The 57,671-nt window shown below is 70.0% G+C and carries 50 protein-coding genes (1 of these 50 running past the window's edge); 35 read left to right on the top strand and 15 right to left on the bottom strand.

Features of this window, described 5'->3' with window-relative positions; all coding sequences use genetic code 11:
- Positions 1-882: the end of a RelA/SpoT family protein gene (locus ACYQ78_RS35425; protein WP_459805464.1), read on the top strand. The gene continues 1,308 nt to the left of window position 1, outside the view; the window shows 882 of its 2,190 coding nt (coding positions 1,309-2,190); its start codon lies beyond the left edge, outside the window; the stop codon is at positions 880-882.
- 32 nt (positions 883-914) lie between these two features.
- On the opposite strand, the gene ACYQ78_RS35420 is transcribed toward ACYQ78_RS35425, so the two are convergent.
- The gene (locus ACYQ78_RS35420) at positions 915-2,153 is read right to left on the bottom strand and encodes a DUF349 domain-containing protein (RefSeq protein WP_459805340.1); all 1,239 of its coding nucleotides are present in this window, start codon (positions 2,151-2,153) and stop codon (positions 915-917) included.
- A gap of 42 nt (positions 2,154-2,195) precedes the next feature.
- Positions 2,196-3,059: a peptidylprolyl isomerase gene (locus tag ACYQ78_RS35415; RefSeq protein ID WP_459805339.1), complete on the bottom strand. Its 864-nt coding sequence runs from the start codon at positions 3,057-3,059 to the stop codon at positions 2,196-2,198.
- Positions 3,060-3,184: 125 nt separating this feature from the next.
- Between ACYQ78_RS35415 and ACYQ78_RS35410 the strand changes: the two genes are divergently transcribed.
- From ACYQ78_RS35410 to aspS, 3 genes are read left to right on the top strand one after another with little or no spacing between them, the layout of a single operon-like run.
- Complete coding sequence (locus tag ACYQ78_RS35410) at positions 3,185-3,865, top strand: MBL fold metallo-hydrolase (RefSeq protein WP_459805338.1); 681 nt, start codon at positions 3,185-3,187, stop codon at positions 3,863-3,865.
- Complete coding sequence (gene hisS / locus ACYQ78_RS35405; protein WP_459805337.1) at positions 3,865-5,121, top strand: histidine--tRNA ligase; 1,257 nt, start codon at positions 3,865-3,867, stop codon at positions 5,119-5,121. Before ACYQ78_RS35410 ends, hisS begins: the two co-directional genes overlap by 1 nt.
- Positions 5,118-6,845, top strand: a complete 1,728-nt coding sequence (aspS, locus tag ACYQ78_RS35400; protein ID WP_459805336.1) for an aspartate--tRNA ligase — start codon at positions 5,118-5,120, stop codon at positions 6,843-6,845. Before hisS ends, aspS begins: the two co-directional genes overlap by 4 nt.
- Before the next feature lie 44 nt (positions 6,846-6,889).
- Here the strand turns inward: aspS and ACYQ78_RS35395 are convergent, their stop codons facing one another.
- Together ACYQ78_RS35395 and ACYQ78_RS35390 are read right to left on the bottom strand one after the other, a co-directional pair.
- Entirely contained in the window at positions 6,890-7,705 is an 816-nt protein-coding gene (locus ACYQ78_RS35395; RefSeq protein ID WP_459805335.1) for an SAM-dependent methyltransferase, read from the bottom strand.
- 173 nt (positions 7,706-7,878) lie between these two features.
- Positions 7,879-8,748, bottom strand: coding sequence for a peptidylprolyl isomerase (locus ACYQ78_RS35390; RefSeq protein WP_459805334.1), 870 nt, complete (start codon positions 8,746-8,748; stop codon positions 7,879-7,881).
- A 143-nt stretch (positions 8,749-8,891) separates the two neighbouring features.
- Between ACYQ78_RS35390 and ACYQ78_RS35385 the strand changes: the two genes are divergently transcribed.
- The 19 genes from ACYQ78_RS35385 to ACYQ78_RS35295 all read left to right on the top strand — a co-directional run bounded on the left by ACYQ78_RS35385 (position 8,892) and on the right by ACYQ78_RS35295 (position 33,400).
- Entirely contained in the window at positions 8,892-12,062 is a 3,171-nt protein-coding gene (locus tag ACYQ78_RS35385; RefSeq protein ID WP_459805333.1) for a S41 family peptidase, read from the top strand.
- Between the two features lie 75 nt (positions 12,063-12,137).
- Positions 12,138-12,590, top strand: coding sequence for a DUF2231 domain-containing protein (locus ACYQ78_RS35380; protein ID WP_459805332.1), 453 nt, complete (start codon positions 12,138-12,140; stop codon positions 12,588-12,590).
- 66 nt (positions 12,591-12,656) lie between these two features.
- Positions 12,657-13,901, top strand: coding sequence for a replication-associated recombination protein A (locus tag ACYQ78_RS35375; protein WP_459805463.1), 1,245 nt, complete (start codon positions 12,657-12,659; stop codon positions 13,899-13,901).
- Positions 13,902-14,015: 114 nt separating this feature from the next.
- A complete protein-coding gene (locus ACYQ78_RS35370) occupies positions 14,016-14,393 on the top strand; it encodes a DUF948 domain-containing protein (protein WP_459805331.1) in 378 nt (125 codons plus the stop codon).
- Positions 14,390-14,626 (top strand): hypothetical protein, encoded by a 237-nt coding sequence (locus ACYQ78_RS35365; protein WP_459805330.1) that lies wholly within the window; start codon positions 14,390-14,392, stop codon positions 14,624-14,626. Before ACYQ78_RS35370 ends, ACYQ78_RS35365 begins: the two co-directional genes overlap by 4 nt.
- Position 14,627: 1 nt before the next feature.
- Complete coding sequence (alaS, locus tag ACYQ78_RS35360) at positions 14,628-17,294, top strand: alanine--tRNA ligase (protein WP_459805329.1); 2,667 nt, start codon at positions 14,628-14,630, stop codon at positions 17,292-17,294.
- Positions 17,295-17,298: 4 nt separating this feature from the next.
- A complete protein-coding gene (gene ruvX, locus ACYQ78_RS35355) occupies positions 17,299-17,787 on the top strand; it encodes a Holliday junction resolvase RuvX (RefSeq protein ID WP_459805328.1) in 489 nt (162 codons plus the stop codon).
- The gene (gene mltG, locus ACYQ78_RS35350) at positions 17,784-18,875 is read left to right on the top strand and encodes an endolytic transglycosylase MltG (RefSeq protein WP_459805327.1); all 1,092 of its coding nucleotides are present in this window, start codon (positions 17,784-17,786) and stop codon (positions 18,873-18,875) included. Before ruvX ends, mltG (ACYQ78_RS35350) begins: the two co-directional genes overlap by 4 nt.
- 253 nt (positions 18,876-19,128) lie before the next feature.
- Complete coding sequence (mltG, locus tag ACYQ78_RS35345; RefSeq protein WP_459805326.1) at positions 19,129-20,139, top strand: endolytic transglycosylase MltG; 1,011 nt, start codon at positions 19,129-19,131, stop codon at positions 20,137-20,139.
- 4 nt (positions 20,140-20,143) lie between these two features.
- The gene (locus ACYQ78_RS35340) at positions 20,144-20,935 is read left to right on the top strand and encodes a shikimate dehydrogenase (RefSeq protein WP_459805325.1); all 792 of its coding nucleotides are present in this window, start codon (positions 20,144-20,146) and stop codon (positions 20,933-20,935) included.
- Positions 20,936-21,133: 198 nt separating this feature from the next.
- The gene (gene infC / locus ACYQ78_RS35335; protein WP_459805462.1) at positions 21,134-21,733 is read left to right on the top strand and encodes a translation initiation factor IF-3; all 600 of its coding nucleotides are present in this window, start codon (positions 21,134-21,136) and stop codon (positions 21,731-21,733) included.
- 126 nt (positions 21,734-21,859) lie between these two features.
- Complete coding sequence (gene rpmI / locus ACYQ78_RS35330) at positions 21,860-22,054, top strand: 50S ribosomal protein L35 (RefSeq protein WP_030456928.1); 195 nt, start codon at positions 21,860-21,862, stop codon at positions 22,052-22,054.
- Positions 22,055-22,077: 23 nt separating this feature from the next.
- Positions 22,078-22,458, top strand: coding sequence for a 50S ribosomal protein L20 (gene rplT, locus ACYQ78_RS35325; RefSeq protein WP_459805324.1), 381 nt, complete (start codon positions 22,078-22,080; stop codon positions 22,456-22,458).
- 70 nt (positions 22,459-22,528) lie between these two features.
- A complete protein-coding gene (locus ACYQ78_RS35320) occupies positions 22,529-23,320 on the top strand; it encodes a TrmH family RNA methyltransferase (protein WP_459805323.1) in 792 nt (263 codons plus the stop codon).
- Between the two features lie 192 nt (positions 23,321-23,512).
- On the top strand, positions 23,513-24,592 hold the full coding sequence (locus ACYQ78_RS35315; RefSeq protein ID WP_459805322.1) for a sensor histidine kinase: 1,080 nt from the start codon (positions 23,513-23,515) through the stop codon (positions 24,590-24,592).
- 239 nt (positions 24,593-24,831) lie between these two features.
- Positions 24,832-25,968 carry a phenylalanine--tRNA ligase subunit alpha gene (pheS, locus tag ACYQ78_RS35310; protein WP_439649168.1) on the top strand — a complete coding sequence of 379 codons (1,137 nt, stop codon included), beginning with the start codon at positions 24,832-24,834 and terminating at the stop codon, positions 25,966-25,968.
- Entirely contained in the window at positions 25,968-28,523 is a 2,556-nt protein-coding gene (locus ACYQ78_RS35305) for a phenylalanine--tRNA ligase subunit beta (RefSeq protein ID WP_459805321.1), read from the top strand. Before pheS ends, ACYQ78_RS35305 begins: the two co-directional genes overlap by 1 nt.
- Positions 28,524-29,405: 882 nt before the next feature.
- Positions 29,406-31,178: an ATP-binding protein gene (locus ACYQ78_RS35300; RefSeq protein WP_459805320.1), complete on the top strand. Its 1,773-nt coding sequence runs from the start codon at positions 29,406-29,408 to the stop codon at positions 31,176-31,178.
- A gap of 188 nt (positions 31,179-31,366) precedes the next feature.
- Positions 31,367-33,400 (top strand): ATP-binding protein, encoded by a 2,034-nt coding sequence (locus ACYQ78_RS35295; RefSeq protein WP_459805319.1) that lies wholly within the window; start codon positions 31,367-31,369, stop codon positions 33,398-33,400.
- A gap of 4 nt (positions 33,401-33,404) precedes the next feature.
- Here ACYQ78_RS35295 and ACYQ78_RS35290 read toward each other — a convergent pair whose 3' ends face one another.
- From ACYQ78_RS35290 to ACYQ78_RS35260, 7 genes are all read right to left on the bottom strand, one after another.
- The gene (locus ACYQ78_RS35290) at positions 33,405-34,010 is read right to left on the bottom strand and encodes a response regulator (RefSeq protein WP_459805318.1); all 606 of its coding nucleotides are present in this window, start codon (positions 34,008-34,010) and stop codon (positions 33,405-33,407) included.
- Entirely contained in the window at positions 34,007-35,128 is a 1,122-nt protein-coding gene (locus ACYQ78_RS35285) for a sensor histidine kinase (protein WP_459805317.1), read from the bottom strand. The genes ACYQ78_RS35290 and ACYQ78_RS35285 overlap by 4 nt, the downstream gene beginning before the upstream one ends.
- Entirely contained in the window at positions 35,125-35,856 is a 732-nt protein-coding gene (locus ACYQ78_RS35280; RefSeq protein ID WP_459805316.1) for an ABC transporter permease, read from the bottom strand. Before ACYQ78_RS35280 ends, ACYQ78_RS35285 begins: the two co-directional genes overlap by 4 nt.
- A 10-nt stretch (positions 35,857-35,866) precedes the next feature.
- Complete coding sequence (locus ACYQ78_RS35275; RefSeq protein WP_459805315.1) at positions 35,867-36,826, bottom strand: ABC transporter ATP-binding protein; 960 nt, start codon at positions 36,824-36,826, stop codon at positions 35,867-35,869.
- A gap of 70 nt (positions 36,827-36,896) precedes the next feature.
- Positions 36,897-38,174 carry an MFS transporter gene (locus tag ACYQ78_RS35270; protein WP_459805314.1) on the bottom strand — a complete coding sequence of 426 codons (1,278 nt, stop codon included), beginning with the start codon at positions 38,172-38,174 and terminating at the stop codon, positions 36,897-36,899.
- 70 nt (positions 38,175-38,244) lie between these two features.
- Positions 38,245-38,592: a nuclear transport factor 2 family protein gene (locus tag ACYQ78_RS35265; protein ID WP_459805313.1), complete on the bottom strand. Its 348-nt coding sequence runs from the start codon at positions 38,590-38,592 to the stop codon at positions 38,245-38,247.
- A 36-nt stretch (positions 38,593-38,628) separates the two neighbouring features.
- On the bottom strand, positions 38,629-40,260 hold the full coding sequence (locus ACYQ78_RS35260; protein WP_459805312.1) for a class I adenylate-forming enzyme family protein: 1,632 nt from the start codon (positions 40,258-40,260) through the stop codon (positions 38,629-38,631).
- A 186-nt stretch (positions 40,261-40,446) separates the two neighbouring features.
- Here ACYQ78_RS35260 and argC point away from each other — a divergent pair, with 186 nt between their 5' ends.
- From argC to ACYQ78_RS35230, 6 genes are read left to right on the top strand one after another with little or no spacing between them, the layout of a single operon-like run.
- The gene (gene argC / locus ACYQ78_RS35255; protein ID WP_459805311.1) at positions 40,447-41,469 is read left to right on the top strand and encodes an N-acetyl-gamma-glutamyl-phosphate reductase; all 1,023 of its coding nucleotides are present in this window, start codon (positions 40,447-40,449) and stop codon (positions 41,467-41,469) included.
- Positions 41,470-41,500: 31 nt separating this feature from the next.
- Positions 41,501-42,652: a bifunctional glutamate N-acetyltransferase/amino-acid acetyltransferase ArgJ gene (gene argJ / locus ACYQ78_RS35250; protein ID WP_459805310.1), complete on the top strand. Its 1,152-nt coding sequence runs from the start codon at positions 41,501-41,503 to the stop codon at positions 42,650-42,652.
- Positions 42,649-43,530 carry an acetylglutamate kinase gene (gene argB, locus ACYQ78_RS35245; RefSeq protein ID WP_459805309.1) on the top strand — a complete coding sequence of 294 codons (882 nt, stop codon included), beginning with the start codon at positions 42,649-42,651 and terminating at the stop codon, positions 43,528-43,530. The genes argJ and argB overlap by 4 nt, the downstream gene beginning before the upstream one ends.
- Positions 43,527-44,699, top strand: coding sequence for an acetylornithine transaminase (locus ACYQ78_RS35240; protein WP_459805308.1), 1,173 nt, complete (start codon positions 43,527-43,529; stop codon positions 44,697-44,699). Before argB ends, ACYQ78_RS35240 begins: the two co-directional genes overlap by 4 nt.
- The gene (gene argF, locus ACYQ78_RS35235) at positions 44,692-45,609 is read left to right on the top strand and encodes an ornithine carbamoyltransferase (RefSeq protein WP_459805307.1); all 918 of its coding nucleotides are present in this window, start codon (positions 44,692-44,694) and stop codon (positions 45,607-45,609) included. The genes ACYQ78_RS35240 and argF overlap by 8 nt, the downstream gene beginning before the upstream one ends.
- Positions 45,606-46,118 carry an arginine repressor gene (locus ACYQ78_RS35230; RefSeq protein WP_459805306.1) on the top strand — a complete coding sequence of 171 codons (513 nt, stop codon included), beginning with the start codon at positions 45,606-45,608 and terminating at the stop codon, positions 46,116-46,118. Before argF ends, ACYQ78_RS35230 begins: the two co-directional genes overlap by 4 nt.
- A gap of 2 nt (positions 46,119-46,120) precedes the next feature.
- On the opposite strand, the gene ACYQ78_RS35225 is transcribed toward ACYQ78_RS35230, so the two are convergent.
- Genes ACYQ78_RS35225 through ACYQ78_RS35215 form a run of 3 tightly spaced genes read right to left on the bottom strand, consistent with a single transcriptional unit; the run spans position 46,121 to position 50,214 of the window.
- Positions 46,121-47,827 (bottom strand): hypothetical protein, encoded by a 1,707-nt coding sequence (locus ACYQ78_RS35225; protein ID WP_459805305.1) that lies wholly within the window; start codon positions 47,825-47,827, stop codon positions 46,121-46,123.
- A complete protein-coding gene (locus ACYQ78_RS35220) occupies positions 47,827-48,783 on the bottom strand; it encodes a hypothetical protein (protein ID WP_459805304.1) in 957 nt (318 codons plus the stop codon). Before ACYQ78_RS35220 ends, ACYQ78_RS35225 begins: the two co-directional genes overlap by 1 nt.
- A 12-nt stretch (positions 48,784-48,795) precedes the next feature.
- Positions 48,796-50,214: a hypothetical protein gene (locus ACYQ78_RS35215; RefSeq protein WP_459805303.1), complete on the bottom strand. Its 1,419-nt coding sequence runs from the start codon at positions 50,212-50,214 to the stop codon at positions 48,796-48,798.
- A gap of 188 nt (positions 50,215-50,402) precedes the next feature.
- Between ACYQ78_RS35215 and ACYQ78_RS35210 the strand changes: the two genes are divergently transcribed.
- From ACYQ78_RS35210 to ACYQ78_RS35185, 6 genes are all read left to right on the top strand, one after another.
- Positions 50,403-51,707 (top strand): DUF4407 domain-containing protein, encoded by a 1,305-nt coding sequence (locus ACYQ78_RS35210; protein ID WP_459805302.1) that lies wholly within the window; start codon positions 50,403-50,405, stop codon positions 51,705-51,707.
- Positions 51,697-52,902 (top strand): serine/threonine-protein kinase, encoded by a 1,206-nt coding sequence (locus tag ACYQ78_RS35205; protein ID WP_459805301.1) that lies wholly within the window; start codon positions 51,697-51,699, stop codon positions 52,900-52,902. The genes ACYQ78_RS35210 and ACYQ78_RS35205 overlap by 11 nt, the downstream gene beginning before the upstream one ends.
- Before the next feature lie 64 nt (positions 52,903-52,966).
- Positions 52,967-54,364 (top strand): argininosuccinate lyase, encoded by a 1,398-nt coding sequence (argH, locus tag ACYQ78_RS35200; RefSeq protein ID WP_459805300.1) that lies wholly within the window; start codon positions 52,967-52,969, stop codon positions 54,362-54,364.
- Positions 54,346-54,942 (top strand): DNA-3-methyladenine glycosylase, encoded by a 597-nt coding sequence (locus ACYQ78_RS35195; RefSeq protein WP_459805299.1) that lies wholly within the window; start codon positions 54,346-54,348, stop codon positions 54,940-54,942. Before argH ends, ACYQ78_RS35195 begins: the two co-directional genes overlap by 19 nt.
- A 76-nt stretch (positions 54,943-55,018) precedes the next feature.
- Positions 55,019-56,278: a tyrosine--tRNA ligase gene (gene tyrS / locus ACYQ78_RS35190; protein ID WP_459805298.1), complete on the top strand. Its 1,260-nt coding sequence runs from the start codon at positions 55,019-55,021 to the stop codon at positions 56,276-56,278.
- A gap of 86 nt (positions 56,279-56,364) precedes the next feature.
- Complete coding sequence (locus ACYQ78_RS35185) at positions 56,365-57,189, top strand: tetratricopeptide repeat protein (RefSeq protein WP_459805297.1); 825 nt, start codon at positions 56,365-56,367, stop codon at positions 57,187-57,189.
- 273 nt (positions 57,190-57,462) lie between these two features.
- On the opposite strand, the gene ACYQ78_RS35180 is transcribed toward ACYQ78_RS35185, so the two are convergent.
- Positions 57,463-57,671: hypothetical protein (locus ACYQ78_RS35180; protein WP_459805296.1), on the bottom strand; the 209-nt coding region annotated here is incomplete at its 5' end.

Raw genomic sequence — 57,671 nt, 5'->3', positions numbered from 1 at the left:
GAGTCGCGGCTGGGCAACGGCGACACGGTCGAGATCTTCACCTCGAAGTCGCCCGACGCCGGGCCGTCCCGCGACTGGCTGAAGTTCGTCAAGTCGGGCCGGGCCCGCAACAAGATCCGCCAGTGGTTCTCCAAGGAGCGCCGCGAGACCGCGATCGAGGCCGGTAAAGAGGCCATCGGGCGGGCGATGCGCAAGCAGGGCCTGCCGCTCCAGCGGCTCATGTCGGGGGAGGCGCTGCTCGCGCTGGCCCGTGATCTGCACTATCCCGACGTGTCGGCGCTCTACGCCGCCGTCGGCGAGGGTCACATCGCGGCCCAGACGGTGGTGCAGAAGCTCGTACAGGCCCTTGGAGGGGTGGAAGGGGCCGAAGAGGACATCGCCGAGGCGGCGTTGCCCACGCGGCTCAAGGGGAGTCCCAGGGCCGGCACCAACGCGGGTGTCATGGTGGCGGGCGACCCCGACGTGTGGGTCCGCCTGTCGCGCTGCTGCACGCCCGTGCCGGGCGACGACATCATCGGCTTCGTGACGCGGGGCCACGGCGTGTCGGTCCATCGGGTCGACTGCGCCAACGTGGGGCAGCTCAAGGAGCAGACCGAGCGGCTCGTCGAGGTGGCGTGGTCGCCGGGCGACGACTCGGTGTTCCTGGTGGCCATCCAGGTCGAGGCGCTCGACCGGCCGAGGCTGCTGTCCGACGTGACCCGCACGCTGTCGGACCACCACGTGAACATCCTGTCGGCGTCGGTGACGACCTCGCGCGACCGGGTCGCGGTCAGCAAGTTCACCTTCGAGATGGGCGACCCCAAGCACCTGGGCCACGTGCTCAAGGCCGTGCGCAACATCCCGGGCGTCTACGACGTCTACCGGGTGACCAGCGGCGCCTGACCTCCACGAGGTCAGGCGCCGCAGGCCCTGTATTACGAGAATTCGGCGAGCGTGCGCTCGGCCTCTTCGAGCCAGGAGCGTCGGGCGGCGATGCCCTCTTCGGCCTCCTTGGCCTGCTTGCTGCCCGGCTGGGCCTTGCCCAGGCGGGTCTCCAACTGCTCGATCGACCGGCGGAGCTGGTTGACCGTGTCTTGAGCACGCGCGCGGGCCTCGGGGTTGGAGCGCTTCCACTCCTGCTCCTCGGCCTTGCGGACGGCGTCGTCGATCTTCCGCAGGCCACCCTCGAGCCGGTCGCGCTGCTCGCGCGGCACCGGGCCGACGGCCTCCCAGCGCTCGACCAGGGCCCGGAGCTGCCCGCGCGCCGCGCGGACGTCGGTCACCGGAAGGATCTTCTCCGCCTCGACCAGGAGCAGCTCCTTGGCCTCGGCGTTGGCCGAGAACGAGGCGTCGCGCTCGGCGAACACCGCCGACCTGGCCTGGAAGAACTGGTCCTGGGCGCCCTTGAAGCGGTTCCAGAGCTCGTCTTCCGACTCGCGGGAGGCCCGGCCGGCCGCCTTCCAGCGCCGCATCAGCTCGCGATAGGCCGCCGCGGTGGCGTTCCAGTCGGTCGAGGAGGACAGCGCCTCGGCCTCGCTCACGATGCGTTCCTTGTCGGTACGCACCTGGTCGCGCTGCTCGTCGAGCGAGGAGAAGTAGGCCTTGCGACGCTTGGCGAAGGCCGTGCGGGCCGTGGACAGGCGCTTCCACAGCGCCGCCTCGGTCGCCCGGTCGATCCGCTCGGCCGCCTTCCACTCCTCGACGAGCTGACGCAGCCGCTCGCCGCCGGACTTCCAGTGAGTGGCGTCCTCGGCGATGCGCTCGGCCTCGCCGACGATCCGCTCCTTGATCTCCTTGGCCTGGCCGCGGGCGACCTCGCGGGCCGCCTTCACCTCTTCGCGGCGCTTGCCCACGATCTCGGTCAGGGCGCCGAGGCGGTTGAGAAGTGAGTCGAGATCACCGACCGCGTTCGCCCCGGTGATCGCCTCGCGCAGCTTCACGATGCCGGCCTCCGCCTGTGCAGGCGGCAGATCGGTGCCCTTCACCCGCTGTTCGAGCAGCTGTACCTGACCGGCCAGCTCGTCGAACTTACGGTGATAGTAGGCCAGCGCCTCTTCCGGTTCGCCGGCCTGCCAGGACCCGACGGCCCGTTCTCCCTCAGCCGTACGCACGTAGACGGTGCCGTCGTCGTCTACCCGGCCCCACGGGTCGGTGGTCACCGTGTCCTCCCGCACTCGAATCAGCCTCCAGGGCGTTTAGCCCTTGGTTGTATTACGTCAGCTCTTGCCGGTAATTGTCACGTCTTTGATGTCCACTGCCTGCTTCGGCGGTCCGTCTGAGCCGCCTTCGGCTCCCGCCTTGGCCACCTTGTCGACGAGGTCCAGGCCCTTGGTGATGGTGCCGAAGGGCGTGTACGAGTCGGGCAGGGTGTCCGTCTCATCGCCGTAGACGATGAAGAACTGGCTGCCGTTGGTGTTCGGGCCGCTGTTGGCCATGGCCAGGACACCGCGCTTGTAGCTGGCGCCCTCGAGGTTCTCGTCCACGAAGCGGTAGCCGGGGCCCCCGCTGCCGCTGGCGGTCGGGTCGCCGCACTGGAGCACCTTGATGCCCTCGGTGGTGAGGCGGTGGCACTTCGTGTTGTCGAAGTAGCCCTTGCTCGCCAGGTGGGTGAACGAGCCGACCGTGCAGGGCGCCTTGGCCCCGTCGAGGTCGGCCTCGATGACGCCCAGGTTCGTTTCGATCTTCATGACCGCCGGAGCCGCGGCGACCTTGGGGTCGGGCTTGCCGACGTCCTTGGCCGCGCCCGCCGGATCGGTCACGTAGTCGCACCGGCCGGTGCCCTTGTCATAGGGCAACGGCTCCGCGGGGGCCGCTGCGGCGGGATCGGACGGGTTGGCCGACGCCGGCGCGGACGCCGCTGCGGTGGCCGGGTCGTCGTCGTTCCCTCCCGTCAGGAAGAACGCCGCGGCGACGATGCCGACGACGACGACCACGACGCCGGCGGTGGTCCCGATGGCGGCCGTGCGCTTCGCCGCGCGTTCACGTTGGACGCGCGCTGCCTGCTGGCGCTCGTGGTGTTCGCGCGCGAGTTGCTTCTGCCGGTCCTTCCCGGTGACCACTTCGTCCTCCCGACTGTCCAAGAATGACTATTGAGGTGGGCGAATCGTATCGGCACACAGGTATTGGTTCGCAGCCCGCCGACCCGCACCGGTACCCTTCGGTTACATTCGCTCGCTCAATCCTTTGAGACATCGAGGCCGCTCCGTTGTTCATCGCAGGGTTCCCAGCCGGGTCGTTCCAGACCAACTGCTACGTCGTCGCGCCCGCCGCAGGCGAGGAATGCGTGGTCGTCGACCCAGGTCAGGACGCTGTTGGGGGCCTCGACGAGCTGATCCGCGAGCACCGGCTGAAGCCGGTCGCGGTGGTCCTGACCCATGGGCACATCGACCACATCTGGTCGGTCGGTCCGGTTTGCGGCGCTCGTGAAATTCCTGCCTGGATTCATCCAGATGATCGGGTTCTGCTGAGCGATCCGGGCCGGGGATTCGGCGCCATGAGCAAGCAACTGTTCGGTGGGCTGGAGTTCAGCGAGCCCGACGACGTCCGCGAGCTGACCGACGGCGCCGTGCTGGAGCTGGCCGGCCTGGAACTGGTCGTCGACCACCGGCCGGGCCATACCGGGGGGTCGGTGACCTTCAGGCTCGACCGCGAACAGGTGATGTTCGCCGGAGACCTGTTGTTCCGCGACTCCATCGGCCGCACCGATCTGCCCGGCGGCGACCACCCGACCATGCTCCGCAGTCTCGCCAAGACGTTGACGCTGCCGGACGAAACGGTGGTTCTCCCCGGTCACGGACCCCAGACGACCATCGGCCGCGAGCGCGCCCAGAACCCGTTCCTGAAAGATCTGGAGCACGGGGCGCCCGGCCCGAACCGAGGACTGTGATGACCTTCCAGGCGCCCAAGGGCGTTAGCGAATACACGCCGCCCCGCTCGGCGGCGTTCCGGCGGGCGATCGACACCTTCGCCGCCACCGTGACCAAGGCCGGTTACGGCTACCTCGAACTGCCGGTGTTCGAGGACACCCAGCTCTACGCGCGCGGCGTCGGCGAGTCGACCGACGTCGTGACCAAGGAGATGTACACCTTCCAGGACCGGGGCGGCCGTTCGCTCACCCTGCGTCCCGAGTTCACCGCCGGGGTGCTGCGGTCGGTGCTGGAGAACGGCCTGCACAACGGCCAGCTCCCCGCGAAGGTCTGGGCCGTCGGCCCCGCCTTCCGCTACGAGCGGCCCCAGGCCGGGCGCTACCGGCAGTTCTACCAGGTCGACCTTGAAGCGATCGGCAGCGACGACCCGCTGGTCGACGCCGAGACGATCGCCATCGCGTGGGACTGGTACCAGCAGCTCGGGCTTCAGCGGCTGACCCTGCTGCTCAACACGCTGGGCTGCGCCGAGTGCCGTCCGATCTACCGGGCCGCGCTGCAGGACTTCCTGCGCGCCCTCGACCTCGACGACGACACCCGGGCCCGCGTCGAGATCAACCCGCTGCGGGTGCTCGACGACAAGCGGCCCGAGGTGAAGGCCCAGCTCGAAGGGGCACCGCTGGTCACCGACCACCTGTGCGCCTCCTGCAAGGCCCACCACGACCAGGTGCGCACCGCCCTGGCCGACCTGTCGATCCCGTGGACCGACAACCCGCGCCTGGTGCGCGGCCTCGACTACTACACCCGCACCACCTTCGAGTTCGACCACCCGCTGCTGGGGGCGCAGTCGGCCGTCGGCGGGGGCGGCCGCTACGACGGGCTCTCCGAGTCCATCGGCGGGCCGCCGCTGCCCGGCATCGGCTTCGGGCTCGGCCTCGACCGCACCGTGCTGGCCATGGAGGCCGAGCAGGTCGCCGCGGCCGCCGTCTCGACGGTCGACGTCTACGCCGTGCCGCTGGGCGAGGAGGCCCGGCGTCGCGCGTTCGCGCTGCTCACCGAGCTGCGCCGGGCGGGGCTTTCGGCCGACATGGCCTACGGCTCGCGTGGGCTCAAGGGGTCCATGAAGGCGGCGTCGAAGTCGGGGGCCAGATACGCGCTGATCATCGGTGAGCGCGACCTGGAGGCGGGGGCCGTACAGCTGAAGGATCTGGAAACCGCTGAACAGACCGAGGTGTCCCTCGCCTCGATCGTCGACACCCTGAAAGGGAAACTCTTGTGATCCGCACCCACCAGGCCGGGACGTTGCGCCCCGAGCACGCCGGCCAACAGGTGACGCTGGCCGGATGGGTCGCCCGGCGCCGTGACCACGGCGGCGTGGTCTTCATCGACCTGCGCGACTCCTCCGGCTCCGCCCAGGTCGTCTTCCGCGAAGAGGACGACGCTCACGGCCTGCGCTCCGAATACTGCGTGAAGGTCGTCGGAGAGGTCCGGGTGCGGCCCGACGGCAACGAGAATCCCGACCTTCCCACGGGTGGCATCGAGGTCGTCGCCACCCAGGTCGAGGTGCTGAGCGAGGCGGCCCCCCTGCCGTTCCCGATCGAGGGCGCGGCGGGGGTGTCCGAGGAGGCCCGGCTCAAATACCGCTACCTCGACATCCGCCGCCAGCAGCTCGGCGACGCCCTGCGCATCCGCTCGAAGGCGACCTACCTGGTCAACGAGGTGATGAACGAGCGCGGGTTCGTCTACGTCGAGACGCCGAACCTGACCCGTTCGACCCCCGAGGGCGCCCGCGACTTCCTGGTGCCGGTCCGGCTCCAGCCGGGCAACTGGTACGCCCTGCCCCAGTCGCCCCAGCTGTTCAAGCAGCTCCTCATGGTGGCCGGGCTGGAGCGCTACTACCAGCTCACCAAGTGCTTCCGCGACGAAGACCTGCGGGCCGACCGGCAGCCCGAGTTCACCCAGATCGACATCGAGATGTCGTTCGTCGACCAGGACGACGTCATGGAGCTCGGCGAGGCGATCATCGGGCGGGTGTGGAAGGAGACGCTCGGCTACGAGCTGCCCTCCCCGCTGCCCCGCATGACCTACGCCGACGCGATGGCCCGCTACGGCTCCGACAAGCCCGACCTGCGGTTCGGCCTCGAGCTCGTCGACCTGACCGAGTTCTTCAAGGACACCACGTTCCGGGTGTTCCAGAACGAGTACGTCGGCGCGGTCGTCATGCCCGGCGGCGCCTCGCAGACCCGCAAGGAGCTCGACGGCTGGCAAGACTGGGCCAAGTCGCGCGGCGCGCGGGGCCTGGCCTACGTGCTCGTCCAGGAAGACGGGTTCGGCGGCCCGGTGGCCAAGAACCTGTCCGAGACCGAGATCTCGGGGCTGCGCGCGGCCACCGGCGCCGAGGTCGGCGACGCGATCTTCTTCGCGGCCGGCGCCCGGCACGCCTCGCGTGAGCTGCTCGGCGCGGCCCGGCTGGAGATCGGCCGCCGCAAGGAGCTGATCGACGAGTCGCAGTGGTCGTTCCTGTGGGTCGTCGACGCCCCCATGTTCGAAGACGACGGCGAGGGCGGCTGGACGGCCGTGCACCACCCGTTCACCGGCCCCAAGCCCGAGTGGAACGACAACTTCCAAGACCACCCGGGCGAGGCCCTGGCCTACGCCTACGACATGGTCTGCAACGGCATGGAGATCGGCGGCGGCTCGATCCGAATCCACCGCGCCGAGATGCAGCAGCGGGTCTTCGACGTCCTGGGCATCTCCAAGGAGGAGGCCGAGAGCAAGTTCGGCTTCCTGCTGGAGGCGTTCAAGTACGGCCCGCCGCCGCACGGAGGCATCGCCTACGGCTGGGACCGGGTCTGCATGCTGCTGGCGGGCGGTGAGTCGATCCGCGACGTGATCGCCTTCCCGAAGACCGCCTCCGGCTTCGACCCGCTGACCGCCGCGCCCACGCCGATCACCCCGGCGCAGCGCAAGGAAGCGGGAGTCGACGCCACGCCCAAGGCGTAGCAACGAAGAAGGGCCGGTCCGTAAGGACCGGCCCTTCTTTCGTCTTAGTCGAGCCGCCCGACCGCGCCGAAGAATCCGGCCTTGGTGGGGTCGGCGTCGGCCAGCCCGGCGATCTCCGGCCGCCATACCCCCACTTGGACGATTCCCGGCTCCAGCAGCTCCAGGCCCTCGAAATAGGCCGCGACCTGCGAGGAGGTGCGGGCCGTGATGTTCCCGCTGGTGGTCTGCCGGTACGTCTTGTAGACGACCTGCTGCAGATCGTCGTCGACCTCGCCCATGTGGCCGTGCGACATGACCAGGTAGCTGCCCGGCACCATCGGCACCCGCAGCTCACGCACGATCCTGGACGCCTCGTCGTCGTCGGGCACGAAGTGCAGGATGGCCAGGAGAAGGATGGCCACCGGCTGCGAGAAGTCGATGAGGGCCCGCACCTCGGGGTGTTCGAGGATCGCCTTGGGCTCGTGCAGGTCGGCCTGGACGACGGCGGTGTTGGGGTTCTTGGCCAGCAGCGCCCGCCCGTGGGCCAGCACGATGGGGTCGTTGTCGACGTAGACGACCCGTGCGTCGGGGGCGACCGCCTGGGCGACCTGGTGGGTGTTCTCCCGTGTCGGCAGGCCCGAACCGATGTCGAGGAACTGCCGGATGCCCTCCGAGGCCAGCATGCGTACGACGCGGGAGAGGAACGCCCGGTTCTCCCGGGTGAATTCGCGGACGTACGGCATGCGCGAGAGGATCTCGTCGGCAGCTTCCCGGTCGGCGGCGAAGTTGTCCTTGCCGCCGAGGTAGTAGTCGTACATCCGGGCGACGCTGGGCTTGTGCGGGTCGATGACCCACGACGGTGCCGGGTCGTGCTCGGACAACGTGGTTCGCCTCCGGTCAGGGGGGTGGCATACGCGTTCGGTCGAGATCTCGCGTCCGTAATCTGCGTAATGGATCGCCTTTGGCGAGATTCTAGGGGTTCTGTTGGGATTCGTGTTCCAGAAAACGCCGAAGGGCGGATCCCGGAGGACCCGCCCTTCGTGGTGAGCTCGCGTTACTTGACGATGACGTCCTTGATCTCCACGCGGATCTTCGGCGCGTTGGAGCCGCCCTCCTCGGACAGGATGTCGTCCTCGTTCTTGATGACGCCGCCCGCGGCGATCTTGTCGACCACGTCGAGACCCTGCGTGACCACGCCGAACGGCGTGTACGCCGCCGGGAGCTGGGCCGCCTCGTCGCTGAAGGAGATGGCGAACTGGCTGCCGTTGGAGTTGGCGGCGTCGCCGCCCTGGGCCATGAACACCACGCCGCGCGTGTAGGCCGGGCCGAGGTTCTCGTCGGGGAACAGGTAGCCGGGGCCGCCGGTGCCGTCGGTCTTGTTCTTCCCGTCGCCCTTGGCCTGCGGGTCACCGCACTGGAGCAGGTCGAGGCCGTTGCTCTCGGTGGTGGTGAGGCGGTGGCACAGGGTGTTGTCGAAGTAGTTCTTCTTCGCGAGGAAGTACATCGAGTTGACCGTGCACGGCGTCGACTCGGGGACCAGCTCGATGACGATGTCGCCCTGGTTGGTCTTGATCGTCATGTTCTTGGCGTTCAGCGCCGCCTTCACCGGCTTGGCCGGGGGCATGCCCACGAACTTGGCGGGGGTACCGGTGTCGTCCTTGCGGTATTCGCACTTGACGTTCTTCGGGTCCACCGGGGTGGGGGGCGCCGTCGGCTGGTCGGGCAGCGTCGAGGGGATCGCCGTGATCGACGGGGCGGGCGTCGCCGGGGCCGACTCCTCGCCGGCGGACACGTTCTGGGTGTCCGCTCCACTGCTGGAGCAGCCCGTCACCGCGACGAGCGAGAGGATCACCGCACCGACCCCCAACCGGACGCGACGGGCCTGACCCAGGGCCAGGGGTTTCTGCCGATTTGTGTCGGTCACTGCGTTGCCTTCCCTTTATCCGTCCATTGCTGAAGTTTCGCGTCACTCTATCCGTGATCGCGTTTGCTTCGCGTAAGCCTCGTCCCACCGGCCACTTGCGTAACGATCTTGCCTTAACCAGGGCGGGGATTAGCATTGTGGGGGTGCCTAGTGGGTCGTACCTCCGCTTTCCTCACATCCATCGTGATCTTCTGACGTTCGTCGCAGAGGACGACGTGTGGATCGCTCCGCTCGACGGCGGGCGGGCCTGGCGTCTGACGGTCGAGCAGGTGGGCGCCGCCCATCCCCGCCTGTCGCCCGACGGGGCCACGGTGGCCTGGAAGGGCGGGCGGATACCCGCCGAGATCCACGTCGCCCCGGTCGAGGGCGGCGGCGTCGAGCAGCTCACCCACTGGGGCGGCGGCGCCCGCGTGCACGGGTGGCTCGACGCCCGGACGGTCCTCGCCACCGGCTCCCACGACCAGCCCTTCTCCCACTTCACCTGGGCCAGGGCCGTGCCGCTCGACGGCGGCCCGGGGGAGCGGCTGCCGTACGGCCCGGTCAGCGACCTCGCCTTCAAAGACGGCCACACGCTGCTGCTGACCGGCTCGGCCGGGCACGACCCCGCCCACTGGAAGCGCTACCGGGGCGGCGGCATGGGCAGGCTGTGGCTCGACGGGCGGCGCCTGCTCACCGGCCACGGCGGCCAGATCACCGCCCCGATGCTCGTCGACGACCGCATCGCCTTCCTGTCCGACCACGAGGGGACCGGAAACCTGTATTCGGTCGCCTACGACGGCGGCGATCTGCGCAGGCACACCGGCCATCAGGACTTCTACGCCCGCCAGGCGGCCACCGACGGCACCCGCGTCGTCTACGCCCGCGCCGGGAGCCTGTGGCTGCTGCCGAGCCTGACCGCCGAGCCCGAACCCCTGGAGGTGCGCCTCGGCGGCGCCGGGCGTGGCCGCCAGCTCTACTGGTCGCGCCCCGCCCCCGCCGACCTGGCCTGCGACACCACCGGCCGGGCCAGCGCCGTCGAGGTGGGCGGCGCCATCCACTGGGTGACCCACGAAGACGGCCCGGTCCGCGTCCTGTCGGGCCGGGGCCGCGCCCGGCTCCCGATCGTGCTGGGCCGGTTCGAACGCGCCGACGACGCCGAGCCCGACGACCTGGGCAAACGGGTCAACGGCCCGGCGGCCTGGGTGACCGACGTCTCCGGCGAGGACGCCATCGAGCTGGGCGTCCCCGGCGGCGCCACCCGCACGATCGCCGAAGGCGAGCTGGGCCGGGTCGAGGAGATGGAGGCCGCCCCCGACGGCTCGGTGATCGCGGTCGCCTCCCACGACGGGCGCCTGCTCCTGGTCGACCCCGAGACCGGCGCGGTCGTCGAGCTCACCCGCACCGAGTTCGGCGTCATCGGCGACCTCGGCTTCGACCCCCGCTCCCACTGGCTGGTGTGGTGCCACCCGGTGTCGCGCGGCGCCGCCATCCGGATGGCCCGCCTTCCTGCGGCACCCGACGACGACTCCGGCGCCGAGGTCACCGAGGCGACCGCCCCCGAGACCCCCGCCGCCGAGATCGTGCACGTCACCGACGGCCGGTTCACCGACACCTCGCCCACCTTCACGGGCGACGGCCGCAACCTGGTGTTCCTGTCGCGGCGCGGGTTCGAGATGATCCGCGACTCGCACAGCTTCGACCTGGTGATCACCCACGGCACCCGGCCCTACCTGCTGCCGCTCGCGGCCGGGGCGCCCTCGCCGTTCGCGCCCTCGGTCGAGGGCAAGGCGGCCGACGGCGGCGAGGCGGGCGACGGGCCCGTCACGGTCGACCTGGCCGGGCTCGACGGGCGGATCGTGCCGCTCCCGGTGCCCGAAGCGCAGTACTGGGGGCTGCGGCCGGTCAAGGGCGGGCTGGTCTGGTTCCGCAGCGCCACCGGCGAGGCGACCGTGCTGGAACGTTTCGACCTCGACAAGCGCAAGACCGAGGAGCTCACGACCGACGTCCATCTCTACTCCGTCAGCGGCGACGGCTCGAAGATCGTGGTGCACGACTCCTCCGACATGCGGGTGATCTCCGCGACCGGCAAGAACGGCGAGGGCACGACCGTCGACCTCGACCGGGTGCGGGTCAGGGTCGACCCCGGCCGGCGCTGGCGGCAGGCCTACGCCGAGGCCGGGCGGATCATGCGCGACTACTTCTGGGTCGCCGACATGGCCGGGGTGAACTGGCCGGAGGTGCTGGAGACCTACCGTCCCTGGCTCGACCGGATCGGCGGCCCGCAGGACTTCGCCGACCTGATCGGCGAGGTCGTCGGGGAACTCGGCGCCTCGCACGCCTACGTCCACGCCGCCCGCTACCACGGCCGTCTGCCCACCGGCCGGCTCGGCGCCGACCTGGCCCGCGACACCGACGGCCTGTGGCGGGTCGGGCGCGTCTACCCGTCGGAGCTGTCCGACTCGGCCGCCCGCTCACCTCTCCAGGGCTCGGGTGTACGGACCGGCGACGCGATCCTGGCCGTCGACGGCATCCCGGTCGACCCGGTGACCGGCCCCGCCCCGCTGCTGCACGCCGCCTACGGGCACCCCGTCGAGCTGACCGTCGAGTCGGGCGCCCGCGTCTTCCGCGCGGCCGTCGTCCCGCTGTCCGACGACCGCCCGCTGCGCTACCACGCCTGGGTGGCCGACCGGCGCCGCCTGGTCCGCCGCCTGTCGGGCGGCCGCATGGGCTACCTGCACGTGCCCGACATGCAGCGCGCGGGCTGGGCCCAGCTCCACCGCGACCTGTCCCACGAGCTGGCCATGGACGCCGTCATCGTCGACGTGCGCGGCAACCAGGGCGGCAACACCTCCCAGCTCGTCGTCGAGAAGCTCTCCCGGCGCATCGTCGGCTGGAACCTGTCCCGGCGCGAGGAGCCCAGGAGCTACCCCATGGACGCCCCGCGCGGCCCGGTCGTGGTGCTCTGCGACGAGGAGACCTGCTCCGACGGCGACATCATCACCGCCGCCGTCCAGGCCCTCGGGCTCGGCCCGGTGATCGGGACCCGCACCTGGGGCGGCGTCATCGGGATCCGGGGCTCCCACCGGCTGGCCGACGGCACCCGGATGTGGGTGCCCGGGTTCGCCTACTGGCTGGAGAACTACGGCTGGGAACTGGAGAACCAGGGGGCGACGCCCGACGAGGAGGTGTTCATCACCCCCGCCGACTGGGCCAGGGGAGCCGATCCGCAGTTGGACGCCGGGGTGCGGCACGCCCTCCGGGCGCTGGAAGGGCGTACGGTCAGCGTGCCGCCCGACCCCTCCACCAGGCCGTTCCGCGGTCGCATGCGCGGCTGATCTTTTTCATCCCGTTCTCAGATCTTTCTGGTAGTCCGTCTGATATCAGAGGATGACGAAGGAGATGTCCCCCGCATGTTCGATTCCGTATTCGGCCTTCCCCTCCATCCGCTGGTCGTGCACGCGGCCGTGGTCTTCACTCCGCTGCTGGCCGTCGTCGTGGTCGCCTACGCGGTGCTGCCCCGGTTCCGGGGGAAGCTCGACTGGGCGACGGTGCTGCTCGCGCTGGCCGCGCCGGTCAGCGTTTTCGTCGCCCGGGAGAGCGGTGAGGCCCTCAAGGAGTCGCGCTACGGCGAGCAGGCCCCGGCGCCGGTCGCCGAGCACGAGTCGCTCGCCCTGCCGCTGCTGCTGACCACGCTGGTGCTGGCGATCGTCGCGCTGGCCCTGGTCTGGGCGGTCAACAGGAGCGAGAACAGGCTCCTGACCACCGTGCTCTCGGTGCTGGCCGTCGTCGGCGCCCTCGCCGTCACGTTCTATGTCGTACGCACCGGGCACACCGGCGCCACCGCCGTCTGGGGCCTAGGCTAGGGGTTTGTGGAGAGCCTGTTCGATTCGGCCGCGCGTGACAACACGCCCGAGCCGCTCGCCGTGCGGATGCGCCCGCGCACCCTCGACGAGGTGATCGGCCAGCGTCACCTGCTCGGTCCCGGCACCCCGCTGCGGCGGCTGGTCGAGAGCGAGGCCCCCATGTCGCTGTTCCTGTGGGGGCCGCCCGGCACCGGCAAGACCACGCTGGCCTACGTCGTGTCCAACGTGACCAAGCGGCGCTTCGTCGAGGTCTCGGCCGTTTCGGCGGGGGTCAAGGACGTCCGCACCGCGATCGAGAACGCCCGGCGTGAGCTGGGCATGACCGGGCGGCAGACCGTGCTGTTCGTCGACGAGGTCCACCGCTTCAACAAGGCCCAGCAAGATGCGCTGCTCCCGGCGGTGGAGAACCGCTGGGTGACCTTCATCGGCGCCACCACCGAGAACCCGTTCTTCTCGGTCATCTCGCCGCTGCTGTCCCGGTCGCTGCTGCTGACCCTCGAATCGCTCACCGACGACGACGTCGGCGCCGTCCTCGACCGCGCGGTCACCGACGAACGCGGCCTCAAGGGCGCGGCCACGCTCCGGCCGGAGGCCAGAGACCAGCTCGTCCGGCTGGCCGGGGGAGACGCCCGGCGCTCGCTCACCTACCTCGAGGCCGCCGCGCTGCTGGCCGACGACATCACGATCGAGGTGGTCGAGAAGGCCGTCGACAAGGCCGCCGTCCGCTACGACCGCCAGGGCGACCAGCACTACGACGTCATCAGCGCGTTCATCAAGAGCATGCGCGGCTCCGACGCCGACGCCGCCCTCCACTACCTGGCCCGCATGGTCGAGGCGGGGGAGGACCCCCGCTTCATCGCCCGCCGGATCGTCATCTTCGCCTCCGAAGACGTCGGCATGGCCGACCCGACCGCCCTCCAGGTGGCGGTGGCGGCGGCCCAGGCGGTCGACTTCATCGGTATGCCCGAGGGGCGCATCAACCTGGCCCAGGCCGTCATCCACTGCGCCCTGGCGCCCAAGTCGAACGCCGTCGTGAAGGCCATCGGCGCCGCCCAGGCCGACGTGCGGGCCGGGCTGATCGGCCAGGTCCCGCCCCACCTGCGCGACGCCCACTATCCGGGCGCGAAGAAGCTGGGGCACGGGGAGACGTACCGATATCCCCACGACTTCGACCACGGCGTGGTGCGCCAGGACTACGCGCCCGAGGAGGTGCGCGAGCGCCGCTACTACGAGCCCACCACCCACGGCGCCGAGGCCCCCGTGGCCGAGCGATGGGGGAAGCTCCGCGCCTTCCTGCGCGGCGAGCGCTGACGTCCGGCCGCCCGAACACGCATGCCCCGCGACCTCCGTGGCAGAAGGGCGACCTCTGAATACGCGATAGGGTTTCTGCCATTCACGCAGGGGGCCCGCCAAGGAGGTTCGCCCATGCTCTCCGCCGGAGAGGTCGCCGGCCTGATCGCCGCCATGTTCTGGGCGATCCTCGTCTGCTTCCTGGCCTACGTCCTGATCAAGTTCGCCCGGCTGCTGACCGCCACCACCAAGGTCGTCAACGAGCTCGGCGACAAGGTCGTGCCGCTGCTCAACGAGGTGAGCTACACGGTCAGCGAGACCAACCGGCAGCTCGTCGCGGTGGAGGCCATAGCCTCCAACGTGAAAGAGGTCAGCGACGACGTCGCGAAAATCACCGGGCTGGCCTCGACCGTCGTGACCGGCCCGATCATCAGGATCTCCTCGATCGCCCACGGCATCCGCGGCGCCCTGTCGCGGCGCGGGCGGCGCAGGGCCGTGGAGCCCCGGCCGTGATCCGCCGCCTCTTCTACATGACCCTGGGCGCCTCGCTGGCGGTCTGGGTCATGCGCAAGCTGGAGGCGCTCAAACCCGAGCACGTCGCCCGCCGCACCGCCGACCACCTGCGCGATTTCGCCGGTGAGGTGCGGGCCGGGGCGGCGACCAGGGAAAACGAGTTGCGAGCTCGGCACGGGCTCGGAACAGTCGGACATAGACCCATGAACAACGACGTAAAGGATGGCCGCTGAAATGGAGTCGGCAGAGATCGTACGCCGCTTCCTGCGCTTCTTCGAAGAGCGCGGGCACACCGTCGTGCCCTCGGCCAGCCTGGTCGCAGAGGACCCGACGCTGCTGCTGGTCAACGCGGGCATGGTCCCGTTCAAGCCCTACTTCCTCGGGCAGCAGAAGCCGCCCTACAAGCGGGCCGCCAGCGCGCAGAAGGTCATCCGCACCCTCGACATCGACGAGGTCGGCAAGACCACGCGGCACGCCAGCTTCTTCCAGATGCTCGGCAACTTCTCCTTCGGTGACTACTTCAAGGAGCAGGCGATCCCGTTCGCCTGGGAGCTCCTCACCAACCCGACCGACAAGGGCGGTTTCGGGTTCCCCGAAGAGAAGATGTGGGTGACGGTCTACCTCGACGACGACGAGGCGATCGAGATCTGGAAGCGCGCCGGCGTCCCCGCCGAGCGCATCCAGCGCCGCGACCTGGCCGACAACTACTGGCACATGGGCGTGCCCGGCCCCGGCGGCCCCTGCTCGGAGATCTACTTCGACCGGGGCCCGGAATACGGCCGTGAGGGCGGCCCCATCGCCGACGAGACGCGCTATCTCGAGGTGTGGAACAACGTCTTCATGCAGTTCACGCTCGGCGAGGTCCGCACCAAGATCGACTTCGACGTCGTGGGCGAGCTGCCCGCCAAGAGCGTCGACACCGGCATGGGCCTCGAGCGCATGGCGGCGATCCTCCAGGGCGTCGACAACATCTACGAGATCGACACGACGTACAAGATCCTCAGCCGGGCTGCGGAGCTGACCGGCACCCGCTACGGCGCGGGGGCGCGCGACGACGTGTCGCTGCGCGTCATCGCCGACCACCTGCGGGCGGGCGTCATGCTCGTCGGCGACGGCGTGCTGCCCTCCAACGAGGGCCGGGGCTATGTGCTTCGCCGCATGCTGCGCCGCGCGATCCGCAACCTGCGCCTGCTGGGCTCGGGCGAGGAGCGCTACATGCACGAGCTCACCGCCACGACCATCGGCGTGATGGGCCAGCAATACTCCGACCTGATCGCCGACGCGGCGCAGATCCACGGCGTGATCGACGCCGAGGAGACCTCGTTCCTGGGCACCCTGCGCACCGGCACCACGATCTTCGACACGGCGGTCGCGGAGAGCAAGAAGGCGCACACCTCGGTTCTGTCGGGTGACAAGGCGTTCCAGCTCCACGACACCTACGGCTTCCCGATCGACCTGACGCTGGAGATGGCGGCCGAGCAGGGCCTCAAGGTCGACGAAGAGGGCTTCCGCCGCCTCATGGGCGAGCAGCGCGACCGCGCGAAGGCCGACTCGAAGCTCAAGAAGACCGGCAACGCCGACATCTCGGTCTTCGGCCAGATCCTCGAGAAGGCGGGCAAGGTCGAGTTCCTCGGCTACGACCACCTGACCACCGACACCGAGATCGCGGGCCTCCTCGTCGACGGCGTGGCGGTCCCGGTCGCGGGCGCGGGCACCACCGTCGAGGTCGTGCTGCTGCGCACCCCCTTCTACGCCGAGGGCGGCGGCCAGCTCGCCGACCAGGGCGTGATCCGCAGCGAGAACGGTGAGATCGAGATCGTCGACGTGCAGTCGCCGATCGCGGGCCTGATCGTGCACCGCGGCAAGATCACCTCCGGTGAGGTCAAGGTCGGCGACGCGGCGCACGCGGCGATCGACATCGACCGGCGCCGGTCGATCTCACGCAGCCACACCGCGACCCACCTGGTCCACCGCGGCTTCCGCAACGCGCTCGGCGAGACCGCCGCGCAGGCCGGTTCGGAGAACTCGCCGGGCCGCTTCCGCTTCGACTTCACCTCGGCCGGAGCGGTGCCCGTCAGCGTGCTGCGCGACGTCGAAGACGAGGTCAACGCGACCCTGATCGACGACCTCAAGGTCAACGTCCTCAACACCTCGCAGGCCGAGGCCCGCAAGATGGGCGCCCTGGCGCTGTTCGGCGAGAAGTACGGCGACGTCGTGCGCATCGTCGAGGTCGGCGACTACTCGCGCGAGCTCTGCGGCGGCACCCACGTCGCCAGCTCGGGCCAGCTGGGCCTGATCAAGGTGCTCGGCGAGTCGTCGATCGGCGCGGGCGTGCGCCGCGTGGAGGCGCTCGTCGGTCTCGACGCGTTCCGCCACCTGGCGCGGGAGAGCGTGCTGGTCTCCCAGCTCAGCGGGGCGCTCAAGGCGCGTCCCGAGGAACTGCCCGAGCGCGTCGACGGCATCGTCACCCGGCTGCGCAACGCGGAGAAGGAACTGGAGAAACTGCGCTCGGCGCAGGTGCTCGCGGTGGCCGGGGAACTGGCCTCCGGCGCTGCGGACATCCAGGGCGTTTCCGTCGTAACGCACCGCGCGCCTAATGGAACCACCCCCGATGACCTGCGTAAACTCGCTCTCGATGTGCGCGGCCGGTTCCCCGGTGATCGCGCCGCGGTGGTCGTCGTCGCCGGTGTCCCCTCGGACCGTCCCGTCGTGGTCGCCGCTGTCAACGAGGCGGGACGCGACCGAGGGCTGAAGGCGGGCCGTCTGGTCGGTGTTGCCGCCAAGGCACTTGGGGGTGGCGGTGGCGGCAAAGACGATGTCGCGCAGGGTGGCGGCACGAACGCGGGCGCTGTCGACGACGCGCTGCGAGCGGTCGTCGAGGCGATCTCTTCCAGCCTGTGAGCAGATGAGATTCGGCACACGGCTCGGCGTCGACGTCGGGTCGGTCCGCATCGGCGTGGCCCGCAGCGACCCTTCGGGGCTGCTGGCCACGCCGGTCGAGACGGTGAAGCGCGGCCGGGGAGACCTCGACCGCCTCGCCGATCTCGTCACCGAACACGAGGTCATCGAGGTCGTCGTCGGCCTCCCGACCTCCCTGTCGGGCCGTGAGTCCCACGCCGCCGGCGCCGCCCGCGAGTTCGCGACGGCGCTGGCCGCCCGGGTCGCCCCGGTCCCGGTGCGCCTCTACGACGAACGCCTCACCACGGTGACCGCGCAGGCCAACCTGCGCCAGAGCGGCCGCAAGGCGAAGAACCAGCGCGACGTCATCGACCAGGCCGCGGCCATCGTGCTGCTCCAGGCCGCCCTCGACGGCGAGCGCGCGTCAGGAAAACCACCAGGTCATCCCCTCGACCCACCCTCAGGTGGAGAAACGAGCCACGGGACCGGCCGGTGAGCCCGCAGGAGTGGGACACGTTCCTGCTTGCGGACGAGGCCGAACCCGTCGACCACGACGAGCGGCGCGAGCGCACCCGGAAGATCGTCTACGCCGGTCTCGCGGCCGTGGCGACCGCCGGGATCGTCGGCCTGTTCACGCTGACCCGTCCGTTCCTGGCCCCCGACGACTTCGAGGGGCCGGGCACGGGCTCGGTCGTGGTCCGCATCAGTTCCGGCGACAGCGCCGTGCAGGTCGCCGAGACCCTCGCCAAGGCGGGGGTGGTGGCCAGCGCCGGATCGTTCGTCCGGGTGGTGGAGGACCGTGCCAAGTCGGGCAGCCTGCGGCCGGGTGACTACAAGCTGAACAAGGGCATGGCCGCCTCGCTCGCGCTCGACCGGCTGCTCGACCGCGACTCGCGGGTCTCCCGCCGGGTGACCATCCCCGAGGGGCTGCGGGCCAAGGAGGTGTACGTCCGCCTCTCGGCCGCCTCCGGGTTCCCGGTCGCCGAGTTCGAGAAGGCGGCGGCGCAGCCGGAGACGCTCGGGCTGCCCTCCTACGCCAAGACCGCCGAGGGGTTCCTGTTCCCGGCGACCTACGAGGTCGAGCCGTCGAGCACCGCCAAGAGCCTGCTGCGCGACATGGCCGCCCAGTTCGGACGGGTCGCCGACCGCCTCGGGCTCGACTCGGCCGAGGGGATGAACCCGCTCCAGGTGGTCACCACCGCGAGCATCGTCCAGGCCGAGGGCGGGCGTGACGACGACTATCCCAAGATCGCTAGAGTGATCTACAACCGCCTCAAAAAGGGCGGGCGCCTGGAGATGGACACCACCGTCCTCTACGCGCAGAACCGCCGGACCCTGAACGTCTCCGAGAAGGACACGCAGGTGCGTTCCCCGTACAACACCTATCGGATCGACGGTCTGCCGCCCGGCCCGATCGGCAACCCGGGTGAGCAGGCCCTTCTCGCCGCCTTGAACCCAGCGAAGGGTGATTGGTACTGGTTTGTTACAACAGATCCAGGCCGTAGAATCACCAAATTCACTGACAACGAAGGCGAGTTCGTGAAATATCGGGAAGAGCTGAACAGGTACCTCGGGACGAACTAGGCCGACTGACGACCGACGGTCCGCGCGCCGGGCCGATACCAATACCGAAGCTTGATCCCCCCTCGGTTTGGCGCATCGCTTGACGCGAGGCCAGTCTGACCGAGAGATTGGCCAGCGCACTATGAACGACCTCGACATGGACTCTTTGCTCGGCGCCCCCGACGAGGGGGGGCCGTCGCGACGTTCGCGTGGGCAGCAGACCCGCAGCCGGCGCCGCAGACGGCGCACCCGTCGCAAGGGTGCGGCCGCGTCCGTGATCGCGATTGTCATCATCGTCGGAATCCTGGGTGGCGGCGGTTATCTGGGTTACCGGTGGATCAGCGACGCCGTGACGGCCGACGACTACACCGGCCAGGGCAGTGGCGAAGTGACCATCGTGATCGAGGAGGGCGCCTCCGCCGGTGACGTCGCCAACGAGCTGGAGAAGGAAGACGTCGTGGCCAGCGCCCGCGCCTTCATCCAGGCCGTCGACGCCGCGGGCAAGGGCGGGTCGCTCCAGCCGGGTCACTACCAGATGCGCAAGCAGATGTCGGCCGCGGCGGCGGTGACCCTGCTCGATCCCGAGAAGCGCCTGCGTGACAGCCTGACCATCCCCGAGGGCTACCGCGCCACCCGGGTCTACGACACCCTCGCCGAGGCGACCGGCATCCCGGCCAAGGAGTTCGCCGACGCCGCCAAGGGCGACATCGGCCTGCCGCAGTACGCCAAGGGCAAGGCCGAGGGCTTCCTGTTCCCGGCGACCTACGAACTGCCGCCCGACATCACGGCGAGCCAGATCCTCACCAAGATGACCGACCGCTACAACGAGACCGTCGAGAAGTTCGACCTCGACGCCGAGGCCAAGCGGCTGGGCTACACCCCGATGCAGATCATCACGATCGCCAGCATCGTCCAGGCCGAGTCGGGCACCCCCGACGACATGGGCAAGGTGGCCCGGGTCATCTACAACCGCATGGCGCTCAACCCGCCGATGAAGCTCCAGATGGACTCGACCACGATGTACGGCCTGGGCAAATACGGCATCTCCGCCACGTTCGAGGAGATCGAGAGCAAGTCGCCGTACAACACGTACAAGGTCGAGGGCCTGCCGCCCGGCCCGATCGCCAACCCCGGCGACCACGCCATCGAGGCCGCGCTCAAGCCGACCAAGGGCGACTGGCTCTTCTTCGTGACCACCGACCCGAAGAACAAGGTCACCGAGTTCACCGCCAGCGAGGCGGAGTTCGTCCGGCTGCGGGACAAGTTCCACGCCACCCAGAATTGATCCCGTGAACACGAAAGCAGCCGTCCTCGGCTTCCCGGTCCGCCACTCGATGTCGCCCGCCCTCCACCGGGCGGCCTACGCGGCGCTGGGCCTGACCACCTGGTCCTACGACGCGATCGAGTGCCGCGAGGAGGAACTGGCCGCGTTCGTCCTCGGGCGCGGCCCCGAGTGGGCCGGGCTGTCGCTGACCATGCCGCTCAAGCGGGTGGTCTTCCCGGTACTCGACACCGTGGCGCCGCTGGCGGTCGAGGTCGGGGCGGCCAACACGGTGCTGTTCCGCGACGGCGCCCGGCACGGCGAGAACACCGACGTCCACGGCATCGTCGCGGCCCTGGCCGAGGCGGGCGTCCCGGCGCCGGCCAGCGCGACCGTCCTCGGGGGCGGCGCCACCGCCGCCTCCGCGCTGGCCGCGCTGCGCGAGCTCGGGCTGCGGGAGGTCACTCTGGTGGTACGCGATCCGCACCGCGCCGGGGAGACCCTGGAGGTGGCCGAGCGGCTGGGGGTGACGGTGGCGGTCGAGGGGTTCGAGTCCTTCGACGCCGGGGTCGACCTGCTGATCTCCACCCTGCCCTCGGGGGCGGCCGACGCCTTCGCGGGCGAGGCGGCCAGGGCGCGGGCCGTCTTCGACGTGGTCTACGCGCCGTGGCCGACGGTGCTGGCGCAGGCCGTACAGGAAAAGGGCGGTACTGTCGTGGCGGGGCTGTCGATGCTGCTGCACCAGGCGGTGCGGCAGGTCGAGCTGATGACCGGGCGGGCGCCCGCTCCTGTGGAGGCCATGCGCTCCGCCGTATGGTAGGGTGGTGAATCGATCGGTCCGGCATGTGCCGGACGCGCAAGCGGAGGTCCTCCTCCCACCTGATCGGCCGCAAGGCGGATGGGTTCAAGGATCACAGTAGAGTTTTCGGACTCAGTGGCCCCGCATGCGTGACGTGCCGGGGCTTATTCGTGTTTCCGGCACGGTCGAGCACCCAGGCGAAGGTCCCTTGGAGGTCCCATCAGCACCGAGCCCCGCATCAACGATCGTATTCGTGTCCCCGAGGTCCGCCTCGTCGGCCCGAACGGCGAGCAGGTCGGCATCGTCTCCATCCACGATGCCCTGAAGCTCGCCCAGGAGTCCGACCTCGATCTCGTTGAGGTCGCGGCGACGGCACGCCCGCCTGTCTGCAAGCTCATGGATTACGGCAAGTTCAAATACGAGTCGGCCATGAAGGCGCGCGAAGCCCGCCGCAACCAGGCACACACGATCATCAAGGAGATCAAGCTCCGGCCGAAGATCGACCCGCACGACTACGAGACCAAGAAGGGTCACGTCGTGCGATTCCTCAAGGCGGGGGACAAGGTCAAGGTCACGATCATGTTCCGTGGACGTGAGCAGTCCCGTCCCGAACTGGGCTTCCGGCTCCTGCAGCGGCTCGCTGAGGATGTCACCGAGCTGGGCTTCGTGGAGTCTCAGCCCAAGCAGGACGGCCGAAACATGATCATGGTGATCGGCCCGCACAAGAAGAAGGCCGAAGCCAAAGCCGAGAAGGCGGCGGCGAGGGCCGGCCGCGATGACGACGACGTGTCGGCCGAGCCCGTCTCGGTCGAGGAATAAACGCCGCTTCGCGAGCGCAGAGACTGGGAGCCCTTCGCGGCTCTTGCGAGTCAGGAACGCCGGTGACCCGGCCCCCCTACAGGGGTCGGGAGATCGGCTTGGAACAACGAGGGAGAGACGGCTGAGATGCCGAAGATGAAGACGCACAGTGGTGCGAAGAAGCGCTTCCGGGTGACCGGCTCCGGCAAGATCGTTCGCCGCCGGGCCAACCGCAAGCACCTTTTCGAGCACAAGCCGTCCACCCGCACGCGCAGGCTTGAGAACGACGTGGTCATGTCCGACGCGGACACCAAGAAGATCAAGAAGCTGCTCGCTAAGTAACGACCCCCGGGGAGAAGAACAACATGGCACGCGTGAAGCGGGCGCTCAACGCCAAGAAGAAGCGCAGGGTCGTCCTCGAGCGGGCGAGCGGCTACCGGGGTCAGCGGTCGCGGCTGTACCGCAAGGCCAAGGAGCAGATGCTCCACTCGATGACGTACGCCTACGCGCACCGCAAGGACAAGAAGGGCGCCTTCCGGCGCCTGTGGATCCAGCGGATCAACGCGGCGGCGCGTCAGAACGGCATGACCTACAACCGGCTGATCCAGGGTCTGCGCCTGGCCGGCATCGAGGTCGACCGCAAGATCCTCGCGGAGCTCGCGGTGAACGACTCGCAGACCTTCGCCACGCTGGTCGAGGCCGCCAAGAAGGCGCTCCCGTCCGACGTGAACGCTCCGGTCGCCTAAGCGATCACCTGCTTTTCGGAAGGGCTCACCGTTCCCGGTGGGCCCTTCTTCTCATGTCGGAGGGAACCGAGTGACCGAACTGACCAATACCAAGTCGCCCCGGGTGAAGGCCGCCCGGCGGCTGACCAAGCGGGCCTTCCGTGACCGGGACCGGGCCTTCCTCGCCGAGGGGCCGCAGGCGGTCCGCGAGGCGCTGGCGCTGCCCGGGGTCACCGTCGAGCTGTTCGCCACCGCCGAGGCCGAGGCCAGGCACGCCGACATCGTCGGCGCGGCCGCGCAGGCGGGGGTGCCGGTGTTCCGGGCCAGCGGTGAGGTGATGGCCGAACTCGCCCAGACGGTCACCCCGCAGGGGCTGATGGCGGTGTGCAAGTTCGTGCACGTGCCCCTCTCGACGGTGGAGGAGACCCGGCTGGTGGCGGTGCTGGCGCACGTCCGGGACCCGGGCAACGCCGGGACCGTGCTGCGCACGGCCGACGCCGCCGGGGCCGACGCGGTGGTGTTCACCGACGCGTCCGTCGACCCCTACAACGGCAAGTGTGTACGCGCCAGCGCCGGCAGCCTCTTCCACCTGCCCGTCGTGACCGGGCTGCCGGTCGACAAGGCCGTGGCCTCGCTGAAGGAGCGAGGCCTGCGCATCCTGGCCGCCGACGGCAGCGGCAAGCAGACCCTCGACGACGTCGACCTGTCGGCCCCCACGGCCTGGGTGTTCGGCAACGAGGCCTGGGGCCTGCCGCCCGAGGTGCTGGCCCTGGCCGACGAGGTCGTCCGGGTGCCGATCTACGGCCGCGCCGAGAGCCTCAACCTCGCCACCGCCGCCGCGGTGTGCCTGTACGCCAGCGCGCGGGCCCTCCGGGAGTCGTGACCCGTCTGTGACCGGGTCAGGTCACCCGTAACGCGCGGGGCCGCGGAGCGGCGCGTCGCCACGTGGGTTCTCCCGCAGACCTGACATTCCGTGTAATAGCCGCGTACCCGCGCAGTGACGGGCTGCCGAAGGGCTCCGGAAACCCGCTATTGTCGGCGGAGACGGCTCGCGGAGCATGGCTGGAGGGGTCCTTTGCGCGGCGAGAACACCCATACACGGGTCGCCGACCCGTCGAGTGTGATCGCCATTGACGCCCTTCCCGACGGCGTCGTCGTGGTCGACGGCGACGGTGTCGTGATGGCGGTGAACAAGGCGGCCGAACGCCTGACCGGTCTGCACCGGAAGACGTCCCCCGGGCGTCACGTCGGCGACGTGCTTCCCCTGCGCGACACCGAGGGGCGCGACTGGTGGAAGTGGCTCGACCCCCGAGGCGGGCTGTCCATCCGCTCGCGCCAGGTCGAGGTCCCGCTCCAGCTCGACGGGCGAGACCTGCTGGTGACGGCGGCGTTCCTGCGGGTGCCCCAGCGGGCGGGCCGGGTGATCCGGGTGGTGATCACCCTGCGCGACGCCGGATCGCGGCGCCGCCTGGAGCGGAGCCGGGCCGACCTCGTGTCGACCGTGGCCCACGAGCTCCGCTCGCCGCTGACCAGCGTGAAGGGCTTCACCGCGACACTGCTCGCCAAGTGGGACCGGTTCAACGACGCCCAGAAGCTCGTCATGCTCCAGACGGTCAACTCCGACGCCGACCGGGTGACCCGGCTGATCACCGAACTCCTCGACGTCTCGCGCATCGAGTCGGGCCGCCTGGAGATCCGGCGGCAGGTCGTCGACATCCCCGCCCGGGTCCGCCGCATCGTCGCGGGGCGCGTGGCGGCGGGCGAACCCGAAGACCGGTTCTCGCTGACGGTGACCGGCGATCTTCCCGAGACATGGCTCGACCAGGACAAAATGGATCAAATCCTTGGCAACCTGGTCGAAAACGCGGTGCGACACGGCGGTGGCAAGGTCACAATCGTCGTAGAGCCCGTCGAATGGGGAGTGGCCGTGTCCGTGCGTGACCAGGGTGAGGGTGTCGCACCCGAGCAGGCCGCGCGCGTCTTCCGCCAGTTCTGGCGCGGCAACGACCGCCGCCGCGGCGGCACCGGCCTCGGCCTCTTCATCGTGAAGGGCCTGGTCGAGGCCCACGGCGGCACCGTCACCGTCGAGCGCGCCCCCGGTGGCGGCGCCGAGTTCCGATTTATCGTGCCCACCGGGGCTCCTGACTTCGCGTAGTCCGCGAGGCCGCCCGGTGGGCCACTCCCGGTGGTCGTCTCCTGCCAGGTCATGGGCCCTGTGTCGGTCTGCCTGAGCTGGGCGGGAGCCGTAACGGAACCGGGTTTGCGGCGGAGGGAGAGTGGCGCGCTCTCGCGGACCGTCTGCGGGTTTTGCGCCGTTACTCCTGAATTTTCCGGCTTGTGGTGACTCTTCCGCAGATGGTGGCCGGGCCGAGGGGGTTTCCTTTAGCCAATAGAATCAGGGGCCGCCATTCCGGCCCTGGATACGGAGTTCCCTTGTCTGATTACGACCCGGTCGAGGTGACACCGCTGCACGCCGACGAGCTGGCGCGCGCGGAGGCCGATGCCCTCGCCGCCATCTCCTCGGCCGCGGATCTCGACGCACTGAAGCAGGTCCGGCTGGCCCACGCCGGTGACCGGTCCCCGATCGCGCTGGCCAACCGGGAGATCGGCGCGCTGCCGCCGGCCGCCCGGTCCGAGGCCGGCAAGCGGATCGGCTCCGCCCGCAAGGCCGTCGCCGAGGCGCTGGCCGTCCGGCAGACCGAGCTCGAGGCCGAGCGCGACGCCCGCGTGCTGGTCGAGGAGACCGTCGACGTCACCCTCCCGTGGGACCGCGCGCCGCGCGGGGCCCGCCACCCGCTGACCACGCTCCAGGAGCGCATCGCCGACTGCTTCGTGGCCATGGGCTACGAGGTCGCCGAGGGCCCCGAGCTGGAGGCCGAGTGGTTCAACTTCGACGCGCTCAACATCGCGCCCGACCACCCGGCCCGCTCCGACCACGACACCTTCTTCGTCGAGTCGGTCAAATCGGGCAAGGTGCTGCGCACCCAGACCTCGCCGGTCCAGATCCGCGCCCTGCTGGAGCGCCCGCTGCCGGTCTACGTCATCTCGCCCGGCAAGGTGTTCCGCACCGACGAGCTCGACGCCACCCACACCCCGGTGTTCCACCAGGTCGAGGGCCTCGCGATCGACAAGGGCCTGACGATGGCCCACCTCAAGGGCACCCTCGACCGGTTCGCCGGGGTGATGTTCGGTGAGGGCATCACGACCCGGTTCCGGCCCAACTACTTCCCGTTCACCGAGCCGTCGGCCGAGATGGACCTGCGCTGCTTCGTCTGCCGCGGCGCCTCCTCACTGCCGGGCAACCCGCCGTGCCGGACCTGCAAGTCCGAGGGCTGGATCGAGTGGGGCGGCTGCGGCATGGTCAACCCGCGCGTGCTGATCGCCTGCGGCGTCGACCCCTCGGTCTACTCGGGGTTCGCGTTCGGCATGGGCATCGAGCGCACCCTGATGTTCCGCCACAACGCAGAAGACATGCGCGACATGGTCGAAGGCGACATCCGCTTCACCCTGCCGTTCGGAATGGAGGTCTGATGAAGGTCCCGCTTTCGTGGCTGCGGGAGTACGTCGATCTCCCGCCCGTCACCGCCCATGAGATCGCCGACAAGCTCACCGCCGCCGGTCTCAAGCTCGAGGCCATCTCCTCCCACGGTCACGACCTGAAGAACGTCGTCGTGGGCCAGGTCATCGAGATCGAGGAGCTGACCGGCTTCAAGAAGCCGATCCGCCACTGCCTGGTCGACGTCGGCGAGGCCGAGCCGCGCGAGATCGTCTGCGGCGCGACCAACTTCGCCCCCGGCGACGTGGTCCCGGTCGCGCTGCCCGGCGCGGTCCTGCCGGGCGGCTTCGAGATCGCCTCCCGCAAGACCTACGGCCGCCTGTCCGACGGCATGATCTGCTCCGAGGCCGAGCTCGGCATCGCCGAGTCGTCGCCCGGCATCCTGGTGCTCCCCGCCGACACCCCGCTCGGGACCGACGTCGTGGGGCTACTCGGCCTGGTCGACGACGTCCTCGAACTGGAGATCACGCCCGACTGCGGCTACGCGCTGTCGATCCGGGGTGTGGCCCGCGAGGCGGCGACCGCGTTCGGCGTACCGTTCCGCGACCCCGCCGCGCTGGAGCTCCCGGCCACCGAGGGCGTCACCCACCCGGCCGAGATCGGCGACCCGACGGCCTGCGACCGGTTCGTCCTGCGCGCCGTCTCCGGGTTCGACCCCGCCGCCGAGTCTCCGCTCTGGATGCGGGTGCGGCTCACGCGGGCCGGGATGCGCCCGGTCTCGCTGGCCGTCGACGTCACCAACTACGTGATGCTGGAGCTCGGCCAGCCGCTCCACGCCTTCGACAGGAACACTATCCAGGGCGGCATCGTGGTGCGCCGCGCCCTGCCGGGTGAGCGCCTGGAGACCCTCGACCACGTCACCCGTGACCTGGCCGCCGACGACATCCTGATCACCGACGACTCGGGCGCGATCGGCCTGGCCGGCACCATGGGCGGCCTGTCGACCGAGATCACCGCGTCGACCACCGACATCGTCATCGAGGCCGCCCACTTCTCGGCCACCGGCGTCGCCCGCATGTCGCGGCGGCACAACCTGGTGTCCGAGGCGTCCAAGCGCTTCGAGCGCGGCGTCGACCGCGAGCTGCCGCTGGCCGCCTCCTGGCGGGCCGTGCAGCTGCTCACCGAACTGGGCAACGGCGTCGCCGAGCCCGGCGTGACCCACGCCCAGGCCGACGTGGCGCCGGTGTCGATCACCATCCCGTCGGGCCACCCGGCGCGGGTGGCCGGTGTGCCCTACTCGCGCGAGACCGTCGTCACCCGCCTGGAGCAGGTCGGCTGCGTCGTCGTCGACGGAGTGGTCGAGGCCTCTTCAGATGGCGGCCGAGGTGTGGCCGCCACGGGCGTCGTGACCAGCGGCGACCTGGCCGCGAAGCTGGCCGTGACCGGCGACGACCCGATCACGGTCTACCCGCCGAGCTGGCGCCCCGACCTGACCGACCCCAACGACCTGGCCGAAGAGGTCATCCGGCTGGAGGGCTACGACGAGCTGCCCTCCGTCCTGCCGGGCGCCCCCGCCGGGGCGGGCCTGACCGAGACCCAGCGCCTGCGCCGCCGCGTCGGCCGGGTGCTCGCGGTCACGGGCTACGTCGAGGTGCTGTCCTACCCGTTCATCGGCCTGCGCGACCTCGACAACCTTCAGCTCCCCGCCGACGACGCCCGCCGCAGGGCGACCCGGCTGGTGAACCCGCTCAGCGAAGACGAACCCTACATGCGGACGACGCTGCTGCCCGGCCTGCTGAAGACGCTGGTCCGCAACGTCGGCCGGGGCTTCACCGACCTGGCGCTGTTCGAGACGGGCCTGGTCTACCGCCCCCGGGTCGACGCGCCCGACACCGCCCCGATCCTGACGGTGGAACGCCGCCCGACCGACGAGGAGCTGGCCCTCTTCACCGCCGCGCTCCCCGAGCAGCCGGTCCGCGTCGCCGCCGTCCTGGCGGGCGAGTTCGAGCGCTCGGGCTGGTGGGGCCAGGGCCGCACCGCGACCTGGTCGGACGCGATCGAGGCGGCCCGCGCGGTGGCCCGTGAGGCCGGTGTGTCGCTCGACATCCGCGCCGACCAGCACGAACCGTGGCACCCCGGGCGGTGCGCCGCCCTGTATGTCGGCGATGTCCTGGTCGGCCACGCGGGCGAACTGCACCCGCGCGTCGTGGAGGCCTACGGCCTGCCGAAGCGCACGGCGGCGATGGAACTCGAACTGTCCCGTCTGGCCGCGCCGTCCCCGGCGCAGACGCCGTCGATCTCGGCCTATCCGGTCGCGACGCAGGACGTGGCGCTGATCGTTCCGGCCGACACGTCCGTGGCGTCGGTCGAGGCGGCGCTGCGTGATGGTGCGGGGGATCTGCTCGAGTCGGTGCGGCTGTTCGACGTGTACGAAGGCGCACAGGCGGGGGAGGGGAACAAGTCGCTGGCCTACACGCTGCGATTCCGCGCCCCCGACCGCACTCTGACGGCGGAGGAGATCGCATCGGCTCGCGACGCGGCCGTGGAAACGGCGGCCGGGCGGGTCGGGGCTCGGTTGCGCGGGATGTGACACCTGTTTCTGAAAGGGGCGCCGGTCTTCCCGGCGCCCCTTTTGTTTGTTCGTGTACGGGGGCTCGCGTTTCTCCTGGTTGTCGTCCGGATTGCGGGACCGACGATGCTCGCTTTGTGGCGTTTTGTGGGGATGGATTGCCTCGCTTGCATGGGTGGAGTGCAGAACCCGCCTTCGCGAGGAGTATCAGCGTCTCACGCATTAATCGCGGCGCTGGTTCTGCCGGTGTTCCTTTTGTTGTGCCGGGTGGCGCCTGTGCTCTAAGCGCACGTTCGGGTGCTTGAGGCTTCTTTCAAGTCGGGCCCGAGTCCGCCACCTCCTGACGCAGTCGGGGCACCCGATCCGCCGGGCTTGCCCGCAGGGCGCTTGCTGCGTCGACAGGTTGTTGTGTCGTGCCGGCCCTGCGCTGTGCCGAACAGGCGCGCTGTCTTCAGGTGAAGCTTTCTCCCCGTACATGATCGGCTGTGCGGCCGACTCAAGCCGCGATTCACCGATATGTCCCATTAGATACCGGTGCCATCTATTGGGGCCGCCGCCTTTTAGGCGTGTGATCTTGGGGTGGCTTGTGGAAAAGCTCTGGGTCGTGATCGGCGATTTGAAGATCGGTAATTGGTGTTCTTCGAGGTGGGAAGGCTGGAAGTGATAGCCGATGTGAGAAGGAAAGCTATCCAAGGTCTTGCTTCTCGCCTCGTCGACCAAAAGAACTTATTCTCCGGTCACTCCCGGAGGGCCTTCTGGTGCCAGGTCTCGCTTCATTTGTAAGTAGGTGAACAAAACGCATCCTCGGTAGTAGAGGTGTTTTCCACAGGGGGGTCGAAGCGTTCAGTGGGCGATGGGTGGGCGGCCTACGATGGCTCGGCCTAGGGGAGGCAGGTGATTGTCGTGTCCGGAGACGGGCTGGTCGGCAGGGACGCCGACGTCGAGGGGATCGAGGAGGCTTTCCGGCGCACCCGGCTGGTCACGCTGACCGGGCCTCCCGGTGCGGGGAAGACCGCGCTGGCGCGGGTCGTCGCGGCGCGGCGGGGTGCCCACGTGGTCGACGCCGACGCGGGGCCGTCGGCCCTGGCCGAGATCGGGATGCTGGCCGGCGACGGGCTGCTCGTCGTCGACGGGTGCGATCGGGTGCTGGAGTTGCTGGTGCCCTACATCGGGGTCATGCTGCAACGACATCCGGGGCTCGCGATCCTGGCGACCTGCCGTCAGTCGCTGGCGCTGCCGGGGGAGCGGGTGGTGGCGCTGCGCGAGCTGGCCGCCGGGCACCGCGCCGAGCTGCTCGACCGGCTCGGGGTGACGGCGCCGCCCGAGCTGCTGCGGCGTGCCGACGGGCTGCCGCTGACGCTGGTGCTGCTGGCGGCGGCGCTGAAGCGCGGCGAGTCCGACGGGCCGTTGCTCGATCTGCTGTGGGATCCCGGGCAGGAGGGTCCGTCACGGCATGCCGCGATGCGCACCGCGATCGGCTGGAGTCACGAGCAGTGCACTCCCGAGGAGCGGCTCGTCTGGGCGCGCGCCTCGGTGTTCGCCGACGGGTTCGATCTGGAGGCCGCCCAGGCGGTCTGCGGTGACGACGACGTGACCCCGGCCATCGCCGCGCTGGTCGACAGGTCTCTCGTGACGCGGTCGGAGATCCGGGGGAGTGTCCGGTTTCACCTTCCCGTGACCGTCCGCGAGTTCGGCGCCGAGTGGCTGGAGCGGGCGGGTGAGCGAGAGGCCACCGAAGACCGTCACTTTCGCCACTTTCGCGCTCTCGCCCGGCAGGCGGAGGCCGAGTGGCAGGGCGGTCAGCTGCACTGGTATCGGCGGATGCGCCTGGAACGCGGCAATTTGATCAAGGCGCTCGACTCCCGTCTGGCCGATGCGTCCGGCACCGACGACGCCCAGGATCTCGCCGGCACGCTGTGGTTCCTGTGGGCCTGCTGCGGCCTCCAGCAGGAAGGGGCCGACCAGCTCGCCCGCGTCCGGGCGGCGGGCGGCTCCCCGGGTCCAGAACGCGACAAAGCGCTCTGGACCGCCGCCTGGCTCCACGCCGCCCTCGGCGACCCCGATGCCGCCGACGAAGCCCTTCTTTCCTGTACGAACCAGGGCCCGGCCCGCCTGATCCAGGTCTCGGCGTGGGTCGCCGCCCAGCGCGGCGCCTACCCTGAAGCGCTGCGGCTGATCCGCGACGCACGCGAGGGGCACCGCAAAGACGCCGACCTCTTCCCCGGCTTCCTGCCCAGCTACACGATCATCGCCACGACCCTGCTGCGGATGGGCGACCTGACCGGCGCCGTGACCGTCCTCCGCGAGGGCCGCGAGCTGTGCGTGACCACCGGCGAGATCTGGACCCGCTCCCACCTCGACCACCTCCTCGCCCAGGCCGAACTCCTCCGCGGCGACCCGTCGTCCGCGCTGACCTCGGCCCGCGACGCACTGTCGACCGCCCGCCAGTTCGGCGACACGGCGGCCCAGACCGCCGGGGTCGAACTGGTCGGCGTGCTGACCCGGAACGGCGCCCTCCTGGCCACCGCCGACCTGGCGTGGGCGGGCATGGACGGCCTGAGACCACCCGTACTGGCCGAGATCAGAGACCGCTCACCCGCGATCACCCCGGGCCCCGGCCTCGACCTCGACGACGCGGTGGCCGCGGCCTTGGCCGAGACGCGCAGAGATCGGTGATCGTGTGCCCGGCCTCGGTGCTTGCGGTCGCTCTGCCGTCGGACGGGCGCGCGGAGATTCGGTGATCGTGCGCCCGACCTCGGCTCTGTGGGCATTCCGCCGTCGGACGAAGCACCAGGAGGGGCGGCCTGGTGACCGTCGTATTCCACCCGAAGATCAAGGGATGAACCCCTGGAGAGGGAAGCCTGGTGACCGTCAACCTGCCCGCTGAGACCAGTAGTTTCATCGGACGCAAAGACGAGCTCGACCGGCTGGCCGCGCTGCTGGCCGAATCCCGGCTGGTCACCGTGACCGGTCCGCCCGGTGTCGGAAAGACGCGCATCGCCTTACGCGCCGCCGCCGACTGCGCCGACGCCTTTCCCGACGGCGCCTGGTTCGCCGAGCTGTCCCCGGAGCAGGACGCCAACCTGCTCGGCAGCGTCGTGGCCCGGTCGCTGGGGCTGCGGGAGCAGTCGACCCGCCCCTACGAGCAGGTGCTGGCCGAATACCTGGCGGGGAAGCGGCTGCTGCTCGTTCTCGACACGTGCGAACACCTGGTCGGTGCGTGTGCCACGCTCGTCGACGGGCTGCTGGCGGTGGCGCCGGGGCTCCAGGTGCTGGCGACGAGCCGGGTGCCGCTCGACGTACCGTCCGAGAAGATGCTCGAGGTCGCGCCGTTCGAGCGGCCCGAACCCGAATCGGACGACCTGCTCGGTTACGACGCGGTCCGCCTGTTCGTCGAGCGGGCGCGTGACCGCGTGCCGGGGTGGCAGGCGGGGGAGAGCGCGCTCATGGCGGTCGGGCGGCTGTGCCGGCGTCTCGACGGCATCCCCCTCGGCATCGAGCTCGCCGCCGGGCATCTCCACGCCCTCTCGGCCGAGGAGCTGGCCGATCGGCTGACCGACCCCTTCGACCTGCTGACGGCCGGATATCGGGGCGGTCCCGCGCGGCACCGCAGTTTCCGGACCGCCGTCGGCTGGAGTCACGAGCTCTGCACCCCGCAGGAACGCCTGCTCTGGGCGCGGCTGTCGGTGTTCGCCGGGTCGTTCCAAGAGCAGACGGCGCAGGCGGTGTGCGGCGACGACCGGCTGCCGGATGTGGGGGCGGTGCTGGCCGAGCTGGTCCGCAAGTCGATCGTCACCCGCACCGGCGACCGCCATCGGCTGCTCGACGGCATCCGCGAATACGGCCACGAGTGGCTCCGCGAGCTGGGTGAAGAACGGATGATGCGCAGCGCCCACCTGGCCCACTTCCGGGCGATGGCCGAGCGCCTCGACCGCGAGTGGTACGGCCCCGACCAGATCGCCTGGGCCGACTGGGCCGACGCCGAACTCGCCGAGATCCGCCTCGCGCTCGACCACGGCATCAGCCACGGCGGCACGGCCTGCCTCGACCTGGTGTCGTCGTGCTGGATCATCTGGGGCGCCCTCGGCCAGATGCGCGAGGGCCGCTACTTCGTCGAACGCGCCCTGGCCAACGGCCCGCGCGAGGGGTCGTCGTACGCGCGGGCGCTGTGGGTCCTCGGCTGGATCACCGTCTTCCAGGGCGACATGGTCCTGGCCGAGCGCAGCTCCCAGCAGGCCCTCGCCGAGGCCCGCCGCATCGGCGACGACGCCGCCATGGGCCACGCCCTGGTCCGCCTCGGCGGCGTCCGCCTCTTCAGCGGCGCGCCGCAGAAGGTCGAAGAGGTCATGTACGAAGCCCGCAAACACCTCGCCGCCGCAGGCGTCACCGACACGATCGACGACCTGGTGATCGACGGCGGCCAGGCGATGGCCTACATCTTCCTGGGCGACCTCGAACGCGCGTGGGGCGTCCTCCAGGACATGAACGCCAAGTCGAAGCGGAAGGGCGAGATCTGGATGCGCGCCTTCGGCGACCTGTTCCGCTCCCAGCTCATGCTGGCCAGGGGAGACGTCGACGACGCCGACGCCACCGGCCGCGAGCTCCTCGCGGTGAAGTGGCGCCTCAACGACGTCCTCGGGGTCGCCATGGGCGCCGACCATCTCGCGACGGTGAGCATGGCCCGGGGCGACGCCGGGTCGGCGGCGTGGATGCACGGCGCGGCCGAACGCCTGTGGCTGACCTTCGGCCTCACCGCGATGGGCTCGGACGAACTGGCCGCCCCCCGCGTGGCGACGGCCGAACGGGCCCGGCTGGTGCTGGGCGACCGGGGATACGAGCGCGCGTTCGAGGAGGGCTTCGCGGCGTCCATGGACGAGGTCCGTGAGCGGTTGGCGTGACCGCTCAGAGCCAGCCGTTGCGCTCCGCCGCCTGGGCGGCCTCGATGCGGTTGCGTACACCGACCTTGGTGATGGCCGCCGACAGGTAGTTGCGGACGGTGCCCTCCGACAGGTGGAGCCGGGAGGCGATGTCGGCGATGGTGGCGCCGCCCGCCCCGGCCGCCAGCACGTCACGCTCCCGTTGGGACAGGGGGTTCGGGCCGGTGCTGAGTGCGGTCGCCGCCAGGGCGGGGTCGATGACGCGTTCCCCGGCCATCACGCGGCGTATCGCGGCCGCCAGCTGTTCGGCGGGGCCGTCCTTGATGAGGAAGGCCGAGGCGCCCGCCTCCATCGCCCGGCGCAGGTAGCCGGGGCGGCCGAAGGTCGTGAGGATCATCACGTGGCAGCCGGGGACCGCCGCGCGGATCTGGGCGGCGGCGGTCAGGCCGTCGGTGCCGGGCATCTCGATGTCGAGGAGGGCCACGTCGGGATGCGTCCGCTGGGCGAGGGCGACCGCCTCGTCGCCGTTGGCGGCCTCGGCGACGACCTCCAGATCCTCCTCCAGGCCGAGCAGGGCGGCCAGGGCGCCGCGCACCAGATTCTGGTCCTCCGCCAGCATGATCCTGATCATGACGGTGACCCTACGGGCACCCGGACGACCACGCGGAACCCGCCGCCGGGCACCGGCCCCGACTCCACGGTGCCGCCCTCGGCCGAGACGCGTTCGGACAGGCCGGTGAGGCCGTTGCCCGGGACGTGCTTCTTCGCGGCCCGGCCGTCGTCGCGGACCTCCAGCGTCGCCGCGCCCCCGCCGTGGGCGACCTCGATGACGCAGCGGGAGGCGCGCGCGTGCCGGACGACGTTGGTGACCGACTCGCGGACCGCCCAGCCGAACACGCCGTCGGCCGCCTCGGGCAGCGGGCCGCCCGCCATGCGGACCGTGGTGTCGACCCCCGCCGCCGCCAGGACCGCTCTGGCGCCGTCGAGCTCCTCGCTCAGGGCGCGCTTGCGGTAGCCGGAGACGACCTCGCGGACGTTGGACAGCGCCGCCCGCGCCGCCACCTCGATGTCGCCGATCTCGCCGATGGCCCGGTCGAGGTCGCGGCCCGCCATCCGCCGGGCCAGCTCGCTCTTCAGCACGATCAACGAGAGGCTCTGGCCGAGCAGGTCGTGCAGGTCACGGGCGATGCGCAGCCGTTCGTCGGTGGCGGCGAGCCGGGCCACCTCGTCCCGCGCCTCCTGGAGCTGGAGCACCAGCGTCCGGGTGTGCCGGAGCGCGACCATCATCATGCCGAACGCCAGCAGGACCGCCGCGATGCCGCCGTACATGGCGGGGTGGGCCCCTATAACCACCCCGTCGACGATGGTCATCACGGTCGCGCCCAGCACCCCCGCCGCCGCCCACCGCAGGGGCAGCGCCATCGAGAACACGATGGACAGATAGACCGGCAGCCCGAGCCAGTCGGGCCCGAACGCCAGCGGCAGCCCCGTCGCCAGCAGCGTGAACACCACCAGCACCGCCACCGCCGGCCCGGTGAACGGGTCGTCCCACCGCTGCCGTACGAACGTCACCGCGTAGTACGTCAGCGCGAACACCACCAGGGCCGTCCACCCCAGCCACTGCCGCACCCCGTCGTCCCGGGCCACCGCCAGCACGACCGGGGCGAGGAACAGCAGGCCGAACGACGTCCAGAAAAAGCGCTGAGCCAGTTCCGGCCCCTGGACGTCGCCGATGAACAGCCGCCTCACCAGGCCCGCCGATACGCGACGACGGCCAGCGCCCCCAGCGCCACCGTCCAGGCCGCCAGCACCAGCCCCGCGGACAGGGGTGGCGCGTGCCCGGCCGCCACCGAGCGCCCCAGCTCGGCGAACCGGGTCGAGGGCAGCGCCGCGGCGACGTCCCGGATCACCTGCGGCAGCACCGACAGCGGCACCCACAGGCCCCCCGCGATCGCCAGCCCGAAGTAGGCGCCGAGGGTGATCGGCTGGGCCGCGTCCGGCCCGGTCAGCGACCCGATGAGGGTGCCGAGCGCCGCGAACGGCAGCGTGCCCACCCAGAGCAGCGCCGTGATCGCGACCCACTGCAGGAGGTCCAGCCGCACGCCCTGCCAGACCACCGACGCCAGCCCGACCAGGATCACGGCCGGGAGTCCCAGCGACATGGCGGCCAGCGTCTTCACCACGATCACCGTCGTGGGCGTCAGCGGCGTCACCCGTAACTGCCGCAACCACCCGCTCCGGCGTTCGGTCGCCAGCCGCACACCGGTGCTCATCAACGTGGCGCCGAGCGCGCCGTAGGAGGCCATGGACACCATGATGTCCACCGAAGACGGCAACCCGGTCACGGGATCGAGCCCGTCCCCGGCGAAGATGCTCGACCACAGCAGGTAGAAGGCGACCGGAAGAGCCAGAGCGAAGAACAGGTAATACCGGTCACGCAGGACCTGCAGCAGCTCGAGACGGAGATAGCTCAACATGCCGGGTCCTTCACCACTCGGTCGCGGTCAGCTCAACGGGACCCGACTCCGCGCCGGTCGACGCTGAGGTGGCTTGTTCTCGGTCGGCCGGGCCGGGGTTGGTCAAGGAGAGGAAGGCGTCTTCCAGTGCCGGAGTGGTGATCTCCAGGTCTTTGATCGTCAGGCCGGTGGAGTACAGCGAGGCCACGACCATGTCCGGGTCCGCGGTGTGCAGGGTGGCGTGGTCGCCGCGGATTTCGACGGCGGTCACCTCGGGGAGGCGTTCGAGGCCCGCGGCCGGTTGGGTGCCCAGCCGGAACCGGACCGTCCGGCCTCCCGCTCGGCGCTTGATCTCGGCGGGGGTGTCGTCGGCGACGATGCGGCCGCGGGAGATGACGACCACACGGTCGGCGTTCTCGTCGGCCTCCTCCAGGTGGTGGGTGGCGAACAGGATGGTGCGGCCCCCGGCCGCGTACCGCTTGATCGCCGCCCAGAAGGCGCGTCTGGTCTCCACGTCGAGCGCCGCCGTCGGTTCGTCCAGGACCAGTACCTTCGGCGCCCCGGCCACCGCCATCGCGAAGCGCACCCGCTGCGCCTGACCGCCGGACAACCTGCCTGTACGCCGCCTGGCCAGGTCGGTCAGCCCGGCGAGCTCCAGGACCTCGTCCAAGGGCATCGGCACGGGATAGAGGTCGCGCACGAAGCCGACCACCTCCCGCACCGTCAGGTTCGGGACCAGCTCCCCCTGCTGGATCATCGCCCCGACCATCCCGCGCGCGGCGGCCTCGGCCGGGGCCATCCCGAACAGCTCGACCCGGCCCGCGTCGGGGGTGATCAGCCCGAGCATCATGCCGATCATGGTGCTCTTCCCGGCCCCGTTCGGCCCGAGCACCGCCACGACCTGCCCGGCGGGCACCCGCAGGCTCGACCGCTCCACGGCCCGGACGGCCCCGAAGCTCTTGGCCACGCCCTCAACGCTGATCGCATCCATGGCGACAACGGTAGGAAGATCCCAACAGGCGTCAGTAGTGAAGCTTGTCCGGTGATCACCCTGACAAAAGTCACGCCGGGGTGCTTGCCCTGGCCTCTCGTTGGGCCTGGGCGTATTCGTCGGTGCGGGCGTCGTACTTGCGGAACTTCGGCAGGAGCGCGGCCATCGCCAGCACCCCGCCCATGCACAGCAGCCCGCCCGCCCCCAGCGAGAACCGGGCCCCGCCGAACTCGGCCATGGCGCTGGCGCGCGTGTTGCCCAGCATTGGGCCCGTCGAATACGACAGCAGCTCGATCCCGGCCAGGCGGCCGCGATATTCGTCCGGGATGGTCTGGTTCCAGATCGTTCCCCGGAAGATGCCGCTGATCATGTCCGCGCCACCGGCGATGGTCAGGAAGACGATCATCAGCCAGATGTTGGGCATCACCGCCGCCACCGCGACGGCCGCGCCCCACAGCAGGGCCGCGACGATGACCCCCAGACCGTGCCGGTGGACGTGGGCCGTCCACCCCGAGGTCAGGGAGGCGAGGACCGAGCCGATTCCGGCCGAGGCGTACAGCAATCCCAGGGCGATCTGTTCGTTCTCGCCGCCGAACTGTTCGGCCATGAACGGGTAGAGCGCGTTCGACATGGCGAAGAACATGGCCGCGATGTCGACCACGTAGGTGCCCATCAGGTCGGGGCGGCGCACGGCGTACCTGACCCCCTCGACGAGCGAAGCCAGGGACGCCGGCTGGGTGACCTCGGCGCGTCTGGCCATCGGGGCCACCCGGAACAGCAGGATCAGCGAGATGAGGAACGTCGCCACGTTGATGCCGTAGGAGAAGGCCACGCCGAACGACACGACGATCAGGCCGCCCAGCGCCGGTCCCGCTACCCCGCCCACGCTTCTGACCAGGCCCTGGAGGGCGAAAGCGGCGCCCATCTGGTCCAGTTTGAGCACCTGGTTGATCGTGGCCTGCTCACTCGGGCCGCGCACGCTGTAGAGACCGGCGGTGAGGGCGCCCACCACGTACAGAACCCAGACCTGGGGGTTCGGGAGGAGGGCGTTGACCATCAGCAGGACCGCGGTCAGGCAGAGGCCGATCTCCGTGAAGATGATGATCTTGCGGCGGTCCATCGAGTCGGCGATGGCGCCGCCCCACAGGCCGCACACGACCATCGGGATGAACTCGGCGGCGCTCACCAGGCCCACCGCGACGTAGGAGTTGGTGAGTTCCTTCATCTGGTACGGCACCGCGACCAGGGTGATGAACGACCCCAGCATCGTGACCGCCGCCGACCCCAGCAACAGCCGGAAGTCGCGCGAGGTGCGCAGCGGGCTGACGTCCATCTTCAGGCGCCGCATCAGGGCGAGGGAACTTTTGACCACGAACGGCCAGATTGGCCGATTCAACGGCCCCGCCGCAACTCGATTTTCAGTCGAAGAAGCCGAGCTGGAGCGCGATGCGGTCGCCGTCGAGCACCAGCACGTCGTAGCCGCGGACCACCGGCTCGCCGCCCACGGGGCCGATCGTCCAGGTGAACCGTAGCGTGTCGTGGTGGCCGTCGAGGATCTCGCCACGCGTCAGGGGCAGGCCGGGGAACTGCTGGTGGACCTGGCCGATGAAGGCGCTGATCTGGTCGTGGCCGGTCACGTCGGCGAGGGGGTCGGTGAAGCGGGCGGTCTCGGTCCACGCCGCGGCGACGGCCTTGGCGCGGGCCTCCGGGTCGGTCTCGTTCCAGGCGAGCAGGCTGCGGTCGACGATGGCTGCGTAATCGGTCATGGCCGCAGGCTCGCATCCGCGCCGGACGACCGTCGATTACCTCCCGAGTACATCCCTCCGGAGCACCGTCTTGAGGATCTTGCCGCCGGGGTTGCGGGGCAGCTCCTCGTCGTGGAACCAGAACGTCACCGGAATCTTGAACTCGGCCAGCCGGGTGCGCAGGAACGCCTGGAGGTCCCCGGCGGTGACCGGGCTGGTGATCCGCACCACCGCGCCGACCTGCTCGCCGAGTTCGTCGTCGGGGATGCCGATCACGGCCGCGTCGTCGATCGCCGGGTGTTCGAACAGGGCGGCCTCGACCTCGGCGCAGTAGACGTTCTCGCCGCCCCTGATGACCATGTCCTTGGCCCGGTCGACGATGTAGACGAACCCCTCGTCGTCGACGCGGGCCAGGTCGCCGGTGTGCAGCCAGCCGTCCACGATCGTCTCGGCGGTGGCGTCGGGGCGGTTCCAGTAGCCCATGATCACGATCGGGCCGCGCAGGCACATCTCGCCGACCTCGCCCGTGGGGACTTCGGCCCCGGCCGGGTCGCAGATCTTCAGGTCGATCACCGCGAGGGGGCGGCCGATGCTGTCGGGGTGCGCGGCGTACTCGCGGCCGCCGTTGTAGATCGCCAGGGCGGTCGTCTCGGTCATGCCGTAGCCGTTGGTCGGGAGCCGGTTCGGCAGCAGTTCGGTGATCCGCTCCAGCAGCTTCGGCGGGGCCGGCGCGCCGCCGTAGGAGATCGCCGTCAGCGAGGAGATGTCGCGCTTGCCGAGCTCGGGATGGGAGAGCAGCTGCCAGGCGTTGGTGGGCACCCCGCTCATCGTCGTCACCCTCTCGCGCTCGATGAGCTCCAGCGCGCGGCCCGGGTCCCACTTGTACATGAGCACCAGGCCGCTGCCGGTGAACATCGTCGTCATCAGGACGGCGAAACACCCGGTCACGTGGAACAGCGGCACGGTGAGCAGGGTGTTGCGGCGCTGCCCGGCGCTCTCGGCCGGGTCCTTGCCGGCCATGGCGACGCCGCGCATCATCGCGTACGCCACCGTCATCGGCGCCTGCCCGAGATTGCGGTGACTGCCCAGCGCGCCCTTCGACCGGCCGGTCGTGCCCGACGTGTAGAAGATCGTCGCGGGGTCGTCGGGGGAGATCTCGGCCGGGGGGAGCGTGGTCCGGGGCTCGAAGGAGTCCCAGTCGCGGCCGCCCTCGAAGGAGCCCCTCCGCGTGACGATCAGGGGGAGGCCGGACACCCGCTCGGCGCGCTCGCCGTCGGTGATCACCAGGCGGGCGCCCGAGTCGGTCAGGGCGTACTCCAGTTCCGCGGCCGTCCACCACGCGTTGAGCGGGACCGCGACGGCGCCGATGGCCAGGGTGGCGGCGAAGGAGACGATCCACTCGGGGTAGTTGCGCATCGCGATGGCGACCCGGTCGCCCTTCTCGATCCCCGAGTCGCGCAGCTCGTGGGCGAGCGTCGCGGTGGCGTGGAAGAACTCCAGGTAGGTGAGGCGTTCGTCCTCGTACACGACGAATGTCTTGTCGCCGTGGAAGGCGGTGGTCTCCAGCATGGCCCGGAAGGTGGCCGGGGCGTGTTTCCAGAACCGGACACCGTCGGGCGTCTCCGCCATCTCGAACAGCTGCCCCGGGGCGGTCAGCGCCGCCTGCGCCTGGTCATGCGAGATCGTCACGAGACGTCACGATACCGACCGGTAGGTACGCATCCAAGTGACCACCTCACAACGTTCGGACCACTTCGGTGTCATCTCGCACAATGAACGCTGGCTTGCATGATCATGTCGACCGATGCATAATCTTCAGGAAGCAAGAAAATGTGAACTACTGCATGAACATGCAAAACGTAACGGGGGGACGGGATGAAGGCGGCCATCGCCGGTGCCAGCGGATACGCCGGGGGCGAATTGCTCCGGCTGCTGCTCGGCCATCCGGAGATCGAGATCGGCGCGGTCACGGCCGCGTCCAGCGCGGGCACCCGGCTGGGCTCCCACCAGCCTCACCTCGTTCCCCTGGCCGGGCGGGTCATCGAGCAGACCACCCGTGAGACCCTCGCGGGCCACGACGTGGTGTTCCTGGCGCTCCCGCACGGCGAGTCGGCCGCACTGGCGGCCCAGCTCGGCGACGACACCCTGATCGTCGACTGCGGCGCCGACTTCCGGCTGACCGATCCGGACGCATGGGTCGAATTCTACGGCGGCACCCACGCGGGCACCTGGCCCTACGGCCTGCCCGAGCTGCCCGGCCAGCGCGCGAAGCTCGCCAAGGCCACCCGCATCGCGGTCCCCGGCTGCTATCCGACGACCGCCACCCTGGCCCTGTTCCCCGCCTTCGCGGCCGGGCTCGCCGAGCCCGAGGTCGTGGTGGTCGCAGCGAGCGGCACCTCCGGCGCCGGGAAGTCGCCCAAGGCCAGCCTGCTCGGCAGCGAGGTCATGGGCGCCGTCAGCGCCTACGGAGTCGGCGGGGTCCACCGGCACACCCCGGAGATGGAGCAGAACCTCTCCGCCATCGCCAACCAGCCGGTCACGGTCTCGTTCACCCCCACCCTGGCGCCCATGCCGCGCGGCATCCTGGCCACCTGCGTCGTGCCGGCCGCGCCGGGCACCACCCCCGAGTCGCTGCGCGCCGCCTATGAGGAGGCGGTGAGGGACGAGCCGTTCCTCACCCTGCTGCCCGAGGGCGTGTGGCCGTCGACCGCGATGACCCTGGGCGCCAACACGGCCGCCCTCCAGGTCACGCTCGACGAGCGGGCCGGGAAGATCGTGGCGCTGGCCGCGATCGACAACCTCACCAAGGGCACGGCGGGCGGCGCGATCCAGAGCGCCAACCTCGCGCTCGGCCTGCCCGAAGAGCTCGGCCTCCCCGTCGCCGGGGTGAGCCCGTGATGTCCGGTTCTGGAGCTGAGGAGACCTCGTCATGAGCGTGACCGCCCCCCTGGGATTCCGGGCCACCGGGATCAACGCCGGGATCAAGCCCGGCGAGCACCGTGACCTCGCCCTCGTCGTCAACGAGGGGCCCTCGCGCGCGGTCGCCGCCGTCTTCACCCGCAACCGCGTGAAGGCCGCCCCGGTCATCTGGTCGGAGCAGGTCGTCAGCGGCGGCCGGGCCAAGGCCGTGGTGCTCAACTCCGGCGGCGCCAACGCCTGCACCGGTCCGGCCGGGTTCCAGGACACCCACGCCACCGCCGAGAAGGTCGCCGAGGTCCTCGGCGACTCGGCCGGCGAGATCGTGGTCTGCTCCACCGGCCTCATCGGCGAGCGCCTCCCCATGGACGAACTCCTGAACGGCGTCGTCGACGCCGCCAAGCAGCTCTCCCGCGACGGCGGGGTGGCGGCGGCCGACGCGATCCGCACCACCGACACCGTCAGCAAGATCTCCTTCCGCAGGGGTGACGGCTACATGGTCGGCGGCATGGCCAAGGGCGCCGGCATGCTGGCCCCCGCGCTGGCCACGATGCTCTCGGTCCTCACCACCGACGCCGACCTGACCTCCGAGGAGTGCGACACCGCGCTGCGCGCCGCCACCGAGGTCACCTTCGACCGGCTCGACGCCGACGGCTGCATGTCGACCAACGACACGGTGATCCTGATGGCGAGCGGCGCCGCCGGGGTCAAGCCCGACCTGGCCGAGTTCACCAAGAAGCTCACCGAGGTCTGCGCCGACCTGGCCCGCCAGCTCCTCGTCGACGCCGAGGGCGCCTCCAAGGCCATCGCCATCGAGGTCGTCGGGGCGGCGTCGGTCGCCGACGCGGTCGAGGTCGGCCGGGCCATCTCCCGCAGCAACCTCTTCAAGTGCGCCATGCACGGTGAGGACCCCAACTGGGGCCGCGTCCTGTCGGCGATCGGCACCACCCAGGCCGAGTTCGAGCCCGAGCGGCTCAACGTCGCGATCAACGGGATCTGGATCTGCCGGGGCGGCGCGGCCGGAGACGACCGCAGCAAGGTCGACCTGCGCCCGCGTGACATCCACGTCACCGCCGACCTGTCGGCCGGTCCCCACTCGGCGACCATCCACACGACCGACCTGACCGCCGACTACGTGCACGAGAACTCGGCGTACAGCTCGTGAACCCGCTCCAGAAGTCCGAGGCGCTGATCGAGGCGCTGCCGTGGCTCGCCCGGTTCCAGGGCGCCGTCGTGGTGATCAAATACGGCGGCAACGCCATGACCGAGGAACACCTGCGGGAGAAGTTCGCCGACGACATCGTCTTCCTGCGCTACGCCGGGCTGCGCCCGGTGATCGTGCACGGCGGCGGGCCGCAGATCAACGCGGCCCTCGACCTGCACGGCATCGCCTCCCACTTCACCGCCGGGCTCCGGGTCACCACGCCCGAGGCCATGCAGGTGGTCCGCATGGTGCTGGTCGGCAAGGTCAACCGCGACGTCGTCGGGCTGGTCAACCGGCACGGCCCGTTCGCGGTCGGCCTGTCGGGGGAGGACGCCCACCTGTTCACCGCCGTCCGCAAGCACGCCGTCGTCGACGGCATGCCGGTCGACATCGGCCAGGTCGGCGAGATCGTCGAGGTCAACCCGGGTGCGGTGCACGCCCTGCTGGCCGACGGGCGGGTTCCGGTGGTCTCCTCGATCGCCCGCGGCCACGACGGCCAGATCTACAACGTCAACGCCGACACCGCGGCCGCCGCGCTCGCGACCGCTCTCGGCGCGGCCAAGCTCGTGGTCCTCACCGACGTCGAGGGCCTGTACGCCGACTGGCCCGCCAGCTCCGAGGTCATCCGCCGTATTTCGGCGTCACAGCTGACCGAGATGCTGCCCGGCCTGTCCAGCGGCATGGTCCCCAAGATGGAGGCCTGCCTGCACGCCGTCCAGGGGGGAGTGCCCCAGGCCCACGTGCTCGACGGGCGGCAGCCCCACGTCCTGCTGACGGAGATCTTCACCGACGAGGGCATCGGCACGATGGTCCTGCCCGACGAAGGAGTCACACCATGACCAGCCTGTTCGACCGGTTCGAGGCGGCGTTCATGCCGAACTACGGAGTGCCCCCGGTCGCGCTGGAGCGAGGCGAGGGGTGCGTCGTCTGGGGCCCCGACGGCACCGAATACCTCGACATGTTCGGCGGCATCGCGGTCAGCTCGCTCGGCCACGCCCACCCGGCGCTCGTCGAAGCGGTCTCCACGCAGGTCGCGACCATCGCCCACACCTCGAACCTGGTCGTCCACCCGCGCGAGGTCGAACTCGCCGAGAAGCTGCTCGGCCTGCTGAAGGCCCCCGGCCGGGTGTTCCTCGCCAACTCGGGCACCGAGGCCAACGAGGCCGCGCTGAAGCTGGCGATCAAATACGGCAAGTCCACCGGGAAGACCTACTTCGTCGCCGCCGAGATGGGCTTCCACGGCCGCACCCTCGGCGCGCTGTCGCTGACCGGCAAGCCGTCGATCCGCGACCAGTTCGGGCCGTTCCCGCTCGATGTTCGATTCGTCCCGTACGGCGATGCGGAGGCCCTGGCCCAAGCCGTCGACGGCGACTGCGCCGCCGTGTTCCTGGAGCCCACGCAGGGTGAGGCCGGAGTGGTCCCGCCGCCCGACGGCTACATGGCCAGGGCCCGCGAGATCACCTCCGCGCACGGCGCGCTGCTGGTCGCCGACGAGATCCAGTCGGCGATCGGCCGCACCGGCCACTGGTTCGCCCACCAGGCCGACGGCTACCTGCCCGACATCCTCACCCTGGCCAAGGGCCTGGGCGGCGGCCTCCCGATCGGCGCCTGCGTCGGCTTCGGCGCCGCCGGAACGATCTTCGAGAAGGGCGACCACGGCTCGACCTTCGGCGGCAACCCCGTGTCGTGCGCGGCGGCGCTGGCCGTGCTCGGCAACGTCGACCTCGACCACGTGAAGACGGTCGCGGCCGAGCTCCGCGCGGGCCTGGAGTCGATCTCCCACCCCCTCCTCAAGGGGATCCGGGGAAGGGGACTGTGGCTCGGCGCCGTTTTCACCGAAGACAGGGCCGCCCGGGTCCAGGCCGCCGCCCAGCGCGCCGGCTTCCTGGTCAACGCCCTGCAGCCCGACGCGATCCGGCTCGCACCGGCGCTCGTGATCACCTCGGCGCAGGTCCGGAGCTTCCTGACCGCGTTCCCGTCGATCCTGGATGAGGCCGCAGATGGCTAGACACTTCCTGCGGGACGACGACCTGTCGCCCGCCGAGCAGGCCGAGGTCCTCGACCTGGCTTTGGCGATGAAGAAGGACCGCTACGGCCACCGTCCCTTCGAGGGGCCGCAGACGGTCGCCGTCCTGTTCGACAAGCCGTCCACCCGCACGCGGATCTCCTTCGCGGTCGGCATCGCCGAACTCGGCGGCAACCCGCTGATCATGGACCTGGGATCCTCCCAGATGGGCCGCGGCGAGCCGATCGAGGACACCGCGCGGGTGCTCGACCGCCAGTGCTCGGCGATCGTCTGGCGGACCGCCGGGCAGGAGCGCGTCGAGGCGATGGCCTCGGCCAGCCGGGTGCCGGTGGTGAACGCGCTGACCGACGAGTTCCACCCGTGCCAGATCCTGGCCGACCTGCTCACCGTGCTCGAACGCCGGGGCGGCCTGTCGGGGATCACGCTCGCCTACTTCGGCGACGGCGCCAACAACATGGCCCACTCCTACCTGCTGGGCGGGGCCACGGCGGGCATGCACGTGCGGATCGCGTCGCCCTCTTCGTACACCCCCCTGCCCGAAGTGGTTTCCAAGGCGAAGGAGATCGCGGCGGAGACGGGCGGCTCGGTGGAGATCCTCACCGACCCGCTGGAGGCCGCCTCGGGGGCCGACGTGCTGGCCACCGACACCTGGATCAGCATGGGCCAGGACGGCAAGGACGAACGCGTCGCCGCACTGACGCCCTTCCAGCTCAACGCCAACCTGGTCGCCCTGGCCGCCTCCGACGCGATCGTGCTGCACTGCCTGCCCGCGTATCGTGGCCTGGAAATCTCCGCCGACGTCCTCGACGGGCCGCGCAGCGCGGTCTGGGACGAGGCGGAGAACCGACTCCACGCCCAGAAGGCGCTGCTCCACTGGCTGGTATCCCGATGACGATCCCGCTCACCAAGGCCGCACGGCACGCCAAGATCGTCGAGCTGCTGACCCGCAACAAGGTCAGGTCGCAGCCCGAACTGGCCCGCCTGCTGGCCGAGAGCGGGGTCGAGGTCACTCAGGCGACCCTGTCGCGCGACCTCGACGAACTGGGCGCGCTGAAACTCCGCACCGACGACGGAACCCTCGTCTACGCGGTGCCGGGCGAGGGCGGCGAGCGGATCCCGATCTACCGCACGACCTCGCCCGCAGAACAGCCCGAGGCCCGGCTCCGACGCCACGCCGAGGAACTCCTCGTGTCGGCCGAGGCCTCCGCCAACCTGCTGATCCTCCGCACCCCGCCCGGTGCGGCGCAGTTCCTCGCCTCCGCGATCGACCACGCGGGCTGGCACTCCGTCCTCGGCACGGTCGCCGGAGACGACACGATCCTGGTGATCAGCCGGGATCCCCTGGGCGGCGACGCCCTGGCGGCGGCGTTCCTGCGCCTGACCGCACGCAACAAGGACTGAGGTCACCGTGCGGTGAAACCCAGGTCGTCGAGCAGCCTGCGGGCCGCTACCTGGAGTTCGGCATCGCTCTGCCCATGGCGGAGCGATGTCCTGATGTTCTCCGTGGTCAGGCCTCTCACCGCTTCATCCAGGATTGTGCGGACGTCGTCGGCGGGCTGGACCGAGGCGTCCAGGCAGAGCTGGGCGTAGGTCATGTTGGCGACCTCGACCTTCTGGTAGCCCGCCGGAATCGTCCAGCTGGAGATGACGGCCGCCTCGGCCTGCCGGATGTCGATCTGCTTTCTGAACTGATCCGAGGGCAGCACGCTCGTCTTGAAGTCGATCACCTCGTCCAGCGCGGAAATGAGCTGTTCGGACGGGTCCTGGTCGAACAGCACGGTGACGCCCCCTCCCTGCAGGTTCTTCAGGGACTGAGCCGGGTCCGTTCCCGTCCGGTAGATGAGCTCGTCGCCCCGGACGATCGGCAGCCGGAACCTCATCGCGGGTCCGGGCAACTGTGACCGCTTCCGCGTGTCGTCCATCTCCACGTCGTAGCCGATGTCGAGGGCCGATCCGTTTCCGGAGAAGGGCGCGCCGGGGAGTTCCGAGGCAGCGGTGGCCGGGTGGCCTCGGCGTCCCAGCGCCTCGGCCAGGAACATCGCGGTGAACTTGGCCCACGTGTCGCTGGGCCGCCGGATGATGATCATGTCTGTCGCAGGTGCCGCCACCTGGCCGGGCGGCTGAGGAGCGGGAACCGCCTCCCAGGCCGCGCCTCCCGCGGTCATGACCAGGGCCGCGGTGAGCGCCGCAGAGGTCCAGGACCGCTTCTTGCCGGCTCTCGGACGGGCGTGGACGACCGTCGCAGGTTCCCTGACGGTGGGATTGACAGTGGGCTCGACGATGGGCTGCGCCGGCCGCCCGCCGACCAGAGCCAACGCCGCCTGCCCGGCCTGAGCCCCGGTCAGCTCCCCGGTGGCGTCGCTCATGGCGCCGGACAGCCGATCCGGGGGGATCTGCTCGGCCAGCCGGAAGAACCTGACGGAGAGCGACTCGGGCTCCGCGGGAAGCTCAGGGGACGCGGCCCAGCCGATGTTCACCGCGTCCGTGTGCCGGAAGCCCGCGAAGAAGAGCCGGAACTCGGCATGCTCCGCCTCGCTGACCCAGGTGGTGGCGGCGAAGTCGGCGCGCAGGCCGTAGGGCATGAGCGCCACGACCGTGTCGATGAAGGCGAGACGATCCTGCCACGAGAGGTGACTCGCACCCGTGACGCAGACCCGCGCGCCGTCGAGGAGCAGTGCCGCCACGCGCAGGTGGTAGCTGGTGGGAGCGACGGCGGGAGACGGCTCCTCCAGCCACATGCCCGCCGTCTCGGGCGCCTGCCGCAGGCAGAGTCCGCGCAGGAGCTCGCGGTATCCGAGCCGCTCATCCCTGAGTTTCCCGTAGGGCAGGCAGAACCAGTGGGTGTAGGTGATCGGACGGCGACCCAGATCCTGGAACTGGGTCCACCGTTCGAGCGCGACGACGACGTAGGAGACGGGAACGCCGCCCTCCTCGCGGGTGTACGAGGCGACCGTGACCCGGGGCACGTCCTCCTGGCTGGTCGCGAAACGCCTGCGCAGCCGGTCGAGTTCGCGTCTGGTCAGCCAGCCGTCGCCTGCCCGCAGGATCCGGTAGTCCTCCCCGCTGCCGTCCTCTTTCCCCTCCACCGCCCACTGGTACGGGAGATCCATCAGCGGGCCGCCATCCGCTGGCCGAGCCAGATCACGGGTTCGATGACGTTGATCGGCCGGACCTGGCCACGAATGCGGATCCGCTTGTCGGGTGATACGTCCTCGACCGGCAGCACGTTGACGAAGTCGTGGCGGTCGAATCCCTTCGCCGGGTCGACGTAGAACCCGATCGACGACGTGGCGAAGAACTCCACCCGATCTTCGTGGAAGTGGGATTCGAGCAGCTTCAGCACCAGGTTGGCGGCACCGGGGGAGACCTGCTGGAGCGATTGGAAGAGTTCCTTGGCCCGTTCCCCGCCGACCTGAGGGATCTCGAGGTCGTCGTCCGGGTCGGTGTCCAGGACGTCGATCCTCTCCGCCGTCCGCAGAACCCGCTGGTCGTCGAGTTTGGTGATGCAGATGGCGACGTGGTGGGGCAGCTTGCCGTCCTTGCACCGCCGGGCGAGGCCGGGGTCGGTGATCATGCGCTGGGTCAGCTGGAGGAGCGGGGCGTAGAGACCCATGAAGGAGTCGCCGTTGGTCAGTTCGCGGACCGGGTCGTACAGGAAGATGATGCCCCGGCTGTCGACCAGCCGGTCGATGAGCTCCTTGTGTGCCTCGGGGTCGGTGTCCTGGTCGGGGTCCAGGAAGTGGTCGCCGGGGGCGTCGATCACTTCGAGCGGGATGCGCGGGGCGTACCGGGGGCGCAGCCAGCGGCGCCATCCCGACCGGTGCCGGCCCTCGGGGCCGATGAGCGTCCACCGGTAGTGCTCCGTCTGCCGGGTCGGTGGCGGGAAACTGCGGGCGCCCTCGAGCAGCGTGGTCATCTTGATGAGGTAGTTGGTCGCTTTCTCGTCCGAACCCGCGATCTTCCAGCCGTCGCCGTGGGCCAGTCCCATGAACAGAGCGGCCAGCAGGGTGCTCTTCCCGCTGCCGCTCGCGCCCCACATCGCGATGCCGAGGTCCTTGTCGGCCATGAGCTCCAGTCCTTAGTTGTCTGCAAAGGGGAAGGGGACCGCGGCGTCACCGTCCGCGCCGATCAGGCGCAGGCTTTCGCTCAGTTCCCGGACGTCGAGGCCTTCGAGCCGGGCCATGCGCGCCGCGCCGATGCGGGGCAGCGCCGGATGGGGGTGGTCGGGTGTGGGGTCGGTGATCGCCGCCATCGTGACGCCGGTGCTCATCAGCCGCTGGGTGAGGGCCCGCCAGTCGTGGCGATGGGGGCAGGGCAGGTGGGAACCGTCCTCGCGGGACGGATGAGGGGGGCGATCGCCTGCGGTGAGGAGGACGGCAGGGCCGTCCTTGACCGGATCGAGCTTCTTCACCACCAGGTCGAGGGCGTCCTCGACCTGGCTGGCGTACGGATGGAACGGATGGCCGTTCGTGATCGCACCGCGCTGCTGGAGACGGTCGATCTCATGGATCGCGGCCACCGACGATCCGGCCCACACCCGGGCCGCCACGCGCATGTCGCGTTCCCGGGGGCTGAAGGAATGCGCCCCGTAGGGGACGACCGACACCTTGATCGGGCGGCCTGCCAGGACGGTCAGCATCTGCCGGATCCGGCTGAGCCGTTCGTCGACGCGTTCGGCGGGACCGCACAACTCGATGGCGCAGATGAGGTGGCGGGCCGGCGGCCGCCGGGCGACCGTACGAGGGACGGTGGACATGATCTCCCCCCATTCGCGGGGTTCTCTGACGACGTCCGGCAGACCGTCGGTGGTCACCCGGCCGGGCCGGTCGAGCCGGAAGGTCACCTCGTGCCGCCCCGCCGCGATCCGGGCCGACCGTACGGACAGCGGATGGGGTTGGCCGTCGTGCCAGGTGACGACCGCGAGCACGGTCCCGTCCGGCCGCCCAGCGAACCGCAGCGGCACGCGGACGACCTCGCCCCGGCGGCTTCCCCGTGCGAAGAGGGCGCGGCCGACGAGTTTGAGCCTCCCGCCGCCGGCCTCCCTGGCGATCACCAGGCTGTAGGGGATCAGCAGAGGCTCGTCGCACAGCACGTCCCGCAGGACGTCGGCCGCGAACACGTCGCCCCGGAAGGCGGGGAACCCGGGTCTGGCGCTCCGGATCATCTCGAACGCCGCGTGGGCGATCGGACTTACGGAGAAGGAGCAGATGACGAGGACCTCGTGGCCGCCGAGGACTCGTGCCGCGTGCAGGATCGACCGGCGGGTGTCCGAGGTGTCGGACAGTTCCCAGCCGGGTTCGGCGGTCAGTTCCGTCCAGGGGGTCGACTCGACGGTCGCCGACGGTGTCCCGTGAACGTCCCGGCGGATCTCGAAGACGCTGAGGCCGTCGGCGTTCAGGTCGACGATCACCAGTGACCCGCCCACGGGGATACGCGCGACCGCGTCCGCAAGGGCGTTTCTCAAGAGCAGCGGGTCGGTTTCTACAGTTTCACTCATGTACCACCGCGATAGTGCGCAGAATCCCATCCTGCGGGCCGCTTTAACATTTTGTCGGAGATTTCAGTCGATGTTCGGCCGGGTGCCGAAATCCTCTCCTTGGCTACTACCATAGCGGCCAAGAATGGAAATCTGGCACAAGGGATGGCCATTCCAATATTTACGGGGAAAGCCTGGAAAGGGGACTGGTGCGTAAATTACTGATCGAAATGTCCGGAGCTCGACCGGATGTCCTGGAACAGGCGCCGACGGAGCGCGGCAAATTCGAGGGCATCGGCGGCGCGGTGCTCACTACGGGCGTCCTCGCCTTCCTTTCCATGAGCTTCGCCCTAGTCAGCGCCCTCGATGTCCATGTCGTCCTCGCTGTCCCGATCGCGCTGCTGTGGGGTGCGATCATCCTGAGCCTCGACCGATGGCTGGTCACCACCATGACCGCCGACGACAGCCGCAGGTTCCTGATGGCCATTCCGCGCATTCTCATCGCACTGCTTCTGGGCGCGGTGATCTCGACGCCATTGGTGCTCCAGATTTTCCGCAGCGAGATCGACTCACAGATCGTCGTCATCAAGCAGAAACGCACGGATGCGTTCGAGGGCGAGATGGCCAAGGGTGACGTCCAGCAGAAGATAGCCACGTATGAATCACGGGTCGCCTCGCTGCAAAATGTGATCAATACTGGTGGTACCGGCTCAATTGACGCCAAAGAAGACATACGTCTTCAGGAGCTGACAAAGGAGCGCGACCGGGCCCAGGCCCTGGCCGACGAGAAGTACGGCGAATGGCAGTGCCAGCTCTACGGCAAACACGAGAAGCGCAGCTGTAAGAAGGGCGACGGGCCGCTGGCCGACGCCAGCAAGGCCGAGTACGACGAGGCCCTGGCCGGCCGGAACGAGCTCGACCGCCAGATCGAGACGCGGATGAAGCTGCTGACCAACCCCGAAGGCGCGGCCCAGCGTGTGGCCGACGCGCGCAAGGAGATCCAGCCCCTCCAGACCGACCTGGACAAGCTCCTGGACCTGCAGCGGACGGCCCGCCACGACTTCGGCCTCGAGAACACGGACGCCAACGGCCTGCTGATCCGGCTCGAGGCGCTCGACGAGGTCACCGCCGAGGACCCGACCCTCCGATCGGCCCAGGTCCTGCTGTTCCTGCTGTTCCTGCTGATCGAGTGCCTCCCGGTCGCGGTCAAGCTGATGACCAGGAAGGGCGCCTACGAGGAGGCATACGGGCTGGCGGTACGCGACGACAAGCGGCGAGCGCGTAAACGGAGGTCCCGTCGCCACGACCCGGATGACACCGGTCCTGCGGAGAGCCCGATCCGCGACATCTGGCACCCCGACGACGACGAGCCGACCTCCGTGCTCGACGACGCCGATCTGCAGGAGGCCGCGCACGACGACGACGAGTTCCTGCGGCGGATGCACGGCGTACCCGGAGGGGGAGCATCGGCCAACGGAGGGCGCGGGACCCCGCTGATGTCCGATGACGACTGAACAGGGGAAGCTGATCCACGGCCGCTATCGCCTGGAGCGGCTGCTCGGCAAAGGCGGCATGGGCTCCGTCTGGCTCGCCTTCGACGAGGTGGAGAGGCGGCAGGTCGCGCTCAAGCAGATCCTGCTCGCCGGGTCGGGCGAGCCGGTCGAGACGCTCATCGAAAGGGCGCTGCGCGAGGCGCGGGCGCTGAGGATGATCCGCCACTCGGCGATCGTGCAGATCATCGAGGAGTTCGAGCACGAAGGTTCACCGTGGATCGCGATGGAATACGTGCGGGGTCACACCCTCGCCCACCTGATCTCGACACGGCAACGCGTGAACGACGCCGACCTCGCCGTCATCGCCCTCGATCTCGTCGGCGGGCTGGATGCCGCGCACGCCGTCAGGATCCTGCACCGTGACGTCAAACCCCCGAACATCGTGATGCGGGAGTCGGGCCGGGCCTGCCTCGTTGACTTCGGTATCTCCCAGATCGCCGGAGAGAAGGGCCTCACCGCCACCCACTCCCTGCTCGGTACCCCCGAATACATGGCACCCGAGCGCATCGACCTGACCAGCCCGATCGGCCCGCCGAGCGACCTGTGGTCCCTGGGCCTGACCCTCTATTGCGTACGAGAGGGTGTGCAATCCCCGTTCCGGCGGCACAACCTCACGGCGACGGCGATGGCGGTCCTCAAGGACCCGGTACCCCCGATGTCCCGGAAGGGCCCCATGGCGGAGGCGATCGCCGGCCTGCTCCACAAGAACCCGGGCCGCCGTCTGAAAGGCCCCGAGCTCCGGGCACTGCTCGACGCGGCGAAGAGCCCTCCTCCTCCGCCACCGCCACCACCCCCGCCACCTCCGACGCCACCGCCCCCTTCCCGCGGTGCCCGCCTCACCGTGGACGGGGTCACCCGCGAACTGGTCCGGCTGTCGCCCAGGGAGGCCGCCACTCTCTTCGCCCGGCCCAGCGCCAGGATCGCGGCCGATGTCCTGAAACGTCTGGGGGTCACGCCGAAGTCCGTTCGCCTCGTGGAGACCATGACCGTGGGACGTGCTCTCGAGGTCTTCTCCCACCTGGATCCCCCGATCATCGCGGAGCTCCTGGAGGCCGCCACCGACGGGCGGAGCTGGCGGCTGGAAGACGGGCTGAGCGACACCGCACGTGCCGAGGTACAGCGCCTGCGCGCACGAAGGGAGGGCCCGATCGACTAATGTCGCCGATTGGAACGGAACCAGTCGAAGGGAAGGGCGTTCAGTGAGCTCGGATGGCAAGCCGATGCGGCTTTGGGGAGCCCGTTTCGAAGGAGGGCCGGCCGACGCACTGACCCGCCTGTCGGTGAGCGTCCACTTCGACTGGAGGCTGGTTCCCTACGACCTGATGGCCTCCCGTGCCCACGCCCGGGTGCTCAATCGCGCCGGTCTGCTCACCAACGACGAGCTGGGCCGCATGCTGGCCGCGATCGACGACCTCGAGGCAGCGTGCAAGACCGGTGAGTTCCGTCCCACGGTCGCCGACGAAGATGTGCACACCGCGCTGGAGCGGGGCCTTCTCGAACGTCTGGGCACCCTCGGCGGCAAGCTCCGCGCCGGCCGGTCGCGCAACGACCAGATCGCCACTGACCTGCGCCTCTACCTGCGCGACCACGTGCGGACCATCGTGTCCCGCGTGGTCGAGCTGGAGACCGCTCTGATGAGCCAGGCCGAGCACCACACCGACACCGCCGCCCCCGGCATGACCCATCTCCAGCACGCCCAGCCGGTGTCGTTCGGCCACCAGCTGCTGGCCCACGTCCACCCGCTGACCCGCGACATCGACCGCCTGCGCGACTGGGACAAGCGCGCGGCCGTCTCCCCGCTGGGCTCGGGTGCGCTTGCCGGTTCGTCGCTGCCGCTCGACCCGATCGCCGTGGCCGAGGAGCTGGGCTTCGACTCGGCCGCCCCCAACTCGATGGACGCCGTCGCCGACCGCGACTTCGCCGCCGAGTTCCTCTTCGACGCCGCCATGATCGGCATCCACCTGTCGCGGCTGGGCGAGGAGATCGTTCTCTGGGCCTCGCAGGAGTTCCGCTGGATCGAGATGGACGACGCCTACTCGACCGGCTCGTCGATCATGCCCCAGAAGAAGAACCCCGACGTCGCCGAGCTCGCACGCGGCAAGTCGGGGCGCCTCATCGGCGCGCTGATGACGATGCTGACCACCCTGAAGGGCCTGCCGCTCACCTACAACCGGGACCTCCAGGAGGACAAGGAGCCCGTGTTCGACGCGGTCGACACCCTCAACCTGGTGCTCCCGGCGATGGCGGGCCTGGTCTCCACGATGCGGGTCAACAAGTCCCGTCTCGAGACGAGCGCGCCCGACGGCTTCGCCCTCGCCACCGACCTGGCCGAACTGCTGGTCCGCAAGGGGGTCGCCTTCCGCGACGCCCACGAGGCCGTCGGCCATCTCGTCGTGTGGTGCCAGGTCAACGACAAGGACCTCGGCGACCTCACCGACGACGAGCTCCAGAAGGTCTCGCCGCACTTCACGCCCGACGTCCGCGACGTGCTCAACGTGCCCGGGGCGCTGGCCGCCCGCAAGGCCCACGGTGGCACCGCCCCCGACCGGGTGCGCGACCAGCTCGCCTCGCTGCGCGAACTCGTCGACGCCCAGGCCGCATGGGCGACCGGGGCCTGACGCTCGACCGGTCCTTCTTCGACCGGCCGGCCCATGAGGTGGCGCCCTCCCTGCTGGGGAGGGTGGTCGTCCATGGGTCGGTCGCGTTGCGGCTGACCGAGGTCGAGGCCTACGGCCTGCCCGGCCAGGATCCGGCCTCCCACACCTACCGGGGGATGACCCCGCGCAACGCGGTCATGTTCGGGCCGCCGGGGCATCTCTACGTCTATTTCACGTACGGCATGCACTACTGCGCCAACTTCACCTGCCTGCCGCCGGGAACGGGGTCGGGGGTGCTCATGCGGGCAGGAGAGATCGTCGAGGGCCTCGACGTGGCCCTCGAACGCCGGGGCCCGGCCGTCAAGCCGCGTGACCTGGCGCGGGGCCCGGCCCGGCTGGCGGTGGCGATGGGGTTCGGGCGCGAGCACAACGGCGAAGACATGATCGGTGGCGTGTACGAAGGCTCGGGTGCTCCGCCGGAGAAGGTCATGGAGGGTCCGCGGACCGGCGTGTCCACGGGCGCCGACGTGCCGTGGCGGTTCTGGCTCGACGGCGACCCCACGGTGTCGCCCTACCGGGCCCACGTCCCCAGGCGCTGACAATCGTGGCGACGCGGTCCCGTACCGGCCGATAGGGTTTTGGCGACCAGCCCTATTCACGCGAAAGCCAGGAACCGTGACCGACATCCTCGATGAGCTCGAATGGCGCGATGTGACCGCGCAGACCACCGACGTCGAAGCGCTGCGCAAGGCGCTGGCCGACGGCCCGGTCACGGTCTATTCGGGGTTCGACCCGACGGCTCCGTCGCTCCACGTCGGCAACCTGGCGACCCTGCTCATCCTGACCCGCTTCCAGCGGGCCGGCCACAAGCCGATCGGCCTGGTCGGCGGCGCCACGGGCCTCATCGGTGACCCTTCGGGCCGCAGCACCGAACGGTCGCTGAACAGCGAAGACGTCGTCGCCGACTGGGTGAGTCGGATCCGCGTCCAGCTGGAGCGTTTCCTGTCGTTCGAAGGTGACAACGCCGCCCAGGTGGTCTCCAACCTCGACTGGACGTCCGAGATGTCGGCCATCGGCTTCCTGCGCGACATCGGCAAGCACTTCCCGGTGAACCGCATGCTCGGCCGTGAGTCGGTCTCCGCCCGCCTGGCCGGGGAGGGCCTCAGCTACACCGAGTTCAGCTACCAGATCCTCCAGGCCAACGACTTCCTGGAGCTCTACCGGCGTAACGGCTGCACCCTCCAGGTCGGCGGGAGCGACCAGTGGGGCAACATCACCGCCGGAACCGACCTGATCAGGCGCGTCGAGGGGGCCCACGCCCACGCCTACACCGGCAAGCTGATCACCAAGGCCGATGGCACCAAGTTCGGCAAGACCGCCGGCGGCGCCGTGTGGCTCGACCCCGCGCTGACCTCGCCCTACGCGTTCTACCAATACTGGCTGAACGCCGACGACCGCGACGTGATCCGCTTCCTCAAGGTCTTCACCTTCCTCGAGCGCGAGCGCATCGAGGAACTGGAGGTCTCGGTCGCCGAGCGCCCGTTCGCCCGCGAGGCGCAGCGCGCGCTGGCCGAAGAGCTGACCACGATGGTCCACGGCGCCGCCGAGGTCACCCGCGCCATCGACGCCTCCAAGGCGCTGTTCGGCCAGGGCTCGATCCAGGACCTCGACGCCGCGACGCTCGCCGCCGCCCTGGCCGAGGTCCCCCAGGCCAAAGCCTCTCTCGGTACGTCCTACGTCGACCTGCTGGCCGAAAGCGGCCTCGCCAAGTCGAAGTCGGAGGCCCGCCGCGCCATCAAGGAGGGCGGCGCCTACCTCAACAACGCCAAGGTCACCGACGAGGACTACGTGCCCACGTCCGACGATCTGCTGCACGGGCGCTTCCTGGTGCTCCGGCGCGGCAAGAAGACGCTGGGGGGCGTTGAGATCGGATAGTTCTGTGTGAATTCGTACACAGAACATCTCCATGCTCCGTCCTATCGTTGCCGTACCCCTCCCCACCAGCGACGATAGGTGAGCTCATGATCGACCATGACGCGACGGAGCTCGGCCCGACGATGGCCGGGCCCGTCGACGGCGACCCCTCCCCGGCCCTCTGGCTGCGCCGCGGCCTCGCGTACGGCACCACCCACGCCCACCGCATCGCGCTCGCGGAGCTCGACATGGCGGTGGCGGGAGACCTCTCGGAAGAGGACCTGGCCACCGCCCACTGCCGCCGCGCCGTGCTCCTGTGCCGCCTCGGCGAGTACGCCCTGGCCAGGCTCGCCGCGACCGAGTCCCTGGCCATCCGCCTGTCGGCGGCCGCCTACACCGCCCGCGCGATGCCCCGCTGCCTGGCCGGCGACCTCGACGGCGCGTGGGCCGACACCGAACGCGCCCTGCTGCTCGACATGACCTACCTCAGCGCGCACGCCGTCCGGGGCCGCGTCTTCCTGGCGCTCGGCCGCCCCGCCGACGCGCTCGCCGACTTCGACGTCTCCACCTTCGCCGAGTCCTACGACGGCGACGCCCGCGTCGACCGCGCCGAATGCCTGCTCATCCTGGGCGAGGCGGCCCTCGCCGTGGCGGCGTGCGACGAGGTGATCGCGACCGGCCCCGACGGCTTCTTCGGCCTCGGCGGCCCCGCCCTCACCGGTGACCCCCACCGTGTCCACCTGCTCCGCGCCCGCGCCGACCTGGCCCTGGGCGACGCCCACGCCGCCCTCGGCGACTGCTTCCGCGCCGCCGCCCTGTCCCCGGACGCACCCGAGGTGTACGAGGTCAGGGCCGAGGTCTACCAGGCCGTCGACGCCATGGGCCACGCCTCCGCCGACCGCGCCAGGGCGGCGCAGCTCCGGGTCGCCTGAAACACTTTTTCAGTGTGATGCGGGTAACACTCCGGTGTCCCGAGAGTCATCCACGCCTTAAATAGTGGCCCTGAGCTGCAGAAACGCCGCGTGAACGCTGATTTGACGATGGGTTCCGGGTTGCCTAATGTTCTCTTCGCCCCGGGAAACGGCAGCGCCGGAACCCAGGGACATCCCACCGAAGCTCATCTGGCCGGAAACGGCGAGTGGACAACGGCGAGATGATGAAGTAAGCTTGAAGGGTTGCGCCAGAAACGGCGCGGTCCGCTCCGGTCAGATCTGATCGGGAACTGCGGTAAAGTTGAAAACACCGCCCAGCAAGTTCTTGTGGGCAGACGTGTGCGTTTCTTGAGAACTCAACAGTGTGCTAAAAGCCAGTGCATGATGCACAACCCCGTCATTTGGTGACGGATTCCTTTGGTTGACATTCATGATGGATGTTGGCTGGGAGAACATCTCTGAAGACATCTTTTGGAGAGTTT

This window comes from Herbidospora sp. RD11066 (assembly GCF_054661255.1).
The sequence above is the reverse complement of the archived record's forward strand: the minus strand, read 5'-3'. Positions and strand labels throughout refer to the sequence as shown.

Coding starts and splice junctions, on each gene's coding strand:
- hisS (WP_459805337.1), top strand. CDS start 3,865: ATGACCTTCCAGGCGCCCAAGGGCGTTAGCGAATACACGCCGCCCCGC.
- ACYQ78_RS35380 (WP_459805332.1), top strand. CDS start 12,138: ATGTTCGATTCCGTATTCGGCCTTCCCCTCCATCCGCTGGTCGTGCAC.
- ACYQ78_RS35375 (WP_459805463.1), top strand. CDS start 12,657: ATGCGCCCGCGCACCCTCGACGAGGTGATCGGCCAGCGTCACCTGCTC.
- ACYQ78_RS35370 (WP_459805331.1), top strand. CDS start 14,016: ATGCTCTCCGCCGGAGAGGTCGCCGGCCTGATCGCCGCCATGTTCTGG.
- alaS (WP_459805329.1), top strand. CDS start 14,628: ATGGAGTCGGCAGAGATCGTACGCCGCTTCCTGCGCTTCTTCGAAGAG.
- ruvX (WP_459805328.1), top strand. CDS start 17,299: ATGAGATTCGGCACACGGCTCGGCGTCGACGTCGGGTCGGTCCGCATC.
- rpmI (WP_030456928.1), top strand. CDS start 21,860: ATGCCGAAGATGAAGACGCACAGTGGTGCGAAGAAGCGCTTCCGGGTG.
- rplT (WP_459805324.1), top strand. CDS start 22,078: ATGGCACGCGTGAAGCGGGCGCTCAACGCCAAGAAGAAGCGCAGGGTC.
- ACYQ78_RS35305 (WP_459805321.1), top strand. CDS start 25,968: ATGAAGGTCCCGCTTTCGTGGCTGCGGGAGTACGTCGATCTCCCGCCC.
- ACYQ78_RS35290 (WP_459805318.1), bottom strand. CDS start 34,010: ATGATCAGGATCATGCTGGCGGAGGACCAGAATCTGGTGCGCGGCGCC.
- ACYQ78_RS35280 (WP_459805316.1), bottom strand. CDS start 35,856: ATGTTGAGCTATCTCCGTCTCGAGCTGCTGCAGGTCCTGCGTGACCGG.
- ACYQ78_RS35275 (WP_459805315.1), bottom strand. CDS start 36,826: ATGGATGCGATCAGCGTTGAGGGCGTGGCCAAGAGCTTCGGGGCCGTC.
- ACYQ78_RS35270 (WP_459805314.1), bottom strand. CDS start 38,174: ATGCGGCGCCTGAAGATGGACGTCAGCCCGCTGCGCACCTCGCGCGAC.
- ACYQ78_RS35265 (WP_459805313.1), bottom strand. CDS start 38,592: ATGACCGATTACGCAGCCATCGTCGACCGCAGCCTGCTCGCCTGGAAC.
- argC (WP_459805311.1), top strand. CDS start 40,447: ATGAAGGCGGCCATCGCCGGTGCCAGCGGATACGCCGGGGGCGAATTG.
- argJ (WP_459805310.1), top strand. CDS start 41,501: ATGAGCGTGACCGCCCCCCTGGGATTCCGGGCCACCGGGATCAACGCC.
- ACYQ78_RS35240 (WP_459805308.1), top strand. CDS start 43,527: ATGACCAGCCTGTTCGACCGGTTCGAGGCGGCGTTCATGCCGAACTAC.
- argF (WP_459805307.1), top strand. CDS start 44,692: ATGGCTAGACACTTCCTGCGGGACGACGACCTGTCGCCCGCCGAGCAG.
- ACYQ78_RS35230 (WP_459805306.1), top strand. CDS start 45,606: ATGACGATCCCGCTCACCAAGGCCGCACGGCACGCCAAGATCGTCGAG.
- ACYQ78_RS35225 (WP_459805305.1), bottom strand. CDS start 47,827: ATGGATCTCCCGTACCAGTGGGCGGTGGAGGGGAAAGAGGACGGCAGC.
- ACYQ78_RS35220 (WP_459805304.1), bottom strand. CDS start 48,783: ATGGCCGACAAGGACCTCGGCATCGCGATGTGGGGCGCGAGCGGCAGC.
- ACYQ78_RS35215 (WP_459805303.1), bottom strand. CDS start 50,214: ATGAGTGAAACTGTAGAAACCGACCCGCTGCTCTTGAGAAACGCCCTT.
- ACYQ78_RS35205 (WP_459805301.1), top strand. CDS start 51,697: ATGACGACTGAACAGGGGAAGCTGATCCACGGCCGCTATCGCCTGGAG.
- argH (WP_459805300.1), top strand. CDS start 52,967: ATGCGGCTTTGGGGAGCCCGTTTCGAAGGAGGGCCGGCCGACGCACTG.
- ACYQ78_RS35195 (WP_459805299.1), top strand. CDS start 54,346: ATGGGCGACCGGGGCCTGACGCTCGACCGGTCCTTCTTCGACCGGCCG.
- ACYQ78_RS35185 (WP_459805297.1), top strand. CDS start 56,365: ATGATCGACCATGACGCGACGGAGCTCGGCCCGACGATGGCCGGGCCC.